At 71.4% G+C, this 55,853-nt stretch carries 51 protein-coding genes and 5 pseudogenes (1 of these 56 running past the window's edge); 34 read left to right on the top strand and 22 right to left on the bottom strand.

The genetic code is table 11. The annotated features are described in order from the left end of the window. The 5 genes from RB628_RS10310 to RB628_RS10290 form a co-directional block, all read left to right on the top strand. Window positions 1–1,304, top strand: the 3' portion of a protein-coding gene (locus RB628_RS10310) for a serine/threonine protein kinase (RefSeq protein ID WP_318320026.1). 997 nt of this gene lie to the left of the window's left edge; only the last 1,304 of its 2,301 coding nucleotides appear in the window; its start codon lies off the left edge, out of view; it ends in the stop codon at window positions 1,302–1,304. After that, on the top strand, window positions 1,208–2,425 hold the full coding sequence (locus RB628_RS10305) for a hypothetical protein (RefSeq protein ID WP_318320025.1): 1,218 nt from the start codon (window positions 1,208–1,210) through the stop codon (window positions 2,423–2,425). Before RB628_RS10310 ends, RB628_RS10305 begins: the two co-directional genes overlap by 97 nt. Next, on the top strand, window positions 2,422–3,696 hold the full coding sequence (locus tag RB628_RS10300) for an alpha-glucoside ABC transporter substrate-binding protein (protein ID WP_318320024.1): 1,275 nt from the start codon (window positions 2,422–2,424) through the stop codon (window positions 3,694–3,696). The genes RB628_RS10305 and RB628_RS10300 overlap by 4 nt, the downstream gene beginning before the upstream one ends. 90 nt (window positions 3,697–3,786) lie before the next feature. Continuing rightward, on the top strand, window positions 3,787–3,915 hold the full coding sequence (locus tag RB628_RS10295; RefSeq protein ID WP_318320023.1) for a hypothetical protein: 129 nt from the start codon (window positions 3,787–3,789) through the stop codon (window positions 3,913–3,915). Window positions 3,916–3,924: 9 nt separating this feature from the next. Then, window positions 3,925–4,380, top strand: coding sequence for an RpiB/LacA/LacB family sugar-phosphate isomerase (locus RB628_RS10290; RefSeq protein ID WP_318320022.1), 456 nt, complete (start codon window positions 3,925–3,927; stop codon window positions 4,378–4,380). A gap of 44 nt (window positions 4,381–4,424) precedes the next feature. Here the strand turns inward: RB628_RS10290 and RB628_RS10285 are convergent, their stop codons facing one another. Further along, window positions 4,425–5,204 carry a DeoR/GlpR family DNA-binding transcription regulator gene (locus RB628_RS10285; protein ID WP_318320021.1) on the bottom strand — a complete coding sequence of 260 codons (780 nt, stop codon included), beginning with the start codon at window positions 5,202–5,204 and terminating at the stop codon, window positions 4,425–4,427. A 146-nt stretch (window positions 5,205–5,350) separates the two neighbouring features. On the opposite strand from RB628_RS10285, the gene RB628_RS10280 reads away from it, so the two are divergent. The 3 genes from RB628_RS10280 to RB628_RS10270 are packed head-to-tail and all read left to right on the top strand — an operon-like array spanning window position 5,351 to window position 7,968. Further along, a complete protein-coding gene (locus RB628_RS10280) occupies window positions 5,351–6,250 on the top strand; it encodes a sugar isomerase (RefSeq protein WP_318320020.1) in 900 nt (299 codons plus the stop codon). Between the two features lie 52 nt (window positions 6,251–6,302). Further along, window positions 6,303–7,151, top strand: coding sequence for a class II fructose-bisphosphate aldolase (locus RB628_RS10275; RefSeq protein ID WP_318320019.1), 849 nt, complete (start codon window positions 6,303–6,305; stop codon window positions 7,149–7,151). A gap of 28 nt (window positions 7,152–7,179) precedes the next feature. Continuing rightward, window positions 7,180–7,968: a helix-turn-helix transcriptional regulator gene (locus tag RB628_RS10270; RefSeq protein ID WP_318320018.1), complete on the top strand. Its 789-nt coding sequence runs from the start codon at window positions 7,180–7,182 to the stop codon at window positions 7,966–7,968. A gap of 48 nt (window positions 7,969–8,016) precedes the next feature. Here RB628_RS10270 and RB628_RS10265 read toward each other — a convergent pair whose 3' ends face one another. Continuing rightward, the gene (locus RB628_RS10265) at window positions 8,017–9,153 is read right to left on the bottom strand and encodes a methyltransferase (RefSeq protein ID WP_318320069.1); all 1,137 of its coding nucleotides are present in this window, start codon (window positions 9,151–9,153) and stop codon (window positions 8,017–8,019) included. A 67-nt stretch (window positions 9,154–9,220) separates the two neighbouring features. Between RB628_RS10265 and RB628_RS10260 the strand changes: the two genes are divergently transcribed. From RB628_RS10260 to RB628_RS10250, 3 genes and pseudogenes are all read left to right on the top strand, one after another. Next, window positions 9,221–9,862, top strand: a complete 642-nt coding sequence (locus tag RB628_RS10260; protein ID WP_318320017.1) for an alpha-ketoglutarate-dependent dioxygenase AlkB — start codon at window positions 9,221–9,223, stop codon at window positions 9,860–9,862. 48 nt (window positions 9,863–9,910) lie between these two features. Continuing rightward, entirely contained in the window at window positions 9,911–11,131 is a 1,221-nt protein-coding gene (locus tag RB628_RS10255) for an ROK family protein (protein WP_318320016.1), read from the top strand. Window positions 11,132–11,186: 55 nt separating this feature from the next. After that, window positions 11,187–11,379: pseudogene (locus RB628_RS10250) on the top strand (hypothetical protein); the annotation flags it as partial. Window positions 11,380–11,427: 48 nt separating this feature from the next. On the opposite strand, the gene RB628_RS10245 reads toward RB628_RS10250, so the two are convergent. Further along, a complete protein-coding gene (locus RB628_RS10245) occupies window positions 11,428–11,976 on the bottom strand; it encodes an ATP-binding protein (RefSeq protein ID WP_318320015.1) in 549 nt (182 codons plus the stop codon). 239 nt (window positions 11,977–12,215) lie between these two features. Next, on the bottom strand, window positions 12,216–12,539 hold the full coding sequence (locus tag RB628_RS10240) for a hypothetical protein (protein WP_318320014.1): 324 nt from the start codon (window positions 12,537–12,539) through the stop codon (window positions 12,216–12,218). Window positions 12,540–12,875: 336 nt separating this feature from the next. Here RB628_RS10240 and RB628_RS10235 point away from each other — a divergent pair, with 336 nt between their 5' ends. Continuing rightward, on the top strand, window positions 12,876–14,009 hold the full coding sequence (locus tag RB628_RS10235; protein WP_412180626.1) for a PLP-dependent cysteine synthase family protein: 1,134 nt from the start codon (window positions 12,876–12,878) through the stop codon (window positions 14,007–14,009). 84 nt (window positions 14,010–14,093) lie between these two features. Here the strand turns inward: RB628_RS10235 and RB628_RS10230 are convergent, their stop codons facing one another. Beyond that, window positions 14,094–14,909 (bottom strand): DeoR/GlpR family DNA-binding transcription regulator, encoded by an 816-nt coding sequence (locus RB628_RS10230; RefSeq protein WP_318320013.1) that lies wholly within the window; start codon window positions 14,907–14,909, stop codon window positions 14,094–14,096. Window positions 14,910–15,288: 379 nt separating this feature from the next. Here RB628_RS10230 and RB628_RS10225 point away from each other — a divergent pair, with 379 nt between their 5' ends. Next, the gene (locus RB628_RS10225; RefSeq protein ID WP_318320012.1) at window positions 15,289–17,691 is read left to right on the top strand and encodes a hypothetical protein; all 2,403 of its coding nucleotides are present in this window, start codon (window positions 15,289–15,291) and stop codon (window positions 17,689–17,691) included. Here RB628_RS10225 and RB628_RS10220 read toward each other — a convergent pair. The 4 genes from RB628_RS10220 to RB628_RS10205 all read right to left on the bottom strand — a co-directional run bounded on the left by RB628_RS10220 (window position 17,661) and on the right by RB628_RS10205 (window position 22,338). Beyond that, window positions 17,661–20,096, bottom strand: coding sequence for a right-handed parallel beta-helix repeat-containing protein (locus RB628_RS10220; RefSeq protein ID WP_318320011.1), 2,436 nt, complete (start codon window positions 20,094–20,096; stop codon window positions 17,661–17,663). The two genes, RB628_RS10225 and RB628_RS10220, sit on opposite strands and share 31 nt — an antisense overlap. Window positions 20,097–20,213: 117 nt before the next feature. Beyond that, window positions 20,214–20,819: a hypothetical protein gene (locus RB628_RS10215; protein ID WP_318320010.1), complete on the bottom strand. Its 606-nt coding sequence runs from the start codon at window positions 20,817–20,819 to the stop codon at window positions 20,214–20,216. A gap of 214 nt (window positions 20,820–21,033) precedes the next feature. Continuing rightward, on the bottom strand, window positions 21,034–21,858 hold the full coding sequence (locus RB628_RS10210; protein WP_318320009.1) for an MOSC domain-containing protein: 825 nt from the start codon (window positions 21,856–21,858) through the stop codon (window positions 21,034–21,036). A gap of 42 nt (window positions 21,859–21,900) precedes the next feature. Further along, window positions 21,901–22,338, bottom strand: coding sequence for a DUF6643 family protein (locus RB628_RS10205; protein WP_318320008.1), 438 nt, complete (start codon window positions 22,336–22,338; stop codon window positions 21,901–21,903). A gap of 276 nt (window positions 22,339–22,614) precedes the next feature. Here RB628_RS10205 and RB628_RS10200 point away from each other — a divergent pair, with 276 nt between their 5' ends. Then, window positions 22,615–23,895, top strand: coding sequence for a TerD family protein (locus RB628_RS10200; protein WP_318320007.1), 1,281 nt, complete (start codon window positions 22,615–22,617; stop codon window positions 23,893–23,895). Between the two features lie 10 nt (window positions 23,896–23,905). Here RB628_RS10200 and RB628_RS10195 read toward each other — a convergent pair whose 3' ends face one another. Beyond that, window positions 23,906–25,072 (bottom strand): glycosyltransferase, encoded by a 1,167-nt coding sequence (locus RB628_RS10195; protein ID WP_412180629.1) that lies wholly within the window; start codon window positions 25,070–25,072, stop codon window positions 23,906–23,908. A 70-nt stretch (window positions 25,073–25,142) separates the two neighbouring features. Between RB628_RS10195 and RB628_RS10190 the strand changes: the two genes are divergently transcribed. Together RB628_RS10190 and RB628_RS10185 are read left to right on the top strand one after the other, a co-directional pair. Beyond that, window positions 25,143–25,928 carry a glutamate racemase gene (locus RB628_RS10190; protein ID WP_318320005.1) on the top strand — a complete coding sequence of 262 codons (786 nt, stop codon included), beginning with the start codon at window positions 25,143–25,145 and terminating at the stop codon, window positions 25,926–25,928. 66 nt (window positions 25,929–25,994) lie between these two features. Continuing rightward, window positions 25,995–26,537 (top strand): hypothetical protein, encoded by a 543-nt coding sequence (locus RB628_RS10185; RefSeq protein WP_318320004.1) that lies wholly within the window; start codon window positions 25,995–25,997, stop codon window positions 26,535–26,537. Here the strand turns inward: RB628_RS10185 and RB628_RS10180 are convergent. After that, window positions 26,494–26,784, bottom strand: a pseudogene (locus RB628_RS10180) (hypothetical protein); the annotation flags it as partial. The gene RB628_RS10185 and the pseudogene RB628_RS10180 overlap by 44 nt on opposite strands. A gap of 140 nt (window positions 26,785–26,924) precedes the next feature. Here RB628_RS10180 and lnt point away from each other — a divergent pair. Together lnt and RB628_RS10170 are read left to right on the top strand one after the other, a co-directional pair. Further along, window positions 26,925–28,535, top strand: a complete 1,611-nt coding sequence (gene lnt, locus RB628_RS10175) for an apolipoprotein N-acyltransferase (protein ID WP_318320003.1) — start codon at window positions 26,925–26,927, stop codon at window positions 28,533–28,535. 66 nt (window positions 28,536–28,601) lie between these two features. Then, window positions 28,602–29,096 carry an NUDIX domain-containing protein gene (locus tag RB628_RS10170; protein ID WP_318320002.1) on the top strand — a complete coding sequence of 165 codons (495 nt, stop codon included), beginning with the start codon at window positions 28,602–28,604 and terminating at the stop codon, window positions 29,094–29,096. A gap of 65 nt (window positions 29,097–29,161) precedes the next feature. On the opposite strand, the gene RB628_RS42555 is transcribed toward RB628_RS10170, so the two are convergent. Beyond that, window positions 29,162–29,599 carry a helix-turn-helix domain-containing protein gene (locus RB628_RS42555; RefSeq protein ID WP_412180625.1) on the bottom strand — a complete coding sequence of 146 codons (438 nt, stop codon included), beginning with the start codon at window positions 29,597–29,599 and terminating at the stop codon, window positions 29,162–29,164. 134 nt (window positions 29,600–29,733) lie between these two features. Further along, window positions 29,734–30,999, bottom strand: coding sequence for an alpha-L-fucosidase (locus RB628_RS10160; protein WP_318320001.1), 1,266 nt, complete (start codon window positions 30,997–30,999; stop codon window positions 29,734–29,736). A 354-nt stretch (window positions 31,000–31,353) separates the two neighbouring features. On the opposite strand from RB628_RS10160, the gene RB628_RS10155 reads away from it, so the two are divergent. Next, the gene (locus tag RB628_RS10155; protein ID WP_318320000.1) at window positions 31,354–31,764 is read left to right on the top strand and encodes an SseB family protein; all 411 of its coding nucleotides are present in this window, start codon (window positions 31,354–31,356) and stop codon (window positions 31,762–31,764) included. 93 nt (window positions 31,765–31,857) lie between these two features. Here the strand turns inward: RB628_RS10155 and RB628_RS10150 are convergent, their stop codons facing one another. The 5 genes from RB628_RS10150 to RB628_RS10130 all read right to left on the bottom strand — a co-directional run bounded on the left by RB628_RS10150 (window position 31,858) and on the right by RB628_RS10130 (window position 36,493). Next, window positions 31,858–32,265, bottom strand: coding sequence for a MarR family transcriptional regulator (locus tag RB628_RS10150; RefSeq protein WP_318319999.1), 408 nt, complete (start codon window positions 32,263–32,265; stop codon window positions 31,858–31,860). 61 nt (window positions 32,266–32,326) lie between these two features. Beyond that, complete coding sequence (locus RB628_RS10145) at window positions 32,327–33,358, bottom strand: LacI family DNA-binding transcriptional regulator (protein ID WP_318319998.1); 1,032 nt, start codon at window positions 33,356–33,358, stop codon at window positions 32,327–32,329. After that, on the bottom strand, window positions 33,355–34,260 hold the full coding sequence (locus RB628_RS10140; protein WP_318319997.1) for a carbohydrate ABC transporter permease: 906 nt from the start codon (window positions 34,258–34,260) through the stop codon (window positions 33,355–33,357). The genes RB628_RS10145 and RB628_RS10140 overlap by 4 nt, the downstream gene beginning before the upstream one ends. Beyond that, window positions 34,257–35,180: a sugar ABC transporter permease gene (locus RB628_RS10135; RefSeq protein WP_318319996.1), complete on the bottom strand. Its 924-nt coding sequence runs from the start codon at window positions 35,178–35,180 to the stop codon at window positions 34,257–34,259. The genes RB628_RS10140 and RB628_RS10135 overlap by 4 nt, the downstream gene beginning before the upstream one ends. Then, complete coding sequence (locus tag RB628_RS10130) at window positions 35,177–36,493, bottom strand: extracellular solute-binding protein (protein ID WP_318319995.1); 1,317 nt, start codon at window positions 36,491–36,493, stop codon at window positions 35,177–35,179. Before RB628_RS10130 ends, RB628_RS10135 begins: the two co-directional genes overlap by 4 nt. A 318-nt stretch (window positions 36,494–36,811) precedes the next feature. Between RB628_RS10130 and RB628_RS10125 the strand changes: the two genes are divergently transcribed. The 14 genes and pseudogenes from RB628_RS10125 to RB628_RS10060 all read left to right on the top strand — a co-directional run bounded on the left by RB628_RS10125 (window position 36,812) and on the right by RB628_RS10060 (window position 51,234). Beyond that, entirely contained in the window at window positions 36,812–38,833 is a 2,022-nt protein-coding gene (locus RB628_RS10125) for a beta-galactosidase (protein ID WP_318319994.1), read from the top strand. A 116-nt stretch (window positions 38,834–38,949) separates the two neighbouring features. After that, a complete protein-coding gene (locus RB628_RS10120; protein WP_318319993.1) occupies window positions 38,950–40,521 on the top strand; it encodes an arabinogalactan endo-1,4-beta-galactosidase in 1,572 nt (523 codons plus the stop codon). Between the two features lie 208 nt (window positions 40,522–40,729). After that, window positions 40,730–41,017 (top strand): winged helix-turn-helix domain-containing protein, encoded by a 288-nt coding sequence (locus RB628_RS10115; protein WP_318319992.1) that lies wholly within the window; start codon window positions 40,730–40,732, stop codon window positions 41,015–41,017. A gap of 607 nt (window positions 41,018–41,624) precedes the next feature. Further along, the gene (gene crcB, locus RB628_RS10110; protein ID WP_318319991.1) at window positions 41,625–42,086 is read left to right on the top strand and encodes a fluoride efflux transporter CrcB; all 462 of its coding nucleotides are present in this window, start codon (window positions 41,625–41,627) and stop codon (window positions 42,084–42,086) included. Continuing rightward, on the top strand, window positions 42,083–42,502 hold the full coding sequence (locus RB628_RS10105; RefSeq protein WP_318319990.1) for a DUF190 domain-containing protein: 420 nt from the start codon (window positions 42,083–42,085) through the stop codon (window positions 42,500–42,502). The genes crcB (RB628_RS10110) and RB628_RS10105 overlap by 4 nt, the downstream gene beginning before the upstream one ends. After that, window positions 42,499–42,855 carry a fluoride efflux transporter CrcB gene (gene crcB / locus RB628_RS10100; RefSeq protein WP_318319989.1) on the top strand — a complete coding sequence of 119 codons (357 nt, stop codon included), beginning with the start codon at window positions 42,499–42,501 and terminating at the stop codon, window positions 42,853–42,855. Before RB628_RS10105 ends, crcB (RB628_RS10100) begins: the two co-directional genes overlap by 4 nt. 81 nt (window positions 42,856–42,936) lie before the next feature. Further along, a pseudogene (locus tag RB628_RS10095) lies at window positions 42,937–43,029 on the top strand (undecaprenyl-diphosphate phosphatase); the annotation flags it as partial. Window positions 43,030–43,322: 293 nt separating this feature from the next. Next, on the top strand, window positions 43,323–44,066 hold the full coding sequence (locus RB628_RS10090; protein ID WP_318319988.1) for a FadR/GntR family transcriptional regulator: 744 nt from the start codon (window positions 43,323–43,325) through the stop codon (window positions 44,064–44,066). 17 nt (window positions 44,067–44,083) lie between these two features. Next, window positions 44,084–44,533: pseudogene (locus RB628_RS10085) on the top strand (L-asparagine permease); the annotation flags it as partial. A 35-nt stretch (window positions 44,534–44,568) separates the two neighbouring features. Beyond that, on the top strand, window positions 44,569–45,588 hold the full coding sequence (locus RB628_RS10080) for an asparaginase (protein WP_318320067.1): 1,020 nt from the start codon (window positions 44,569–44,571) through the stop codon (window positions 45,586–45,588). Between the two features lie 64 nt (window positions 45,589–45,652). Beyond that, window positions 45,653–47,083, top strand: coding sequence for an aspartate ammonia-lyase (gene aspA, locus RB628_RS10075; protein WP_318319987.1), 1,431 nt, complete (start codon window positions 45,653–45,655; stop codon window positions 47,081–47,083). A 149-nt stretch (window positions 47,084–47,232) separates the two neighbouring features. Next, the gene (locus tag RB628_RS10070) at window positions 47,233–48,180 is read left to right on the top strand and encodes a glutaminase (RefSeq protein WP_318319986.1); all 948 of its coding nucleotides are present in this window, start codon (window positions 47,233–47,235) and stop codon (window positions 48,178–48,180) included. 259 nt (window positions 48,181–48,439) lie between these two features. After that, the gene (gene mptB, locus RB628_RS10065; protein WP_412180628.1) at window positions 48,440–49,849 is read left to right on the top strand and encodes a polyprenol phosphomannose-dependent alpha 1,6 mannosyltransferase MptB; all 1,410 of its coding nucleotides are present in this window, start codon (window positions 48,440–48,442) and stop codon (window positions 49,847–49,849) included. Between the two features lie 5 nt (window positions 49,850–49,854). Then, a complete protein-coding gene (locus RB628_RS10060; RefSeq protein WP_318320066.1) occupies window positions 49,855–51,234 on the top strand; it encodes a glycosyltransferase 87 family protein in 1,380 nt (459 codons plus the stop codon). 83 nt (window positions 51,235–51,317) lie between these two features. Here the strand turns inward: RB628_RS10060 and RB628_RS10055 are convergent. The 4 genes and pseudogenes from RB628_RS10055 to RB628_RS10040 form a co-directional block, all read right to left on the bottom strand. After that, window positions 51,318–52,142: pseudogene (locus RB628_RS10055) on the bottom strand (D-alanyl-D-alanine carboxypeptidase family protein); the annotation flags it as partial. Window positions 52,143–52,251: 109 nt separating this feature from the next. Beyond that, a complete protein-coding gene (gene rho, locus RB628_RS10050; protein ID WP_318319984.1) occupies window positions 52,252–53,436 on the bottom strand; it encodes a transcription termination factor Rho in 1,185 nt (394 codons plus the stop codon). Window positions 53,437–53,692: 256 nt separating this feature from the next. Beyond that, complete coding sequence (locus RB628_RS10045) at window positions 53,693–54,520, bottom strand: class I SAM-dependent methyltransferase (protein ID WP_318319983.1); 828 nt, start codon at window positions 54,518–54,520, stop codon at window positions 53,693–53,695. A 49-nt stretch (window positions 54,521–54,569) separates the two neighbouring features. Beyond that, a complete protein-coding gene (locus RB628_RS10040; RefSeq protein WP_318319982.1) occupies window positions 54,570–54,971 on the bottom strand; it encodes a nuclear transport factor 2 family protein in 402 nt (133 codons plus the stop codon). A gap of 76 nt (window positions 54,972–55,047) precedes the next feature. Between RB628_RS10040 and RB628_RS10035 the strand changes: the two genes are divergently transcribed. Then, on the top strand, window positions 55,048–55,803 hold the full coding sequence (locus RB628_RS10035) for a class I SAM-dependent methyltransferase (RefSeq protein ID WP_318319981.1): 756 nt from the start codon (window positions 55,048–55,050) through the stop codon (window positions 55,801–55,803). Window positions 55,804–55,853 lie beyond the last annotated feature (50 nt).

Below are 55,853 nucleotides of genomic sequence, written 5' to 3'. Positions count from 1 at the left end.
AGAGGTTCGCCGACGCGCGCGAGATGTCGGAACAACTACGCGGTGTCTTCCGCGAGTTGAGATCCCTGCGAACCGGCATCGAGACCTTCGAACCCTCGCCGCTCTTCCTGCAGTCGGCCTACGCGCTCGACGGCGCACTCGGATCCGCGCCGCCCCTCGCACACTGGGCCGCACCCGGCGCCCCCTCTCCGTACGCGCCGCCCTCACCCGCCGAGGTCGCGTACCGGCTGCCCGTCCCGCGGCCCGACCGCCACGACGACCACCACGCCGAGCTGAGCAGACTGGCCGATGCGGCCCCGGAGGCCCTGCTGCAGCACACCGGGGACTGGAGCGACTCCACCGAAGTCCATCTGCTGCGCTGCCGCCTGCGCCTCGGGGCGGCGGGCGCCAGGCCGAAGTCCGCTGAACGGGAGCTGCGGGCCGCCGAGGAGTCGGTCGGCCCCGAACGCGCTCCGTACGACTGGCGACTGGACTGGCACCGGGGACTGCTCGCGCTCGCGCAAGACCAAGTGGCGGTCGCAGGCGGTCACTTCGACCGGGTGTATGCGGCGATCCCCGGCGAGTACGCGCCGAAGCTGGCCCTCGGGTACTGCGCCGAGTGCCTCGGGCGATGGCACGAGGCACTGACGTTCTACGAGGCGGTGCGGCTGCGCAACCCGTCGTTGGGCAGCGCGGCCTTCGGCGCCGCGCGGGCCCGCCTCGCGCTGGGCGGTGAGCGGTCGTGGGAGGAGGCCGTGCGAGAACTGGACGCGGTACCGCAGCATTCACGGCATCGGACTGCCGCCCGCACGGCGGCCGTTCGCATCGGCGTCGAGCACGTGCGGAACGCCGAGCGGAGCGGAGAACTCCCGGAACGGCTGCGCGAGATGCTGAGACGGCTGGGCCTGCTCTTCCACGCGCACGGGCTGACCGACGAGGACGCCCGGGCCCGGCTGACCCTCGAAGGATGGGAGGCCGTGCACGGCGCGCTCACGCGAGGCGCCCTCGACAGGACCGAACTCGCCGCGCTGGCCGGGGACGCCGACCCGCGGCTGGGCCTCCCCTCCGACGAGCCCGGCCTGCGCAAGGATCTCTCCCGGCTCCATCTCGCCCTCGCCCACCAGGCAGCCCGCTCCGCCGCACCGGAGGACGCGGCCGTCGCCGAGGTTCTCCTGGACCGCGCGTACGAGGTCCGTCCGCTCGCCTTCCGACACCGCAGGGACAGTCCATGGCTCGGGAAGATACTCGCCGACTGGCTCCGTACGGCCGCCTCCGCGCCCTCGCACAGGCCGCCGTCCGCCTCGGACGGGCCGCTGCCGCCGTAACCGCCGAACTCGCCCGCCGCGTGCGGCGCTACGCCTGGCCGTCCACCGCCGGCCGCCGCAACCGCGCGTATCTGCGGGACCGGCTCGTCGCGGTGCCACTGCTCGCCGTGGTGGCCTTCGGAGCGTTCGGCTGGGCGTATGCGGGCGTGCGCGGTGACTCCGCGTACGTACGAGACCGGGTGGCGCCCGCGCTCGTCGACCTCGCGGACGCCAGGGCCTCGCTGCTCATCGCACAGGGCGAGGCCGAGCAGAGCCTCGACGAGGGGCGGGCGGCGGAGCTCGGCGGACTCAGCGAGCGGTACCGCACGCGGATCGCGCGAGCGACGCAGCGACTGAACCAGGTCACCCGTGGCGGGGCGCTCACCCTCGCCGAGGAGCAGGACCTGCGCGTGGCGTCCGCACTGGTCGTGGACTACACGGCCTGGATCGGCCGGGCACAGGGCCACGCGGCCGATCCGGTCCTGCGGGACGCGGAACTGACGTACGCGCGCAGCATGCTCTGTTCGGCCCCGGCCGTCGCGGAGCGCGCGGACCGCTACCCGGAGTGTCCGCCCGGCACGGACTCCGACGCGACCGCGATCGTGGACCGGGTGTCGGGCCTTGAGGAGCAACTGCGCGAGCGGCTCGCGGACCGGGCCGCCTGGGGCACGGGCGTGATCGCCGCCGCGGTCGTCTCCTGGCTCGCCCTCGTGCTGCTCGCCGCCGGTCTCTGGCGGACCGTGTCCTTCCTGCGCCGCCGCTTCCGCCTCCGGCTCAGCATCCCCCTCACCGTTGCCTCCCTGCCGCTGCTCGCCCTGCCGCTCCTGACGGCCGACGCGCTGCTCGCGCAGCACGCCCAGCACAGGGCTCTCCCGGTGGCGGACGCGCTCGCCGAGCGGACCTCGCCGAAGACGGAGTCGATCGTGGAGGAACGCCCGTTCGACGGCCCCGATCCGGGGGCCATCGAAGTGCTGGAGTCCCGCATCGACGACGGTCTGGCCGACGGACGGCTCGCCTTCCTGGACGGAGCGGCACCGTTCGTCTTCCCCACGGGCCTGGCCTGCGCGGCCCTCGCCGGCGCCGCCCTGCACGGGTACCGCCGCGAATACCTCGTCGTGACCCGCCAGGGAGCCGTCTCATGAGCCGCGCCTTTCGCACCCTGCTCGCGGTCTGCCTGCTCACCCTGGTCCCCGGCTGTACGCGGGACGCCCCCGACCCGCTGGTCGTCCTCGGCCCCTGGACCGGCGCGGAGGGCCGGGCCTTCGAGGCGGCCCTGCGGAAACTGGACGACGGCACGGGACGGACCTACACGTACGAGGGAACCCGCTCGCTGCGCGAGACCCTCGTCTCACAGCTGGAGGCGGAGGCCCCGCCGGACGTGGCGATCCTCAACAGCATCGGCGAACTCACCGAGTACGCCCGCCGCGACAAACTCAGGCCGCTCGTCGAGGCGACCGCCGAGCGCGCCTATCCGCCGTGGGCGCCGACCCTGATCGTGGACAGCAGACGACGGACGTACTGGGTGCCGTTGAAGGTCGATCTGAAAAGCCTCGTGTGGAGCAAGGAGGGCACCTCCTCCACCGACCCGGAGTGGTGCGTGGGGCTCGCCTCGCAGCAGACCTCGGGCTGGCCCGGCACGGACTGGATCGAGGACATCCTGCTCCACCAGGCGGGTCCCGCCCGCTACACCGAGTGGGCCACGGGCAGGCTGAGCTGGCGGGACCCGGCGGTCCAGCGGGCCTGGAGAACCTGGGCGCGACTGCTCGGAGACCGCTCCCGGACGTCGGTCCAGCAGTCCCTGACCACGTCGTACGAAGGCACGCCACAGCCCGGTGAAGAGCCGCGCGGTCTGCTCGACTCGCCGGGCTTCGACTGCACCCACGAGCACCAGAGCGCCTTCATCCGGTACGTCTACGCGGGCGACGACGTCCGAGTGGAACCGTCCGCCCGCTTCCTGGACGGGGAGCCCGAATACCGGGACGTGTACGAGGTCGCGGGCGACATGGCCGCCGTCTTCAGCGACGATCCGGCGGCCCAGGAACTGGTGGAGAGGCTGTCGGGCCCGGCTGGACGGGAACTCTGGCGGACGGAGGCGGGCCCGGCGGTGCGGCCGCTGTTCCCGGACCCGGCCGGACTGCCCCTGACGGCGTCCGCGGACCCGGTCGAGCAGGAGATCGACTCCCTGCTCACGTCACGGGCCCGCACCCTGTGCTTCGACGCGTCCGACGTGATGCCGCCCGAGGTGCGCGACGTCTTCTACCGGGCGGTGCTGGAGTTCTTCCGTGACCACACGACGGAGCGCCTCGACTCGCTGCTCCGTCAGCTGGAATCCGTACGTGTCCAGGCGGACGAGAACTCCGCCGACGACCGCTCCTTCCGGCCGCCGCAGGACATCTGCGCGCCCGGCGGATAAGACGCGAGGCCCTGGCGGGGCGACCGCCGCATCCCTGTGGCGCAGAGTCTCACTTCGCGCATCGTCATGCTTCCCGAGGAGTGGGGGGGCATGGTCTTCGGCAACGGGTTCGACGTGCAGGACGGTTGGGGCCCCGGTCAGCTGCACGCCGTCAACCGTGGTCAGGCCAAGGCCCCGATCCCGCGACTCGCGGCGGCCGTCCGTTCCACGGCTGGGTAGTCTCGGGGCATGCGGATCTCCGTTTCCTCGGACATGGACGAACCCGTGGCCCGCGCCCTCCTCGGGCAACTGCGCGACCGCGGACACGATGTGGTGACGTACGGGGCGCTGAGCCCCGGCGACGATCCGCAGTGGGCCGCCTGCTCGGAGGCGGCGGCGCGCGAGGTCGCGGCCGGGAACGCAGACCAGGCCGTCGTGTGCTGCTGGACCGGTACGGGTGCGTCGATCGCCGCGAACAAGGTGCCCGGGGTCCGCGCGGCCCTGTGCACCGACGCCTACACGGCGGACGGCGCGCGCCGCTGGAACGACGCCAATGTGCTCGCGCTCAGCCTGCGTCTGACGTCGGAACCGCTGCTCAAGGAGATCCTCGACGCATGGTTCGCCGCCGAGGCGAGCGGGGACGCCGGGGACCGGGAGAACGTGGCGCGCGTCGAGCAGCTCGACAATGGCAGAAGGGCTCTGTGAACCAAGGGAGTTGAGGAGGCCGGTGCCGGGTACCGGCCCACCGCTCAGACCGTGATCACTCTGAGTCCGGCCTCCTGGAACCGTTCCACCGTCTCCGCGTCCGCTGCTGTGTCGGTGACCAGCGTGTCGACCGCTCCCACCGCACAGATCCGGGCGAACGCCCGCCGTCCCAGTTTGCTGGAGTCGGCGGCGACCACGACCCGCGCGGCGCGCTCGCACAGCAGCCGGTTGATCGCGGCCTCCGCCTCGTCGTTCGCCGCGGCCCCGTGCGTGACATCGAGGGCGACCACGCCCAGCACGGCCAGGTCGACCGTGATCTGGCTCAGCACACCGTCGGCGAGCGGCCCGATGAGCTCGTACGACTGCGGGCGCGCGACCCCGCCCGTCACCACGATCTTGAACTGGGGCCGTACGGCCAGCTCGTTGGCGATGTTCAGGGCGTTCGTGACGATCGTCAGCGCGGGCGAACCGGCGGTCAGATCGCCGCGTACGGCCAACGCGCGCGCCACCTCCGTCGTGGTCGTACCGCCCGTCAGACCCACCGCCTCACCGGGGGCGACCAGATCCGCGACCGCCTTCGCGATGCGCTGCTTCTCGGAGGCGCGGCGGGCGGTCTTGTAGCGCAGCGGCAGTTCGTACGACACACCGTGCACCACGGCGCCGCCCCTGGTGCGCACGAGCATCTGCTGCTCGGCGAGCCGGTCGAAGTCGCGGCGGATCGTCGCGGCCGACACCTCCAGCTCGGCAGCCGCCTCCTCGACCTCAAGCCGGCCCCGCTCGACCAGCAGTTCCACCAGGGACTTCCAGCGGGCGTCCCGGGACATGGGGACTCTCCGTTCCTCGATCTTCCGCGACCCTAGCGCACCGAATGTTCACAGAGCCCCGCCACCCGAATGCTTGATGCTGCTTGAAAAGTGGCTATATCTTGCATAAACAAGCATTGTTTTGCTCTCTGGGGGAGGGGTGCGGAATGACCCATGTCGAGGACGAGCTGAACAGCCAGCCCGAGTGCTGGACCAGCGCCGCCACGGAGGCGGCCGAGCACGCCCGCGCGCTGCCGGCGGCGGGGGAGCGGGTCGCGATGGTGGGCTGCGGCACCTCGTACTTCATGGCGCAGGCCGTCGCGGCCCTGCGGGAAGGCGCGGGGCAGGGCGAGACGGACGCTTTCGCCGCCTCCGAGTTCCCCTACGGACGGCCGTACGACCGGGTCGTCGCCCTCACCCGGTCGGGCACCACCACCGAGGTGCTCGAACTGCTCGGGCGACTGCGCAACGGCCCGCCCACGGGCACGCGGACGCGGACGTCCGCGATAACCGCCGACCCCCGAACTCCCGTGACGGAAGCCGCCGATGACGTCGTCGTGCTCGACTATGCGGACGAACGGTCCGTCGTGCAGACGCGATTCGCCACCACCGCCCTCACCCTTCTCCGCGCCCACCTCGGACTGCACAGGGAGGCTGTGGTCGACGACTGCCGTACGGCGCTGGCGGGCCGGCTGCCCGAGGGGCTCGTCGAGTGCACGCAGTTCACCTTCCTCGGCCGGGGCTGGACGGTGGGGCTCGCCAACGAGGCCGGGCTGAAGATGCGCGAGGCGTCCCTGTCCTGGACCGAGGCGTACCCGGCGATGGAGTACCGGCACGGTCCCATCAGTGTCACCACCCGGGGTACGGCGGCCTGGATGTTCGGCGAGGCACCGGAAGGACTGGCCGAACAGGTCCGGGCCACGGGGGCGTTGTGGGTGCCCGGGGCGCTCGATCCGCTCGCCGAGCTTGTGCGCGCACAGCGCCTCGCGGTCGCCGTCGCGGCCAAACGGGGTCTGGATCCGGACCGTCCGCGCCACCTCACCCGCTCGGTGATCCTCAGCCTCTGATGTCTCGTCAGCCTCCAGCCACCGCATGCACGTTGACGGGAAGGGAGAGGTCGTGCCCCTCGTGACCACCGGCGAGCTCATCACCCGTGCCGTCGCCGCGCGCTCGGCCGTCGTCGCGTTCAACATCATCACCCTGGAGCATGCCGAGGCGGTCGTCGCCGGTGCCGAGGAGGCCGGTTCGCCCGTCGTCCTCCAAGTCAGCGAAAACGCGGTCAGGTTCCACCACGAACAGGTCCTTCCGCTGGCCCGCGCCGCCGCCTCGGCCGCCGAACGCGCCACCGTGCCCGTCGCGTTGCACCTCGACCACATACAGAGCGACGACCTGTTGCGTCAGGCGGCCGGTGCCGGATTCAGCTCCGTGATGTACGACGCGGCCCGGCTGCCGTACGCCGAGAACCTCGCCGCGACCCGGGCCGCCGCTGACTGGGCACACGCCCGAGGTCTCTGGATCGAGGCCGAGTTGGGGCAGGTGGGCGGCAAGGACGGACGGGCCCCGCTGGACGCGCACGCACCCGGTGCCCGTACCGACCCGGCCGAGGCCCGTGCCTTCGTCGCCGACTCGGGAGTGGACGCCCTGGCCGTGGCCGTCGGCAGCTCGCACGCCATGACCACCCGTACGGCAGCCCTCGACCACGACCTCCTGAAACGGCTCTCCGCCACCGTGGACGTCCCCCTCGTCCTGCACGGCTCGTCCGGTGTACCGGACGACGAACTCGTCGCCGCCGTCGAGGGCGGCATCACCAAGGTCAACGTCGGTACTGCCCTCAACATCGCGATGACCGGCGCCATCCGGGAGTTCCTCGCCGCCCACCCCGAGGCGGTCGACCCGCGCAGGTATCTGAGCGAGGGCAGAGAGGCGATGGCGCGGGCGGTGACACGGATCATCGGCGTGCTGAGCTGACAGAGACCAGCACTGGTAGTTTTTCACCATGCGCGAAACGGAGCTGCACCTCGGCGAGCCGCCCCACGTGGCGAACGCCGGCGTCGGCGTGCACGGCGTCGCGAGCCGCACCGACGTCTTCCGCCTGCCGGAACTGTGGCAGCTGCATCTCTACCAGTACGAGGCCGAGCTCATCGTCGACGGCACACCGCACGCCGTCCGCCCCGGCCGCGTCAGCCTCGTACCGCCCGGAGTCACGGTCCGCTTCCGCTACCAGGGCCGCGCCGAGCACCTCTACGCGCATCTGCGCATCTTGCCCGTCGGCCCGTCGCGCACGGTGCCCGTCGTCCAGGACGCGGGCCCAGAACTCCCCACTCTCACCGGCCTGTTGCTCGCCGCGGTCGCCGCCGTGCCGCGCACCCCCGAGCGCACAAGAGCCGAGATCTGGACCGCGCTGTGGCGCATCGCCCACCTGACTCCGGACACCGAACGCCCCGGCCCCGGCCCGCACCCGGCGGTCAGCGCGGCCATCGCGTACATCGAGGGCCGGCTGGCCGCCCCGCTCGCCGTGCCGGCCGTCGCCCAGGCGGCGGGCGTCTCGCACAACCACCTGACCAGGCTGTTCAAGGCCGCGACCGGCGATACGGTGGTCGGATACGTCCGCCGTCGCAGACTCGACCGCGCCCATCACCTGCTGCGCGCCTCGACCCTCTCCATCCCTGCCGTGGCCGCCTCCGTCGGCATCCCCGACCTGCAGGCATTCAACAAGGCATGCCGACGTGAACTCGGCGCGTCACCACGCGCGCTGCGGGGAGAGACAGCCACTACTGCCCCATGAAGTGGTAGAAATACACCACGTCGTCATAACGTCGTCACTGCTCACTGCTCACTGCTTCACGGCCTTCAGCACCACGAACTTGGCGTCGCTCGCGACAAGTTGACTGTTGCCGAACAGCTTCCGCAGCTTGAGGTGATAGCCGAGGTGGCGGTTGCCGATCACCCAAAGCTCCCCGCCCGGGCGCAGCGCCCGCCGCGCTCCGGTGAACATCCGCCAGGCCGTGGCGTCCGTCGTCGCCTGGTGGGTGTGGAACGGCGGATTGTTGAGCACGAGGTCGACGCTCCCGTCGGCGACCCCGGCCAGCCCGTCGCCGACCCGGAATTCGGCACGCCCGCCGAGCAGCCCGTTGGCCTGATGCGTCGCCTTCGCCGAGGCCACCGCCTGGAACGACTCGTCGACGAACAGCAGTTCGGTCTCCGGTGCGGCCAGCGCCACCGCAGTGCCGACCACACCGTTCCCGCAGCCCAGGTCCACGACCCGGGCGGCGCCCGACGGCTCCGGCAGATGCCGGAGGAAGAACCGGGTGCCGATGTCGAGGCGCTCGGCGCAGAAGACGCCCGCCTGGTTGACGACCGGGCGCCCCGAAGCCGGACCGATGTCCTCGGGCAGCTCGTAGCGGTACGGCCATGGACTGGCGCCCCGGTCCACGGACGGATCGACGGTGGAGTGGATGAGCCGGGCCTTCTTCTCCGCGAGGGAGGTCCGGGTCGGGCCGATGATCCGCTCGAACAGCTTCAGCGTCGAGGTGTGGATCTCCTTCACCATGCCGGTGGCGACGACGACCGTGCCCTCGTGCAGCGCGGGCGCCAGTCGCAGCAGCTGGTCCTCAAGCAGTGCCAGGCTCTTCGGCACCCGGACGAGCAGCGCGTCGACGCGCGCGGGCGGCGGATCCTGGGTGGTGAGCAGCCGTACGGAATCCGCGTCCACGCCGGCTCGCCGCAGGTTCGCCCGGGTGGCCTCCTGGGCCAGGAACGAGTCGGTGATCTGCGTCGGCCGGTGCGCCGCGAGCGCCGTGGTGAGCGCGCCCCAGCGATCGCCGACGACCACGACCGTGCCGGACAGCTCGGTCCCGGTCTCCGCGAGGTGCCTGAGGAGGTACTCGTCGGAGGCGTCCCAGGCACGCAGCCGCTCACGCGGGTCGGCGGGGAAGCGGGTCAGCGTCAGCTCGGACCAGGGAGTCGCCATAGGGTCGGTCATCGTGGCCCCACCCTACCGAGCCGCAGCTCACGCCCGGTCGGGCAGGATGGGAACCATGGACGCCGAGCTGTTCCCCAGAGCACGTACGGAGATCGCGCCGGGCGCGGTGCACGTGCCGGACTGGCTGGACGGCGGGCGTCAGCGACTGCTGCTGGACGCGTGCCGCGACTGGGCGCGCCCGCCCGCCGGCCTGCGCACGGTCCGGACGCCCGGCGGCGGCACGATGACCGCCCGGCAGGTCTGTCTCGGCCGGCACTGGTACCCGTACGCCTACGCCGACACCGTCGTCGACGGCGACGGCGCGCCCGTGAAGCCGTTCCCCGAGTGGCTGGGAGCGCTGGGGAGGGAGGCGGTCACAACGGCGGGGTACGACGGTGACCTCGGTTACGACATCGCGCTGATCAACTTCTACGACACCGGCGCCCGCATGGGCATGCACCGCGACAGCGACGAGAAGTCGGACGCGCCCGTGGTGTCGCTCAGCCTCGGTGACACGTGCCTCTTCCGTTTCGGGAACACGGCGACGCGGGCCCGGCCCTACACGGACGTCGAACTGCGCAGCGGTGACCTGTTCGTGTTCGGCGGCGCCTCCCGGCTCGCCCACCACGGGGTGCCACGGGTGTACGAGGGCACGGCACCGCCCGAGTTGGGGCTGACCGGCCGGTTGAACGTCACGCTTCGGGTCAGCGGTCTCTAGGCCGGCGATGCGGTCACGACTCGTACGGATCATGGGAGACTCGCCCTCATGAGCGGCAAGGCTGAGGGGACCACCTCAAGGACGCGGTTGGACCGGGGGCGTGGCGCGCTCGGGCCCGCCTTGGAGCTCGTGCACACCGGCCGGGCGCCCACCCGGGCCGTGCTCACCGCCGAGCTGGGGGTCACCCGGGCAACGGCCGGTGCCGTGGCCGCCGAGCTGGAGGCGCTCGGCCTGATCAGCGTGGACGCCCGGCCCGGAGCCGCGGCCGGATCGCAGGGGCGCCCCTCGCACCGGCTCGACGTCGCCGAGGACGGGCCGGTCGTGCTGGCCGCGCAGGTGCACGCCGACGGTTTCCGGGCCGCGCTGGTCGGGCTCGGAGGACGGATCGCCGCCACCGCGCCGGGCTGCGAAACCGTCGACGCCGACCCGGCGAAGGTGCTCGGCTCCGTCGTCGACGCGGGCACCGAGCTGCTGCGCGACACCGGGCGCCGATGCGTGGGCGCCGGTCTCGCCGTGCCGTCCGCCGTCGCCGAACCCGAGGGCCTGGCCCTTAACCCGCTGCACCTCGCCTGGCCGGCCGGTGCGCCGGTACGGGAGATCTTCGCCGAGCGCGTACGGGCCGCCGGCATCGCCGGACCGGCCTTCGCGGGCAACGACGTCAACCTCGCCGCGCTCGCCGAACACCGGCACGGCGCCGGACGCGGCGCCCGTGACCTGCTGTGCGTGGCCACCGGGCACCGGGGGGTCGGCGGGGCGCTGGTCCTTGACGGGCGCCTGCACACTGGCAGTTCGGGTCTCGCGCTGGAAGTCGGCCACCTCACCGTCAACCCCGAGGGCCGTCCCTGCCACTGCGGCAGCCGGGGCTGCCTGGACGTCGAGGCCGACCCGCTCGCCTTCCTCACGGCAGCTGGCCGCGACCCCGGCCCCGTGGTGTCCCTGCTGCAGCAGGCCAACGACCTGATCCGCGACCAGTACACGGACCCGGCTGTCCGCATGGCCACCGAGACGCTGATCGATCGCCTGGGCCTGGGCCTGGCAGGCCTCGTGAACATCCTCAACCCGGACCGCATCATCCTCGGCGGCCTGCACCGCACCCTCCTCGACGCCGACGCGGACCGTCTGCGCGCAGTGGTCGCCGACCGCTGCCTGTGGGGCCGCAGCGGCGGCGTCCCCATCCTCGCCTGCACGCTCGACCACAACAGCCTGGTCGGAGCAGCCGAGTTGGCGTGGCAGCCGGTGCTGGACGATCCCCTCGGGGCGCTGGCGTAACCGGGGCGTTTCCTCGGTCCCAACGGCGACCCCGAGGTGCGGACCCGCGAGGGGTTCCGTCGGCGGCTTCCTGGGGTGGGTACTGGTGAAGGCCTCGGACGGCGAGAGCGACAGCGCCTTCGCGCTGTCGCCCACGCAGCTCCTGATCGCGGCCCTGGTGGGCGTCGCGGCCTGCGCGCTCGCCGGCCTGCGCCCGGCCCGCCGGGCCCGCACGTCTGGACGTGCTGCGCGCCATGGCGACCGAGTGACGTACGGACAGGAAGAAAGGCGGAGGAACGCCGCTGGTCACCGCCCGGTCAGCCGACAACGGCCGACCGGGCGGGAGCGTGTTCCGGTCTGCGCCGGTGAACGCCCGGCTTGTACCCCTTGTCGTCGCACAACGGTTCCTCGAACGGCTGTCGCGTCGGCGTAGTGGTCGCGGGCCGGGTCTCCGGGGCCAGCACCACCGGCGTGACCGTCGGCAGTGTGAACCACACGACCTTGCCGGACTCGCCGTTCGGCCGGACTCCCCAGCTCTCACTGACCGCGGCGACCATCGCGAGCCCCCGTCCGCAGGTGGCGGTGGGATCCGCGTCCCGCAGCTCGGGAATGCGCGGGTCGTGGTCGTGCACCGAGACCGTGAGCCGGTCGAGCAGAACCTCGATCTCCACCGTGCACGTCTTGTCGGGCTGGGCGTGCCGGTGGACGTTGGTCAGCAGTTCGGTCACACCGAGCGAGGCCCGGTCTATCAAGGGATCCAGATGCCAGTAGCGCAATTGTGCAGAGACGATTCTGCGGACCTGGCCGATCCGCGACGGCAGGGCTTGGAGCTCCACCGTGCAGTGCCTGCTTGGGTGACTGATCACGGCTTGCGACTCCCCGAATTGAGGTCCGGAAGAAGACACGAGAGCGGATCCAGCAGATTGCCTGCGTGTTGTGGCCGCCTGCTGTCGTGGCCGGCGGGCTGGTTCGCAGCGTTATCGCCGGTAAACCCAGAGTGATGTGTGACCAGCGTGGCCCAGGGGGGGGAAACCCGCAACTCGCGGCACGGTCCGCGACACCTTCCGTGTCCGCGCGGGTTACGGCCCCGCGGTCCCCGCCCTGTTCAGAGCCCGCGTCCCGCCGCCCTGCGTACTGCCTCGATGAACCGGCGCGCCGCGGGCGGCCCGGACTCGCCCGGTGCGGGGTCGTGATCCCCCAGAGTCAGCAGGTAACGGTTGCCGTTGAGGTCCGCGAGCGCCCGGTCGTCGGCCGCGAACCAGGGCTTCGACGCGCGCACCGCCTGTACGGGAGCGCTGTCGATCTCACTGCCGTAACTGGTGAGCAACTCCAGCCTGCCGTCGTTGATCCGGACCTGCCCGGCCCGGGTGAGGGAGCGCAGCCTCTTCCCGATCCGCACGCCCGTGGCCGTGAACTCCGGCTCCGCCATGATGCTCCGCCCCCTTGTCGGCTTCCGCCGAGATGCGTGGTGATCCCGCGTGGAACGTGATCCAGTGTGCGCCCCCGTGCGGTGCAGTCTGCCTGCCCCCGGCGTCGAGCACCAGTGCGTACGACGCTCTCCGGCAACCGGCGAAGCACTCACCGGGATGCGCCCCGGCATCTTCCGCCCCCCCCGCCCACCCTGCTCCTGCCCCCGCACCCCAGGTCGGCCTTTGGGGCTCCCAAAGGTGTGTTTATGCAGGTGAGACAGGTGTTGAAGGTGTCTATGATCGGTGCGTCCGGCTGCCCGAGGAGCCGTCGGCGCGCGCATCACAAGGAGCCTGACGTGAGCATCCCCGACCCCATCGGGACCGCCGAAACCCTCCAGACGCTCGATGTCGACCGAAGCGACACCGACTACCGAACCTGGCTCAAAGAGGCCGTCCGCAAGGTCCAGGCCGACGCCAACCGCTCTGCCGACACACACCTGTTGCGCTTCCCGCTGCCCGAGAGCTGGGGTATCGACCTGTATCTGAAGGACGAGTCGACTCACCCCACCGGCAGCCTCAAGCACCGACTCGCCCGCTCACTCTTCCTCTACGGACTCTGCAATGGCTGGATCCGTCCCGGCCGCCCGGTTATCGAGGCGTCCAGTGGCTCCACCGCCGTCTCCGAGGCGTACTTCGCGAAGCTGATCGGCGTGCCCTTCATCGCGGTGATGCCCCGCACGACAAGTGCCGAGAAGTGCCGCCTCATCGAGTTCCATGGCGGCCGGTGCCACTTCGTGGACGACTCCCGGAAGATGTACGAGGCCTCGGCGGCCCTTGCGGCGGAGACCGGCGGCCACTACATGGACCAGTTCACCTACGCGGAACGTGCCACGGACTGGCGCGGAAACAACAACATCGCCGAATCCATCTTCCGGCAACTGGAGCTGGAACGTTTCCCGGAGCCCGCGTGGATCGTCGCCACTGCCGGCACCGGCGGCACCTCGGCGACGCTGGCCCGCTACGTCCACTACACGCAGCGTGACACCCGCATCTGCGTCGCCGACCCGGAGAACTCCTGTTTCTTCGAGGGCTGGACCACCGGCGATCCGGACGTCACCTGCGACTGCGGCTCCCGCATCGAGGGCATCGGCCGCCCCCGCATGGAACCCAGCTTCGTCCCCGGCGCGGTGGACCGCATGATGAAGGTCCCGGACGCGGCCAGCGTCGCCGCGGTGCGAGCCCTGGAACAGAGAATCGGCCGAAAGGCGGGAGGCTCCACGGGCACGGGCCTGTGGAGCGCACTCAAGATCATCGCGGAGATGGTGGCAGATGGGCAGCAGGGCAGCGTGGTGACACTGCTCTGCGATCACGGTGACCGCTACCTGGACAAGTACTACTCGGACGAGTGGCTGAACGGACAGGGCCTGAACATCGCGCCCTACGGGTCGGCGATCGAGGTTCTACTGGAAACAGGTGTCTGGCCCCACTGACCCGGGGGCGCGGGGCTGTGACATCTGCGGCTCCGCCCTGTGGGCGCACCAGCCACGCCGGCGCCGCACCGGCAAACGCACCCGCTAGGCAGCCTCACCCGCGACAACCAGCCGCCGCAAATGCTCCGAAACCTCGTCCCGAGCCTCGGACACCAGTCCCGAGTCCGTCACCAACGTATCCACCTGCTCCAACGCCGCGAACGAACTGAGCCCCACCGTCCCCCACTTGGTGTGGTCGGCAACCACCACGACCCGCCGGGCGGACTGCACCAGCCGCCGATTGGTCTCCGCCTCCGCGAGATTCGGCGTCGACAGCCCCGCCTCGACCGATATCCCGTGCACCCCGAGAAACAGCACGTCGAAGTGGAGCGAGGCGATGGCCTGGTCGGCAACCGGTCCGACCAGCGAGTCCGACGGCGTCCGCACCCCACCGGTCAGCACCACAGTCGCCGCCCCCTGCCGCTGCCCCGACACACGCTGCGCGGCGTGGAAGACGTCGGCCACCCGCACCGAGTTCGTCACCACTGTCAGGTCCGGCACGTCCAGCAACTGGTGCGCCAGCGCGTACGTCGTCGTACCGCCAGACAGCGCGATCGCCGAGCCCGGCGCGACCAGCTCCGCCGCCGCCTGTGCGATGTCCTCCTTGGCCGTCAGTTCCAGACCGGACTTGGCCTCGAACCCCGGCTCGTGGGTGCTCGCCTCGACCACCGGCACCGCGCCGCCGTGCACCTTCTCCAGGACGCCCTGGCGGGCCAGCGCGTCGAGGTCACGGCGGACCGTCATGTCCGACACGCCGAGCTTGCGGGTCAGTTCGTTGACGCGAACGCCGCCGCGCCGCCGTACCTCGTCGAGGATCAGGGCGCGGCGCTGCTCCGCGAGGAGGTTCTGGTTGTCACTCACGACCGCTCCACGTCCTTCCGGGGTTCTCTCGGGCCTGTCGGTCCACTCGCCCCCACCACTTCCGACACGTCCCGCACACCCGCTGCGAACCTGCTGCGAACCCGCTCCGACAAGGACATTCCTCCTGCTACCGGCCCGGCGGACGTCCCATACTCGCATGGGCCGGTACTCGTCGCGCCACTGCCCGTCACGACGCGAACATGTCACTCTGGCAACACCGGCTCCTCGCTTGTCACACGGATCGGGGAGATTCCGTGCGGAGAGGTGTACGGAGCCCGCTCGGCGGAGATCCTCCAGTCCCGCACGGCATTGCTCCGGACAGGCGGAGGCTGCCGGCGCGGCACGGGGGAAGTACGAAGCAACGGGGGAAGTGCGAACAGTGGAGCATGCGGAGGAACGGGCCTCGAATGCCGGGGCGAACGGCACGGCAGAGCCGTCCGAAGGGGGTGAGCGGACCGGGGCCGGGGCGACCACCGGCATCGCCCTGGAACTACTGGTCCACGGCGTGGGCGGCGCCACACCCGGCAGGATGCTCAACGATCCGCGGACCGTCCGGATCACCGGTGACGACACGGCCGCCGTCTTCCGGCGGGTGGACGACGAGGAGGCGGAGAAGCGGCCCTCCAGCCCGGGCGGCGCGCCGATACGCGAGGCATACGTCTGGTGCAACCTCACCTCCGGCAACGGCACGCGCGCCCTGTGGCTGCTACTGCTGCCGTTCATGGTGGTCAACCTCGCCCACTGGATGCGCCCCACCGCCCGCAACCATCAGCGCACGGTCCGCTTCTACGGCCTCCTGGTACGCCTCGTCGGCCTGACCCTCACCGTCCTCCTCGTCGCCGCCGCCTGTGAGGTGGCTCTCGACCTCACGGCCTGGCAGTGCGCCGGCACGCGCGCGTGTGCGGAGGCGCACTCCTGGCTCGGCTTCCTCTCCCCGACAGAGTCCGGCGGCGGCTGGTGGAGCGAACCCGGCCGCCGCCTCGCCCTGGCCGCCGTGGTGCCCGCCGCGCTCACCGGCCTGCTGTGGGTCCTGTCCCGCCGCACCTGGAGCGCGTACGAGTCCCAGCAGCCGATGGCCCACGCCCCCGAGCCCGCCGACGAGAACATCCGTACGGCCCTGGGGCGGCCCGGGTTCTGGTACGGCCGACGGCTGGTCGCCCGGCTGCGTGCCGCCCACACCGCGGCCGGCCTGTTGACTGTCACCGCCGCCGTCGGCTCCGCCGCCGCCCGCCACGACCGCGAGGCAGGCGGTCCGGCGGCACTGGCGGCCCTGGCCGGGCTCCTGAACGTGGCTCTGATCGCCGGAACCGTCGCCGTGGTGTGGGTGGTGTGCCGCCGGGGGCGCAGCGAAAGACGCCTCGACAAGGAACTCGACGCCCGGCTCGTCCGTCTCCTCCCCGCCGGCGCACTCGTCCTGCTGCTCCTGACGGCCGTGTACGCCGGCTGGTCGCGCCCCGGGTGGCGGTCGACGGGGCGACTGCCGGGCGACACGACCTTCGGCACCCTCGCGCTGCTCCAGGGCCTCATCGTCGTCGTCCTGGCCGTCGTCGCCCACCTGCTGTACCGCGCCCACCCCGACCCGCGGGCGGCCATGCGCGGCCTCGGCGGCCCCGCCGTCGCGACGCTCGCCTGCGCGCTGGGCGGCGTGATGTCCGGCGGCGTGTCCCAGCGCGTCGCCGACTGGCTGGACGGCACCGGCGGCACCATCGAAGGCCCGCCCGTCCTGCTGACCTGGCAGGCATCCGTGATCCCGGCAGTCCTCCTGGTCGTCCTGGGCCTGATCGGCTGGCTGGCCCGGCGCACCCTGCAACTGCGCCGCACCGAGCTGGACGCCGTGGAGCACGACTATGACGACGGCTCCGGGGAGCCCATGGACGCCGCGCGCACCCGACGCATCGCGCGCATGCGTGCGATGGCCGCCCTCACCGACCGGGCGCCCCGCATCCTCGGCGTCACCTCCGCGGTGACGCTGCTCCTGGGCGCCGCCGCCCTGGCCGGAGCCCGGCTGACGGACGAAACGCCGGGAGAGGCCTCGCACGGCGCGTACGCGCTCCTCCAGGGCGCCGCCGACACCGCCCAGGCCCTCGGCTCCTGGCTGATCGGAGTCGGCTTCCTGCTGTTCGTCACCTGGGGGCGGCGCGCCTACAAGGACCCGGCCGCGCGGCGCACCATCGGCATCCTGTGGGACGTCGGCACCTTCTGGCCGCGTGCCTCCCATCCCTTCGCACCACCCTGCTACGCCGAGCGTGCCGTGCCCGACCTGACCTGGCGGATGGCCACCTGGACGGAGGCCACCGGAGGCCGCCTGGTCATCTCCGGGCACTCCCAGGGCAGCGTCCTCGCGGCGGCGGCCGCCTGGCAGCTGAAGCCGTCGGTGCGCAAGCGCGTCGCCCTGCTGACGTACGGCTCACCTCTGGAGCGCCTGTACGGGCGCTGGTTCCCGGCCCACTTCGGCCCCGCCGCGCTCACCTCGCTGCACCATGACGTGGCCTGCTGGCGCAACCTGTACCGGCTCACCGACCCCATCGGCGGGCCCGTGCACCTGCCCGGTGACTGCGGCCCCGAGGTGGACCGCGCACCGCTCAAGGACCCGCTCGCCTACGGCCGCGACAGGGAGTATCCGCTGCCCTCGCCGATCCTCGGCCACTCCGACTACCAGGCCGATCCCTGCTTCGCCGAGGAACGTGAGGAGCTGCTGGCGCGGTTGCGGCCCCGCGAGGCGGTGCCCGGGCCGCGGCCCGGGGCGGAGGCTCAGGGCAGCTCCGGCAGGTCCTCCGAGTAGAGCAGGGTCAGGTCGTCCGTGCTCGGCTCGGCGTGCTGGGCGACCCGGCCGGCGTGCCGCTCGACCATCGCCTCGAACGTCTGCCGCGCCGTGCGGCCGTTGCCGAACGTCGCCCCCTTGGGGATCGCCTCGAAGTACTTCAGCAGGGCTTCGGAGGCGCCCGGGCCCAGCCGGTACTCGTGCTCCTCCGCCTGCTGCTCCACGATCCGCAGCAGTTCCTCGGGGCCGTAGTCGCCGAAGGTGATGGTCCGCGAGAAACGGGACGCGACACCGGGATTGACCGAAAGGAAGCGTTCCATCTCGGCCGTGTAGCCCGCGACGATCACCACCACGGCCTCGCGGTGGTCCTCCATCAGCTTCACCAGCGTGTCGATGGCCTCCTTGCCGAAGTCCCGGCCGGAGTCCTCCGGGGACAGCGCGTACGCCTCGTCGATGAACAGGACACCGCCGCGCGCCCGGTCGAAGGCCTCCTGGGTGCGGATCGCCGTCGAACCGATGTGCTCACCGACCAGGTCCACCCGGGACACCTCGACGAGATGGCCCTTCTCCAGGACGCCGAGCGCGGCCAGGATCTCGCCGTAGAGCCGGGCGACCGTCGTCTTGCCCGTTCCGGGGGAGCCCGTGAAGACCAGATGGCGGCGGGCGGACGCGGCCTTGAGGCCCGCCTGCTGGCGGCGCCGGCCGACCTCGATCATGTCGGTGAGGGCCCGCACCTCGCGCTTGACGCTCTCCAGGCCCACCAGCGTGTCGAGTTCACCCAGCACGTCCATCGAGGACCGCGCGGACTTCTCCAACTCGGCGGCGGCCGCCGGTTCCTGCTCGATGGTTCGCTGGCCGGGGACAGCGCCGAGCAGCCCCGGTGACTGAGCCGTTGTCTGTACGGCCGTCTCCGGCAGCAGGGGTGTGCGCAGCGCCGCGCTCTCGTCGCTGGTGCAGTCCTCGACGACCGGCCCACCGCCGGTGGCCGCGCCGGAGGCGCCGTCGGCGAACTCGTAACCACCGCGCGCGCACCGCTCCGTACGGCACTTCGTCAGCGTCGAACGGCAGCCGTCTATCACATGGAAGCCGTAGCCCTCGCTGCCCGTCACCCGGCAGTGCAGGAAGCTGCCCCGGCCGCCCGCCGACACGTAGAAGCCCGCCTCGGCAGGGGAGTCGACCGTGCAGCGCTCGATGGTGGGATCGGCGCCCTTCGTGACGATCACGCCTGTCTGGGTGCCGACCACCGTGCAGCCGTTGAGTGTGCCCCCGCTGCCGTGGTCACGGAACCAGGCGCCCGTCGCCGCGTCCCGGATCCTGCAGTCGTCGAGTTGCGCCGTCGCCCCGTCGCTGACCGACACGGCCGTGTTGCGCACCTGGGAGAAGTCGCTGTCGACGACGTCCGCGCGAGAGCCCCGGTCGAGCACGAACAGCGCGTCCGGCACGTCGTGCACCCGGCAGGACTCGAGCACCGCCGTGGCGCCGTCGCTGATCCACACCGCCGGGTAGTCACCGGTGCTGTCGAAGATCTCGCACTGGTTGGCGTCCACCCGCGTGCCCGGGTCCCACACCGACAGCCCGTTGCGCCCGAACTGACGCACCGTCGTGCGGGTCAGCGTGAGGACGGAGCGGGACCGCAGATCGACCGCGTTCTCCGGGATGTCGTGGATGCGGCAGTCGGCGAGCGTCAGCACCGCATCGGTGTCGAGCGTCACCCCGTCCGCGGACGTACGGTGCACCTGGCAGTCGGTGAGGTGGGCGGTCGCCCGGCCGGTCACCTGGACGCCGCTGCCCTTGACCTCGTACACCTCACAACCGACGCCCTCCAGCGCGGAGTTCTCGCCCGAGACCGACAGACCGACGCCCGAGGCGTGGTGCACCCGGCAGCGCTCCAGACGCGGATGGCCGCCGTCGCGCACGGTCACCCCCGCCTGGCCGGCCGCGACGACCTCGCACTCCTCGAACACCCCGCCCGCGCCGTCCAGTACGGCGATGCCCGCGCCCGCCGGATTGTCGACCGTGCAGCGCCGCACCGTCGGCCGCGCGCCGCCGCGCACCTCGATGCCGGCGGCGGACCGCGTGACGATCCGCATGTCCAGCAGCTCCGGTGTGCCCTCCTCGACGAGCACGGCGGCCGCCGTCGGGTCCTGGCCCTCCACATACAGGTCCTGGACCACCGCGGAGGCGCGCACGGTGAGCGGCACGCCGTCCACGGGCGCGATGCGCACCGAGCCGGGGGAGCCCTCCGGGCCGCGCAGCGTCACCGCCCGCTCCACGACGAGGTTCTCCCGGTAGGTGCCGGGGGCGACGGTGAGGACGTCGCCGTCCGCCGCGGCCTCCAGGGCGGCGGCGAGCGACGCGTACTCACCCGTGCGGCGCCGCCACCTCGATGTGCCGGTGTGCGTCACCTGGACCGTGCCCTGTGCCATGGCGCTGCTGTGCCCCCACCTCGTGGAACGCGGGATGTCGCGGAAGGTGCCGAACGATGTCGGCCGGTCCACCGTAGCGTGCGCGGGCACGGTGGGTTGACCAGAGCCGCAAGGCGGTCAACTACCGGTCCCGGTGCGGCCCCAGTCGGGTCCGGCCCGGTCCCATGCCTGGTCCCAGCGGGCGTACCGGCGACGGACCATGAGCCGGACTGCCAGGCGCCGACCGCCCTCGACGAACCCGGCGCACAGGGCGGCCGCCCCGAATCCGGCGAGGACCGCGTGCGTCGTCGCGGTGGCGGTGTCCAGTGGCCGGGCGGCTGTTCGCCCCTGTGCGTCAGTCCACAGCGTGAAGTGGTCGCCGGGATGCGGGGACTTGAGGCTCGCCATGACCTTGCCGTGCTGCTCCGTCCCGTCCGGCCCCGTCCAGTCGGCCTCCACGCGGCTTCTCACGTCCCGCGCGGAGGCCGTCTCGGGGTCGGGCCCCAGCGGGGAGCCGGCCAGCTTCCTGACCACGGTGGCCGTCACGAGATGGCGGGCTTCGCGCTGCTCCCGTACGGCCTGTTGCAGTGCGCCCTGGGCGACGCCGCCGACCAGGACACCGATGAGGGGCGCCGCCAGGAGGACCAGCAACAGGGCCGCGAGCGCCACCCAGGCCTCCGCCAGGTCGGTCGCGCGGCGCAGCGGATTGTGCCGCCAGCGCCAGAGTCCGCCGATAGCCCGCACAGCCGCACCCCTTTCCCGCTTCCGTGATAACCCCGGTCGGAGAAGTTCACGCACGATGCGGGTCAAAGAGAGAGCGAAATCACCCCTCATCGGCTCCCGCCGGCGGTCTCATGAACTTCTCGCAACCCAACGGCCAGGCCCCGTGCCGGTGTTCCCGCCCCCGCAGCCAATCGGAGGACAACGCCCGAAGACTCTGTCCAAAGACCCTGCCTGCCTATTCGAGGATCCTGACCGGATCGCCGGCACTGATCGTCCCGCGGGTCTCGGGCACCAGGTTCTGGCCGAAGACCAGTTGATTGCCGAAGCGGCGATGGCGCCCGAGGGCGCGCAACGGTTCCCGTCCGCGTCCGCCGGTCTCCTGGTCGGTGGTGGTCACCACACAGCGCCCGCACACCTTGGCGACCCGGAAGGAGACCTCGCCGACGGCGATCCGGGACCAGCCGTCCTCGGCCCAGGCGGCGGTCCCCGACACCACCACGTTGGGCCGGAAACGGTTCATGGGCAGGGGGCCCTCCTCGGCATGATCCCCTTGCGCGATCAGGGAGTTGAGGGCGTCGAGCGACGCGAGCGTGGTGAGCAGCAGCGGATATCCGTCGGCGAAACTCACGGTTTCGCCGGGCAGCGCGAACTCCGGGTCGACCGCGCGGCGCGTGGCCGGGTCGTCCATGTGCAGGAGCCGCACGTCCTCGCCCAGATAACCGCCGCACCAGGCATGCGCGTCGTCGCCCGCGAGCACCGCCGCCACCTTGGTGCCGAAGATGTCCACCGTCGTCGTGCCCGTCACCTCGGGGACCGGGACCGTCAGGGGCGCGCGACCGGGCGCGGACAGACGAATTCCGCCGCCGGGCAGCAGCTCGGCGGCGGCCTGTGCCAGGCGCGGCTGCTGGCGTTGTGTGACGGCCTTTCCCCCGGCGTCAGCCAGAACCCAGCGTCGGTCTCCGGCCAGCCCCCAGGGCTCCACCACGGCTTGCCGGGGCGCCTGGCCCCGGAACGCCTTGACCGGATGGATGTGAATCGAGTACAGCTCCGCATTCCCCATGCCGCCATCGTGCCAGCAGGCACGGACACTCCGGGGGTGAGATCAGTACCCGCGGTACTGCTGGTTGTTGTACGGCTCCTGGTACGGGGTCGGGGCGGGCCGGGGAGCCGCCGGGCGCATCGCCTCGTAACCGGTGGCCGCCGGCGCCGGACGCTGCTGCTGCATCGGCTGGCCGCCACCGGGGTAACCACGCGGCGGTGCCTGCTGCGGGATGTACGCCGCGGGCGCCTGCTGCAGCGGCGAGGGCTGCTGCGCCTGCGGGTAGCCGTAGGAGGGGGACTGCTGGGACGGACCGGCCGGCAGCGCGGGGAGCGCGGACGGCAGCGCGGGCAGGTTGCTGCTGCCTGTGTCGTACGCGGCGGGGACCCGGATCGGAGCGATCTGCGGGGCCCCCCGCTCGGCAACGAGCGAGTCGTAGATCGGGGTGTCCGGGAAGGCGGAGTAGTAGCCGCCGCCGTAGGTGGAGCGGGGGGAGGTCATGGCACATAAGTTAAACCCACGATGAGCTGGTTGGGGAGACCGATAAGAGGGTTGTTTTCCGTGTCGGCAGTGACGCGGGCCCCCCAATGCGAGCGAACTTGCCAAAAAGGGGCACCTGGTCATGCTGAGATCAGGTAAAGGCCAAGTTCCGGGTGGGTTACCGACGGGTCGCCCCGCGTTCTTCGCGCGTTCGGCAGGGGAGTTCAACAGCAGTTCACAGGCCCGGGAGAATAGATTTGGCCGCGAGGCGATCAGAGAGTGGGGGCAGTCATGTCAATGTCCAAGGGATCCAATGCTCCGGTGCCCACGGCGGCGCTCCGCGTCGAACTGGGCTGGCGCTCCGGGCCGGGTGTGCCCGACGCGGACGCCTCCGCGCTGCTGCTGGTGGCCGGAAAGGTCCGTTCCGACGGTGACTTCGTCTTCTACAACCAGCCCGTGCACACCTCCGAGGCGGTCCGGCACGAGGGCAAGCGGGACGCCGGGGGCCGGGTGACGGACACCCTGCTCGTCGACCTCTCGCGCGTGGAACCGGCGGTCGAGACCGTGGTCCTCGCCGCCTCCGCGGACGGAGGAACGTTCGGGCAGGTCCCCGACCTGTACATCGAGGTCCGGGACGCGTCCCGGGGCACGGTGGTCGCCCGCTTCGACAACGCGGGCGCCGGTGCCGAAACGGCGTTCGTGCTCGGCGAGTTCTACCGGCGGCAGGGCGCCTGGAAGTTCCGTGCGGTCGGGCAGGGCTACAGCAGCGGGCTGGCAGGCCTGGCCACGGACTTCGGTATCAGCGTGGACGAGCCCCAGAAGGCACCCGCTCCACAAGCCGCCGCCCCCACCGTTCCGCTCGCCGCTCCTCGGGCCACCATGCCCCCGCCGGCCGCACCGCCAGTGACCGCGCCCCCGGCCGCACCTCCCGCGACACCTGTACGCCTGACCAAGGTGACGCTCACCAAGGAGGCCCCCTCCGTCTCGCTCACCAAGCAGGGCGGCACCTCGGGGGCCCTGCGCGTCAACCTCAACTGGCAGGTGCACAAGCAGTTCTCGGGGTGGGGCAGCAAACTCGGCCGTGCCATCGCCCAGCACAACGATCTCGATCTCGACCTGTGCGCGCTCTTCGAACTCTCCGACGGCAGCAAGGGCGTTGTCCAGTCACTCGGCAACGCCTTCGGGGCGCTGCACCAGCCGCCGTACATCCACCTCGACGGCGACGACCGCACCGGGGCCGTGTCGAGCGGCGAGAACCTCACCGTCAACCTGGACCACAAGCAGGACTTCCGGCGCATCCTCATCTTCGTGACCATCTACGCGGGGGCACGATCCTTCGCCGACCTGCACGCCGCGGTCACCCTGACCCCGGCGAACGGAGCGGCGGTCGACTTCTCACTCGACGAGTGCACCGTGCCCTCGACGGTGTGCGCGCTCGCACTGATCACCAACAACGGCAATGATCTGATCGTCCAGCGCGAGGCCCGCTATCTGGTTCCCGAGCGCGGGGTGAGCCCGCAGCGGACCGTCGACCACGCCTACGGCTGGGGCATGAACTGGACCCCGGGCCGCAAGTGACGCACGCGGGTCAGCCCTCGTCCGCGGCGGCTTCCGGACGCGCGTACGTCCGGCCCTTCCAGGCGGCACCGCGCCCCCGGTAGTGCTGCACCGCCGAGTCGACCGTCATGAGGAGGTACAGGAACGCGGTGAACGGCAGCAGGGGAGCGAGCCACAGCGGCTGCCCGTAGTAGCGCAGCATCGGGGCGTACGTTCCCGCCATCACCAGCCACGCGAGGCCGCCGTACACCGCCGCTGCGGTCGTCCCGGTGGCGAGCCCCGCCGCCAGGGCGACCGGCGGCACCAGATACACCAGGGCGAGGCCGGCCACCGTGGTGAGCAGGAGCGGCGGGCTGTGGCGCAACTGCGCGTACGCGCTGCGGGAGACCATCCGCCACAGGTCGTGCAGACGCGGGTAGGGCCGTACGCTGTCCACCCGTTCGGCGAGCCCCAGCCAGATGTGGCCCCCGCTGCCCTTGACGGCCCGCGCGAGTGCCACGTCGTCGATCACGGCGTGCCGGATTGCGTCCGGGATCCGGGCCCGCTCGGCCGCCTCCGTGCGCAACAGCACGCACCCGCCCGCGGCCGCCGCCGTCCGTGTCCCCTTGCGGCCGATCCGGCGGAAGGGATAGAGCTGCGCGAAGAAGTACACGAATGCCGGTACGACGAACCGCTCCCAGACGCTCTCCACCCGCAGCCTGGCCATCAGCGACACGGCGTCGAAGCCGCCGCCGCGCGCCGCCGACACCAGCTCCCGCAGGCTGTCCGGTGCGTGGGCGATGTCCGCGTCCGTCAGCAGCAGGAACTCGGGGTCACGCGCGCGTGCCAGGCCGATGCCGTGGCGTAGGGCCCACAGCTTGCCCGTCCAGCCCGCGGGCGGTTCACCGGGCGAGTCCACGGTCAGCGGCAGCCCGCCGTGCTGCCGCGCCAGCTCCCGGGCCAGCTCCCCGGTGCCGTCCGAACTGCCGTCGTCGAGCAGGAAGACCTCGGCCCGCCGCGGATAGTCCTGCGCGAGCAGCGTCGGCAGGCTCGCGGACAGCACGGCGGCCTCGTCGCGTGCCGGCACGACGACACAGACGGGCGGCCAGGATTCCGGCTCCCGGTCGTAGGAGGGCAGCCTGATGTCCGTACGCCAGAAGAAGCCCTGGCACAGCAGCAGCCACAGCCAGGCGGCGAGTGATCCGACGGCGATCCACACAACGGCGCTCACCCGCCGCAGTCTGCCCCACCCCGGAGGGGCGCAAGAGCACGCCGTTTATAGTGACCGGGTGAAGATCGCGCTCATGGACTCCGGAATCGGACTTCTGCCGGCGGCCGCGGCGGTACGGCGGTTGCGGCCCGACGCGGATCTCGTGCTCTCCCTGGACCCCGAGGGTATGCCCTGGGGCCCGCGCACCCCGCAGGATCTCACCGAGCGCGCCCTGGCCGTCGCCGAGGCCGCCGCCGCGCAGCGCCCCGACGCCCTGATCGTCGGTTGCAACACCGCGACCGTGCACGCATTGACCGCACTGCGCGCCCGCCTCGAACCTGAGCTGCCGGTCGTCGGCACGGTCCCGGCGATCAAACCCGCCGCCGCGGGAGGCGGACCCTTCGCGATCTGGGCGACCCCCGCCACCACCGCCAGCCCCTATCAGCGCGGCCTCATCCGGAACTTCGCCGAGGGCGTCACCGTCACCGAGGTCCCCTGCTGGGGACTGGCCGAAGCCGTCGAACACGCGGACGAGGCGGCGATCGACACCGCCATCACCGCCGCGGCCGCCCTCACCCCCGACGAGGTAACGACCGTCGTCCTGGGCTGCACCCATTACGAACTTGTCGCCGAGCGCATCCGGGCGGCCGTCCAGCAGCCCGGCCGCCCGCCACTCGTCCTGCACGGCTCGGCCGGCGCGGTGGCCGCACAGACGCTCCGCAGGCTTGGCGCGGAGCCCGCCCCCGAAGCGCCGGCGAGCGGCACCCTCACCGCGTTGCTGAACGGCACCGTGAGCCCGCTGCCCGCCGCAGCGCTGGCCTACGAGGAAGGCCGTCTGCTGCAGGCGGCCGCCCCCGTCCGCTGACCGACCGGCGCAGTTGCTCTCCGCAAGCCGGTGCCCGCCCAGCGGAACCTGAGTAGTCTCGTAGACATGAGGGACCATCCCCGCGACGAAACCACGTCGGCCGAGGTCTGGACCGGCCGGGCGACCAACCGCGCCCAGTGGTTGCTGGCGCTCGGCGGCTGTGCCTTCATGGCCCTCGGCATCGAACTGGCCGTCGACTCGGCATGGACGTCCGGTGTCGCACCTCTCGCCATGTCGGTCGTGGGCTGTATCGCGGCCGGGCTGCTCGTCCTCTTCGGCACCATCGCGTTCGTGCACGTCGCCGTGAAGGTCGACCAGGACTCCCTCGAAGTGCGCTGCGGCCACATCGGCCTGCCGCGCCGCCGCATTCCGCTGTCCCAGATCGTCGGCGCCGATTTCGTGGCCAGGGTCACCCCGCGTCAGTGGGGCGGCTGGGGCTACCGCTGGCGGCCCCACCAGGGCACCGCGGTCGTCGTGCGCCGGGGCGAGGGCCTGGTGGTGAGACTCGGGGACGGGCACACGTTCACGATCACGGTCGACAACGCGGAGGCGGCCGTACGCGTCATCAGGGAACGGATGCGGTCGGGTGCGGCGGGGGCCGCGCACTGACGTTCCGATCGCTCTCGCGGCTGTTCACCGGTGTTCCCGCGCGCGTGTCGTCGCCGTGTCCCGCGGTCTCATGGACGAGCGGGCGGGCCGTAGCCAGGCCCGCCAGGAGGCCCGCGCCCGTGGTCACCGTGGTGAAGTTCAGCACGTTGCCGACCGTCGCGAGGACGGCAAGCCCGGTCAGGGCCGCGCCCGCGGTCAGTGCGACGGGAGTGGGACGCGGGGTGCGCCACAGGGCGTACAGCACCCAGCCGGCACACCGTAACGGCTGGTGCGTCATTTGTGGACGAGTTGCACAGGAACGATGCGGCAGGCGGGCCGGAGCGGTCCCGCCCGTACGGGCCGGACCGTGCCTGTCGGCGCCCGGGGCAGGCGCCGTACACTCCCGGAGTGACCGCCACCGCTCCTCCCACAGCCGAGCCGGACCAGGTTGAACCGCAGCTCGCGCCCGCTTCGCGCCGCGCGCGGCTGCTGCGCTTCTGGCCGGCCGCCACCGCCGCGCTCGCCGGAGTGCTGCTGTACGTCAGCTTCCCGCCGCGCACCCTGTGGTGGCTCGCCCTGCCCGCCTTCGGGATCTTCGGCTGGGTGCTGCGCGGCCGGTCCTGGAAGGCGGGACTCGGTCTCGGCTACCTGTTCGGTCTCGGCTTCCTGCTTCCGCTGCTGGTGTGGACCGGTGTGGAGGTCGGACCGGGACCCTGGCTGGCGCTGGTCGTCATCGAGGCGGTTTTCGTCGCGCTGGTCGGTGCCGGAATCGCCGCCGTGTCGAAGCTGCCAGGGTGGCCGCTGTGGGCGGCGGCCGTGTGGATCGCGGGGGAGGCGGCACGCGCGCGTGTCCCCTTCCGCGGCTTTCCCTGGGGCAAGATCGCCTTCGGCCAGGCGGACGGCGTCTTCCTGCCGCTCGCCGCGCTGGGCGGCACCCCGGTGCTCGGCCTCGCGGTCGTCCTGTGCGGATTCGGGCTGTACGAAATCGTGCGCCAGGTCATGGAGCGGCGCCGTAGCGGTGCGGTACAGCGCGTCGCCGCGGTCGTCGGCGCGCTGAGCGTGGCCGTCCCCGTGGTGGGCGCCCTGGCCGCGCGCACGCTGGTGAGCGACAAGGCCGAGGTCGGCACCGCGACCGTCGCCGTCATCCAGGGCAACGTGCCCCGCGCGGGCCTCGACTTCAACGCCCAGCGGCGTGCCGTGCTCGACTACCACGCACGTGAGACCGAGCGGCTGGCCGCCCAGGTCAAGGCGGGCAAAGTGGCACAGCCCGACTTCGTCCTGTGGCCGGAGAACTCCTCCGACATCGACCCCTTCGCCAATCCCGACGCCAGCGCGGTCATCGGGGAGGCGGCCCTGGCGATCGGCGCGCCCATCTCGGTCGGCGGTGTCGTCGAACGGGACGGCAAGCTCTACAACGAGCAGATCCTGTGGGACCCGGAGAAGGGCGCGACCGACACGTACGACAAGCGGCAGGTCCAGCCCTTCGGCGAGTACCTGCCGCTGCGCTCGATGCTCGACCACATCAACAAGAACTGGACCACGATGGTCCGCCAGGACTTCAGCCGGGGCACCGAGCCCGGTGTGTTCACCATGGACGGTGCCAAGGTCGGCCTCGCCACCTGCTATGAGGCCGCCTTCGACTGGGCGGTGCGTGACACCGTCACCCACGGCGCCCAGATGATCTCCGTGCCCAGCAACAACGCCACCTTCGACCGCAGCGAGATGACCTACCAGCAACTCGCGATGTCCCGTGTCCGCGCCGTCGAGCACAGCCGGACCGTTACGGTCCCGGTGACCAGTGGCGTGAGCGCGATCATCATGCCGGACGGGAGGATCACCCAGAAGACCGGCATGTTCGTGGCCGACTCGCTCGTCCAGGAGGTGCCGCTGCGCTCCTCCGAGACGCCTGCCACCAAACTCGGCATTTTGCCCGAGATGCTCCTCGTGCTGGTCGCCGCCGGCGGTCTCGGCTGGGCGATCGGCGCCGGTTTGCGCGGGCGGCGCGCCCGTGGCGTGTAGCCGTACGCCGGTTGCACGCCCCCGTGATCAACAGGGGTGACAGCGACGCCCGGCTAGGGTCGGGGCATGGGTACTCCTGACTTCATCAGCGCTCTCCGTGCCTCCGCCGGCCGCCAGTTGCTCTGGCTCCCGGGCGTCACCGCCCTCGTCTTCGACGACGAGGGCAGAGTGCTCCTGGGCCGGCGCACCGATACCCGCAAGTGGTCGGTGGTCGGGGGCATCCCGGACCCGGGTGAGCAGCCGGCGGCGTGCGCGGTGCGGGAGGTCTACGAGGAGACAGCGGTCCGGTGTGTGCCCGAACGGGTCGTGCTGGTCCAGGCCCTGGACCCGGTGACGTACGAGAACGGGGATGTCTGCCAGTACATGGACATCACCTTCCGCTGCCGGGCCGTCGGCGGGGAGGCGCGGGTCAACGACGACGAGTCCCTGGACGTCGGCTGGTTCACGGTGGACGCGCTGCCGGAACTGAACGAGTTCGCCCTTTTCAGGATCAAGCAGGCGATGGCCGACGCCGAGGCGCCCACCTGGTTCGACACCACGGGTTTCGCCAGTTCCGAATGACCCGCGCCGCGACGGCACGGTGAGCGGCCCCGCCGGAGAATTCCGGCGGGGCCGCGCTGAGTTGGTCAGCCCCGAGCGGGCGAGCGTGTCACGACGACGCTGAGGACCCGTACGCCGCGGGTGGAGCCCGGATGGATGCCGGTGAGTTCTTGTGCGCGCCGGAGGCGGTGGTCGAGAGTGCGGGCATGGACGTTCAGGGCCGTCGCCGTGCGCGTCCGGTCCATGTCGTGCTGGTAGTACCTGTCCGGTGTGGCGACGAGATCGGGCCCGCGGGAGAGGGTCCTGCCGATGTCGCGCAGCCAGTCGTCGACCTCGGGCAGCCGGGTGACCCCCGGTTCGACGGTCCGGCGACGTAACCACACGCTGTACTCAAGCGCCTCCGTGCGCGAGCGTACGTCCCGTTCCAGGACCTGGTACCCGGCGACCTCACGCCGGAAGACCTCGGTCGCGTGCCGTGCGTTGCTGTCGAGCTGTCTGAGCGGGTTCGTGAAGAGATTTCCCATGTCACCCTCCTCATAACGCCGTTGGCAGGGCGTACGCCCAGGAGGTGGTTCGTTCGAACTCCTGTCTTGGATGTCATGTCCTGTGGTGTCATCGGTGTGCTGTCGGTCGTGGACCGGCCGGGGCGCGCTCCCCGTCAGTCGCGGCCCGCACCCCGGTAGAGGTCCAGCTCGCCGTCGAGCGCCACGGCCAGGACGGTCGCGTACTCGTCGAGGTCGGCCGCCCCGGGCGCGTCGATCCACGTCACGCCCGGCACCTGGTCCAGACCGCCGGTGACGTGGTGGCCCAGTTCGGTGCCCGTGCCGACGACCGAAACGCGTCGTACGGCGTTGCGCAGACCCCGGATCGACACGGCCTCGCGGGGCGCGTCGAAGCAGACCAGATACAGGGTGCGCCGGTCGGCGGAGAGCGTGCTCGGCCCGTAGTGGTGCCCGGCGGGCAGGCCCGCGACCGTGCCGTACACGGCGTCGGCGTGCTTCGTGACCCAGGCACCGAGCCCCTCCAGGCGCTCTACCTGCTCCTCGGGAATCGTGCCGTCCTCCATCGGGCCGGCGCCGAGCAGCAGATTGCCGCCCATGCCGATCGTCTCCGTGAAGTAACGCACCAGCTGGCGCACCGACTTGAAGTCGCGGTCCTTGGCCCGGTAGCTCCACGAGTCGTTGATCGTCAGGCACAGCTCCCACGGGCCGTCCGGGGCGATCAGCGGAACGCCCTGCTCGGGGGTGGCGTAGTCGCCGTAGCTGAGCATGCGGGCGTTGAGGACGGTGTCCGGGTTGCCCGCGAGGATCAGCTCGGACAGTTCCCGCATCCGCCACTGCTCCTCGGTGCGCTCCCACTCGCCGTCGAACCAGAGGAGGTCGGGGCGGAAGCGCTCGACCAGTTCGCCGACCTGGCCGTCGCGGTAGGCGAGGTAGCGTGCCCAGGCCTCAGGGTCCTCCTCGCCGGGGCGGGCGTGTGAGTAGTCGTTGGGTTCGACGATGTGCGGGCCGGGGTGGCGCTCGCTGGCGTAGTCGGGGTGGTTCCAGTCGGAGTGCGAGTAGTAGAGGCCGACCTTCAGGTTCTGCTTGCGCAGGGCGTCGACGAAGCCGGTGACCAGGTCGCGGCCGGCCGGGGTGTCCCGGACCACGTCCAGACTGTGGCGGTCGGTGTCCCACAGGGCCACGCCGTCGTGGTGCTTGGTGGTGAGGACGGCGTACTGGGCGCCGACGCGGGCGAACAGTTCGGCCCAGGCCCTCGGGTCGTAGTGCGAGGCGGTGAAACGGTCGAGCTGCTTCATGTACTCCTCGTGCGTGACCTCGTCCGTGTAGAAGGACCAGGACTCGGCCCAGCCGTCCACGGCGTAGACGCCGTAGTGGATGAAGATGCCCAGCTTGGCATCGGAGAACCAGGGTTGCATCGGCATGCGCCCACGCTAAGCACGGGCTCCTGTCCCGCGCGTGGGCGGCGGTCACCACTACTGGTCCGTTTTCACCATCCAGGGGCGTCGCTGCGAGACTCCTTCACGTGACCGTCATGTACCTGAAGGTTCCCGGTGTACGTCCTGGGCGGGCCCGGGAGGATCGGTACCACCGGACCTATCTGATTCAAGCGGCACGCGGGTCCCGGGACCGGCTCCGCACCCGGGCGCAGCGTGTCCACGACGTCACCTGTCCGGGGCACGCATGCCCGCGACCCGGTCGGGTAGGCGACCCCCACTGTGCCCGGGACCGACCGTGTCCCGGGTGGCCGCACTACCGCCGCTACCAGAGGACCCACCATGGAGACGCCCGCACACCATCACTCCGCCACACCGGCACGACGGGCGCTCGACGCCCTGGCCGACGACACCCGGGACCCGGCCGCGCTGGACGTCCTCGCGATGAGCGACGTGCTGGTCCCCGTACCGGACGACGTCAGTGACGTGGACGCCGGCAATCCCTCGACCGTGGCGCTGCCGGTCCTGGAGGAGCCGGACGGGCGGGAGGCCGTGCCCGTGTTCACCTCGGAGCCCGAACTGGCCGAACTGCTGCCGTCCGTCTCCCGCTACCGTCTGATCCCGCTGGGCGCACTCGCCGACCAGTGGCCCACGGGCGACCTCTCGCTCACCATTGACGCGGCCTCCCCGCACGGGATGACGGTCACCTCCGAGGGCGTCCGCACCCTGCTGGCCAGGCCGTTCGAGTACTGAACCTCCGCCCGGTCAAAGGGGCTTGCGTTCTTGACGCGCGCGCGACCGGCCCCCGCCGGCCCGCGGCGAAGGAACCGTGTGGCCGGCGGAGCGCTACCCGCCCAACGACCGTTCCAGGGCAGCACGTTGGAGCGGCAGAACCCGGCCATGCAGCTCACGCCCCTTGGCCGTCAGAGCGACCCGCACCCCCCGCCGGTCCTCCACGCACATGCTGCGCTCGACCAGCCCGTCCTTCTCCAGCCGCCCGATGAGCCGCGACAGCGCGCTCTGGCTGAGATGGACCCGGCCGACGATGTCCTGCACCCGGCACTGCTCGCCCGGGGCAGGGGCCTTCCGCACGTCGGCCGCCTCGGAGACGAGGATGTCGAGTACCTCGAAGTCGCTGGCGCCCAGGCCGTGCGGATGCAGCACGCGGTCGATCTCGCACATCGTGCGCGCATGCACCGCCAGGATGTCCCGCCACTGGTCCGCCAGCCCCGCACCGGCCTTGTTCGCTGCCATGCACCCCATGTTAATGCGTATGCATAAAAACCGGCGTGCCCGAGGTGGTGTGACGGCCGGCTCAGGCAGACCCCCGCTTGATCAGCTCGGTGGGCAGAATCACCGCGGCCGGATCCTCGCCGCCGATCTGTGCGAGCAGCACCCGGACCATCTCGGCGCTGATCCGGTCGTAGGGCTGCCGGATGGTCGTCAGCTGGGGGCGGGCGGCCAGGGCTGCCGAGGAGTCGTCGAAGCCGCCCACCGACACGTCCCCGGGTACGGTCCGTCCCGCGCGCTCCAGTGCCGTCAGAACGCCCTGTGCCATCAGGTCGGACGCGACGAACACGGCGTCCAGGTCCGGGCGCCGGGCCAGCAGCCGTTCCGCGCCCGCCTCGCCGCTGGCCCGGCTGTAGTCGCCGGAGACGACGAGGCGGTCGTCGTGTTCGATGCCCGCCTCGGCCAGGACCTCGCGGTAGCCGGCGAGGCGTTCCACGCCGCCCGGGGTGTCGAGCGGGCCCGTGACGACGCCGACGCGGCGGCGGCCCAGGGAGAGGAGGTGGCGGACCATGTCCCGGGCGCCGTCGCGGTCCGCCGCCGCCACGTAACTCACCCTGGAGCCGAGGCCGATCGGTTTGCCGCACGCGACCAGCGGTACGCCCGCCTCGCACAGCTCCTGCGCGACCGGGTCACCGGAGTGGCTGGAGACCAGCAGCACCCCGTCGACATGACCGGCGGTGATGTAACGCGTGATCCGGCGCCGTTCGTCCTCCGTGCCCGCCAGCATCAGCAGCAGCGGGATGTCGTGCGCCGCCAGTGCCTGGGTGCAACCCCGCAGCAGGACATTGAAGTTGGGGTCCTCGAAGAACCGCTCCTGAGGCTCCGTCAGCAGAAAGCCGATCGAGTCGGAACGGCCGGTGATGAGCGAGCGGGCGTGACGGTTCACCACGTAACCCGTTTTGCGGATCGCGGCGTTCACCGCCTCCTGGGCGGTCGGGCTGACGTAGTGCCCGCCGTTGAGCACGCGCGAGACGGTGCCTCGTGAGACGCCCGCCTCGCGCGCCACGTCGTGGATCGTCGGCGGTTTGCGCCGGCCCCCGGTATTGCTCATGGTCATGACTTTACGGCTCCGGACAGCAGGTCGAGGCTCCAGAACCGCTGGATGACCAGGAACAGCGCGATCAGCGGAAGGACCGCCAGGAACGCGCCCGTGATCACCAGTGTGTAGAGGGCCGGGGTGGCCGCTCCCTGTTCGAGAAGGGTGAACAGACCCAGTGTGATCGGGAACTTCTCGTCGTCGCTGAGCATGATGTAGGGGAGCAGGAAGTTGTTCCACACGGCCACGAACTGGAACAGGAACACCGTCACGAGGCCCGGGATCATCATCGGGAGCGCGACCCTGGTGAAGATGCGCCACTCACCCGCGCCGTCCATCCGCCCGGCCTCGACCACGTCGGCCGGCACCGCCGCGGCGGCGTAGATCCGCGCGAGGTAGATGCCGTACGGGGAGAGGACCAGCGGCAGCAGCACGGACGCGTAGGAGTCCGTGATGTCGGCCTTCGCCAGCAGCAGGTACTGAGGGATCGCGAGGATCACCGGCGGCATCAGCACGCCCGCCATCAGGATGCTGAAGACCGTCTCCCGGCCGCGGAAGCGGTAGACCGCTAGCGCGTAACCGCTGATCGCGGAGACGGCCGTCGACAGGAGAGCGCCCAGGCCGGCGTAGAGGGCCGAGTTGCCCATCCACTTCCAGTAGACGCCGTCGCGGTAGGCGCTCAGCTCCTTCACGTTGTCCGTGAGGCCGCTGCCGGGCAGGAACGTGAACGTGGAGAACAGCTCACTGCCCGACTTCGTCGCCGCGATCACCACCCACGCGACCGGCAGCAGGCAGTACAGGGCACCCAGCAGGAGCGTGATCGTCGGGACCAGGGCGATCCGGCTGCGCAGCGGAGGGCGCTGCGCGGTGCCGGGCCTGGTGCCCGTGGCCGCTTCCGCCTTGCCCGCGGCAAGAGAACTCATCGTGCTGCCTCCTGCTTGTTCCGGGAGTTCGCGGCCCGCAGGAAGCCGAACGACAGGACGAGCGTGACGATCGCGATGATCGTTGCCTCGGCCGCGGCCGAGTAGATGTCGCCCTTGCCGAAGGCGTCCTGGTACACCTTCATCAGCGGACTCCACGTCGTGGACACGGAGTTGGTGAGGGGCTTGAGGGTGGTCGGCTCGCTGAACACCTGGAGCGTCGCGATGATCGAGAAGAAGAAGGTCAGCACCAGCGAGGGCGCGACCATCGGAATCTTGATCCTGAGCGCGATCTGCAGCGGGGTGGCGCCGTCCAGCTTCGCCGCCTCGTACACCTCGGCCGGGATCGACCGCAGCGAGGTGTAGATGACGATCATGTTGAAGCCGGTACCGCCCCACACCGCGATGTTGGAGAGCGCGAGGTACAGCGGACCGCCGTCGAGCAGGTCGGGCTGCGGCATCCCCAGCTTGTCGAGGACGAAATAGAACGGGCTGACGTCCGGAAGGTACAGAAAACCCCAGAGCAGCGCGGCCACGACGCCGGGGATGGCGTACGGCAGGAAGATCGCGAGCCGGGTGAAGGGTGCGAGCCGCACCTTGTCCGCATCGAGCATCAGCGCGAAGACCAGGGCGAGACCCAGCATCACCGGGACCACGATCGCACCGTAGCCGGCCACGCGCAGCGCGCCGTCCAGCAGCTCGTTGTCGGTGAGGGCGTCGGTGTAGTTCCCGATGCCCGCCCAGACCTCTTTCCGCGCCCCGGAGCCGAGACCCAGGCCGGAGACCTTCACCTTGTGCAGGCTCAGCCAGAGCGCGTAACCGATGGGCAGTGCGAAGAAGAGGGCGAACAGGATCACCGCGGGAAGGAGGAAGGCGTACGGGGCCCCCTTGACCCCGTACGACCTCCGGCGTGCACTGGTCACTCCGCGACCCCGAAGCCCTGCTTCTTCAGGTCGGCGACCGTGGCGTCCTGCACCGTCCTGAGGGCGGCACCGAAGTCCGACTTGTTCTTCGCGGCCGAGGCGAACGAGTCCTTGAACGAGGTGTACGCCACGTTCACGTTCGGGCCCCACGCGGAAGGCGCCGTGGTCTTCGCGATCTCGGCGGCCTGGGTGTAGAAGTCCGACTGGTTCGAGAAGAAGTCGGGCGACTTGACGAACGCGCCGCTGAGCTGGGCGCCCGTGGCGGCCGGGTAGATCCCGCCCTCCTTCGCGAGCGCGGCCAGCGCGTCACGGTCGGTGTTCAGCCAGGCGGCGAACTTCGCGGCGGCCGACTTGTGGCCCGAGTCGGTGGTGACGGCCGTCGAGGAGCCGCCCCAGCTGCCCGTCACGTCCTCGCTCAGCGACCACTGGGGGAGCGGGGCCATGGCCCACTTGCCCTTGGTGTCCGGCGCGGCCGTCGTCAGTGTGCCCGGTGCCCACACCGCGCTGACCCACGCGATCTGCTTGCCGGTGTTGAGTGCCTTGTTCCAGGCCGGGGTGTACATCGGCTGGTTGTCGATGGCGTCCTCCTTGACGAGGTCGCCCCAGAAGTCGGCGACCTTCTGGGTCGCCGCGTCGTCGATCCCGACCTTCCACTGCTCGCCGGTGGTGGTCCACCACTTGGCGCCGGCCTGCTGGGCGAGGCCCGCGAAGAGACCGGAGTCGTTGGCGGAGAAGGTGGTGAGGTCCTTGTCCGGGGCCTTCCTCTTCAGCGCCCGGGCCGTCTCGGCGAACTCGGCCCAGGTGGTCGGGACCTTCAGGCCGTACTGCTCGAACAGGTCCTCGCGGTAGTAGAACATCATCGGCCCGATGTCCTGCGGCACCGCGTACACGGCGTCCGTGCCCAGTGTCGTCTGCTGCCAGACACCCTCGGCGAAGTCGTTCTTCGCGTCGCCGACGTCACCCGAGATGTCCGCGAGCGCGTCATTGCTGACCAGCGTCGGCAGCGCCTGGTACTCGGCCTGCACCAGGTCCGGCGCCTTCTTGGCCTTGTGCGCGGTGAGGATCTTGGTGACCAGGGTGTCGCCGGAGGCCTGCTTCTTCACCGTGACGGTGATCTGCTGCTCCTTGCCCGGTCCCTCGTTCCACAGGTCGACGACCTTGTCCATGCCGGGCGTCCAGGTCCAGTACGTCAGCGACACCGGGCCCGACTGGGCGTCGCTGTCGTCGTCGGACCCGCAGGCGGCGAGTGTGGTGGCGCCGAGCGTGACGGCGACTGCGGTTGCCACGAGGCGCCACTGCTTCGTGTTCGGCATGGAAAGTTCTCCCCTGACCTGGAAGGGCCTCGCCTGCTGCGAGAACCCGCTGTGCTTCCTGCGCGGCTCACCTCCGAGGCGCCTCGGCCGGTGCCGGGGGCGTGCTCAGCCCTTCGGGCCTCCGCGCGCTCCCACCCCGACACCTGGCGCGCCCCTCCGGCTCGCTCGCGGTGCTTCTGTGAGCGTTCACAGTAGAGAAACACACTGGACACTTGTCAATGGTTGTTGCCGTGCGGTTATCTGGGCCCCGCACCGCGAATGCTGTGTGTGCACGTTCCCAATATGTTCCACAGTGACCGACCAACCGGGAGACATTCCATGCCGGAGACCACCCCCACGGGCCTCACCAGGCTGGCCTTCGGCGGGGACTACAACCCCGAGCAGTGGCCGGAAAGCGTCTGGCAGGAGGACGTCCGGCTGATGCGCGAGGCCGGCGTCACGATGGTCAGCGTCGGAATTTTCTCCTGGGCCCTGCTGGAGACCGCACCCGGGGTGTACGACTTCGGCTGGCTCGACCGTCTGCTGGACCTCCTGCACGAGAACGGCATCCGCGCCGACCTCGGAACGCCCACGGTGGCGCCGCCCGCCTGGTTCTACCGCGAGCACCCGGACGCGCTGCCCGTCACCCCCGAGGGTGTGCGCTACGAGTTCGGCTCCCGCGCCGCGATCTGCCACAGCAACGCGGACTACCGCGCCGCCGCCGCCAACATCACCACGAAGCTCGCCGAGCGCTACGGCGCCCACCCGGCGCTCGCCATGTGGCACGTGCACAACGAGTACGGCGTCCCGGTCTCGGCCTGCTACTGCGAGTCCTGCGCCGCCCACTTCCGCCGCTGGCTGGCGACGGCGTACGAGACGGTCGACGGCGTCAACGAGGCCTGGGGAACCGCCTTCTGGGGCCAGCGGTATACGACCCTCGAGCAGATCAACCCGCCGCGTGCCACGCCCACGGTCGGCAACCCCGGCCAGGCGCTGGACTACAAGCGGTTCGCCGACGCCACCATGCGCGAGAACTTCGTGAGGGAGCGGGACATCCTGCACCGGCTCTCGCCCGGCGTCCCGGTCACCACGAACTTCATGACCGCGCTCAGCCAGTGCGACTCCGTCGACTACTGGGCCTGGGGCCGCGAGGTCGACATCGTCACCAACGACCACTACCTGATCACCGACGGCCGCCGCACCCACGTCAACCTGGCGATGGCCGCCGACCTCACCCGCTCCGTCGGGGGCGGAGCCCCCTGGATCCTGCTGGAGCACTCCACCTCGGGCGTCAACTGGCAGGCCCGCAACCCCGCGAAGGCCCCGGGCCAGATGGCCCGCAACTCCCTCGCCCATGTGGCCCGGGGCTCCGAGGGCGCGATGTTCTTCCAGTGGCGCCAGTCCCGGCGCGGCGCCGAGAAGTTCCACTCGGCGATGCTCCCGCACGGCGGCACGGAGACCCGCGTCTGGCGCGAGGTCGTCGAACTCGGCGCCTCTCTCGACTCCTTGGCCTCGATCCGCGGCACCCGCACGGTCGCCGACGTCGCCGTCCTGTGGGACTGGCACTCCTGGTGGGCGCAGAACCTCCAGTGGCGCCCCAGCGAGGACCACGATCCGCGCGAGCGCGCCGACGCCTTCTACGAGGCCCTGTACGACCGCCACCTCACCGTCGACTTCGCCCACCCGGAAGCCGGCTTGTCGGCCTATCCCCTTGTCGTCGTACCCGCCCTGTACCTGATGACGGAGGCCGCCGGGAACAACCTCAGGGAGTACGTCGAGAACGGCGGCACCCTGGTCGTCTCGTACTTCTCCGGCATCGTCGACGAGCACGACGCCGTCCACCAGGGCCCCTACCCGGGCGCCCTGCGCGACGTACTCGGCCTGACCGTCGAGGAGTTCTCGCCGCTGCTCCCCGGCGACGCCGTGCGTATCACCGGCCCCGACGGCTCCGAACTCACCGGTGACGTGTGGACCGAGTTCGTCGTGCCGCGCGGCGCCGAGACCGTGTGGACGTACGCCGACGGACTCACCGCCGACCAGCCGGCCGTCACCCGCCACCGCCTCGGCGACGGCACCGCCTGGTACGTGTCGACGCGACTCGACGCGCACGGCCTGGACGCCCTGCTCGGCCGGGCCACCGAGGACGCCGATCTCGCGCCCCGCGCCGACCTCCCGCGTGACGTCGAACTCGTCCGCCGCACCGGCGAGTCGGGCACCTATCTGTTCGCCGTCAACCACACCGCGTCGGAGACCAAGGTTCCCCTGGAAACACCCGGCACCGAACTGCTGACGGGCGAACGAGCCGCCGGCCGCCTCGCGCTGCCCGCCGGAGCCGTCCGGGTCGTACGACTCGACGGCTGAGCCGCAAGTTCCCCTCCGTCCGTGCGCGCCACGAGAGCCGCGGGCGGGAGGGGCCCCCTCCCGCCCCTCAGGAGGGACACCCCCAACCCATCACGTCGAAGGGACGACGGACGACGATGTTCCATCCCAGACGCACACCCAGGCGCACTCTCAAGGCCCTGCTGCTCCCGCTCGCCGCAGGCCTCGCGCTCACCGCTCTGCCCGCCACCTCGGCACAGGCGGCCAGCACCCTCACCAACGGCGGCTTCGAGGCCGACGGTTCGGGCGCGGCCACCCCCAACGGCTGGGCGGAGTACGGCGACACGGGCGCCTCGTACGTGGAGTCCGGTGGCCGCAGCGGCAGTTACCGGCTGTCCCACTACTCCGCCTCCGCCTACAAGGTGGAGACCTACCAGTACCTGTCCGGGCTGACCAACGGCAACTACAAGCTCACCGCGTGGGTGCGCTCGGGAGGCGGCCAGAAGTCGGCCTACATAGCGCTGAAGAACTGCGGCAGCTCCGAGCAGCGCACCGACCTGCCCGTCTCCTCCAGCGGGTGGATCCGGATCGTCGTGCCGATCGCGGTGACGAACAACCAGTGCACGATCAGTGTCAACTCCGATGCCAACGCGGGCAACTGGATCAACGTCGACGACCTGACCTTCGCCTCCGGCACGGGCGGGCTGTCCATCAAGGGCGCCGACATCTCCTCCCTGCCCAAGAGCGAGGCCAAGGGCGGTCTCTACAGGACCGGTTCGGGGACGACGAGCGACGCGCTCGGCGTCCTGAAGAGCTCCGGCATGAACTACGCGCGCGTCAAGGTCTGGGTCAACCCGGCCGACGGCTACAACAACAAGGCGCGCGTCCTCGCCATCGCCAAGCGCATCAAGGCGCAGGGCATGAAGCTCCTGGTCGACTTCCACTACTCGGACACCTGGGCCGACCCGGGTGTCCAGGGCAAACCGTCCGCGTGGGCCGGGCACTCGTACAGCCAGCTGAGGACGGACGTCTACAACCACACGTACGACGTCCTGGGCGCCCTGAAGTCCCAGGGCACCACTGCCGACATGGTCCAGGTCGGCAACGAGATCAACGGCGGCATGCTGTGGTCCGAGGGCTCGACCAACAACTGGTCGCAGCTCGCCGGGCTGCTCAACTCCGGCTACGACGCGGTCAAGGCGGTCAACTCCGGCACGACAGTGGCGCTGCACCTGGCCAAGGGCGGCGACCTGTCGGGCACCCGCTGGTGGTTCGACAGCGCGGTGTCCAACGGCGTGAAGTTCGATGTGATCGGCCTGTCGTACTACGGCTACTGGCACGGTTCGCTCTACGACTTCCAGACCACCATGGACGACGCGGCCTCGCGCTACGGCAAGCCGGTGTTCGTCGCCGAGACGGCCTACCCCTTCCGTCTGGACAGCAAGGACTCGCACGAGAACATCATCGACACGACTGGTGAGCTCGTCTCCGGGTACGCGGCGTCCACGGCCGGGCAGTCGGCCTGGTTCCGGGACATCCTGAACATCGTGGAGGCCGTTCCGAACGGCCGCGGCCTCGGCGTCTTCTACTGGGAGGCGACCTGGACCGCGGTCAACGGCAACGGCTGGGACCCCGCGGACCCGTCTTCCGGCAACGGCTGGGAGAACCAGGCCCTGTTCGGCTATGACGACAAGGCGCTCCCCGCGATGACGTGGTTCAGCCACCGCTGAGCCCGAAGTGAGCCCGCAGTGACGGGGCCCGGCCGCCTGAGGGAGGTGGCCGGGCCCTTTGTGCGTTGGCACGCAAGGGCTTGCTCGAACCCACGTACGTGATCGGGAGGGTTGGACCTCGGCCAAGAGGTGCGAAGCCCCGGACGTGGCGGACCCAACTGCGGGACATTGGGAAGTGCGGCACAGGGGACCGGGACGAGGAGGCAGGATGCTGAAGAGACCGGTGGGCGGCCAACGCCTGGAGATCCTGGAGTGGCTGAAGGACCCGGCGGCGCACTTCCCGCCCCAACGGCACGGCGATCCGGTCGAGGACGGTGTCACGGCGGCGGCCGTCGCCGCGAAACTCGGCGTCCCCCGCTCCGTCGCCCACACTCACCTGGGTCTGCTCGCGGGCATCGGCGTGGTCCGTACGAAGAGAATCCGCTGGCGCACCTTCTACCGCCCCGACGAAATACGCATCGCCGAGGTGGGCCGCATGTTCGAGAAGGGCTGGTAACCGGCGAGGGCTGTCCGCCGACGGCTGGGCGGGTGCCTTCGCGCGCCGCGAGCCGTCCGTGGTGCTGGGAAGCCCGTGGTGCCGGGTGACCTGGTGTGCGGAGTGACCCGCCGGCCGGTGGGGGCTGGCCGGGCAGTTCCCCGCGCCCCGTCAGGGGGGCTTTGCCGCACCGGATTCCACAGGTCCCGTGCACCCGGCTCAGGAACTGTCGCTCTGCCGCGAACGCCGCCTCCACCGTTGCCGCGTCCGCGCCGGGCGGGCAGGACGCTCATCGGGATCGGGCCGGGGCAGGCCCTCGTACGTGAACCGGGCCGACCGTGGGCAGGAGGTCCACGCCCGGGCCGGTGCGGGCGAGGTCGTGGACGCCCGTCGGACAGCCCTCAGCGCCGACTGATCAGGTGCGCGGAATGCCCCGAGCCGTCGAGGACCCGGGTGCGAGTGCCGCCCGCCCGGCGTTACCCTGTTGAACGGCCGCGATCCCCCGCTCGCGGCGCGGCGGTGGGGCCCGCCGTACCCGAACCGCGGCAGCACCGCCGCCAACGGTCCCTACTTGCGCACACGGGCGCGCCCGCACGTCCGGGCGCCGGCGAGTAGGAGACGTACGACCATGTCAGCCCCCGAGACCCGCACCGGTACCGTCGTCGTCCGGCCGCCGCGCCCTCCCGTTCTGCAGGGCCAGGCCCCGGTCGTCGCGGTGGTCGCGATCGGCGGCGCGACCGGTGCCTGCGCCCGGTACACGGCCTCTCTGGTCTGGCCCGCGCAGACCGGGGGCTTTCCCTGGACCACCTTCTGGATCAACGTCGTCGGCTGTGCCGTGATCGGCGTGTTCATGGTCGTCATCACGGAGATCCGGGCCGCCCACCGCCTCGTCCGCCCCTTCTTCGGCACCGGTGTGCTCGGCGGCTTCACCACCTTCTCGACATACGCCGTCGACATCCAGAAGCTGGCCGACCACGGCCGCCCCGGCACCGGGCTCGCCTATCTCGCCGCGACCCTCCTCGCGGCGCTCACAGCCGTGACGCTCGCGGCGACCGCGACCCGACGGGTCCTGAAGCGGAGGCGACGATGACCAGGCTGACCGGCAGCGTCCTGCGCCTGACCGTCCTCATCGGCGAGCACGACACCTGGCACCACAGGCCGCTCTACTCGGAGATCGTCCACCGTGCCCGTGCGGCCGGCCTCGCGGGCGCGAGCGTCTTCCGTGGCATCGAGGGCTACGGCGCCTCCTCCCTCATCCACACCTCGCGCCTGCTCTCCCTCAGTGAGGATCTGCCGGTCGCGATCGTCATCGTCGACTCCGGGGAACAGGTACGGTCCTTCCTGCCGCAGCTCGACGAACTCGTCACCGAGGGACTGGTCATCCTCGACGACTGCGAGGTCATCCTTCCTCGGTCTCAACGGCGTTCGACCGGGGGGACCACCATCGTCGGCCGCGCCGAGGGGAAACCGGGCGAAGCGGACGAGAAGGGTGAGAGTTCGTTGTGAACTGGCTGCTCGTGATCGCGGGCGGAATGGTCGGCGCGCCCCTCCGCTATCTCACCGACAGGACGATCCAGTCCCGTCACGACACGGTCTTCCCCTGGGGCACCTTCGCCGTCAACGTCACCGGCTGCCTCATCCTCGGCCTGCTCACCGGCGCAGCCCCGGGCCCGAACCTCCAGCTGCTCCTGGGTACGGGCCTGTGCGGCGCGCTGACCACGTACTCGACCTTCTCCTACGAGACCCTGCGGCTGGTCGAGGACGGGGTCTCTCTCTTCGCCGCCGCCAACGCGTTGCTCAGCGTGGTGGCCGGTCTCGGGGCCGCTTTCGCGGGCGTATGGCTGGGCGGAGCGCTGTAGGCGGAGGGCGCCCGGGTCTTGCCGGCGTGTAGTGGGACGGGGCCCGCCGCAGCCCGCCCCTCCCCAGCAGAACCGGATTCCATGAGCGCCATCTCCGTCGGTCAGGCCGTCGTCCTCGGAGCCGTCGAGGGGGTGACCGAGTTCCTGCCGGTCTCGTCTACCGGTCATCTGAAGAGCCAGGCGCTGTCCAGGGGCCGTCGTCGCCAGCACGCCTCAGGTCTGGCTGCCTCCTCCGCCAAGGTGGCACCGAACGCGTCGGGGTCCACCTCCAGCGCGCGCAGACGAAGCGCTCTGAGTGCGCGTCCAGTCCTCGTCGACCAGCCGTTCGACCCTCAGCATGTCTCCATGCTCGCGGTACCCCGAAAGGAGTTCCACGAAATTTCCCGCAGGGGGTGCGACCGTGCCCGGATCGGCTGCTCGGCCCGCCCGCCTTGACAGGCCCGTCCCGTCACCCGCAGGATCACCTCGTGAACCTGTCAGACAGCCAGACAGGTGGCTCGGTGCCGCGGCGCGTCAGCGCGATGGAAGCGGTCCTCGGTCATCTGCGGAGCGCCATCGAGCGCGGAGACTACGCCGTGGGGGACAAACTCCCCTCCGAGGCCGAGATGTGCCGGCGCCTGGAGGTGAGCCGGCCCGTGCTGCGGGAGGCCCTGCGGGCCCTGCAGACCATGGGCCTGACCGTCTCCCGTACCGGCAAGGGCACCTTCGTCGTGTCCAGCACCGTCGAGGACCCCACCTTCGGCGACTACGCGGCCAGTGACCTCCTCGAAGTCCGCCGGCACGTCGAGATCCCGGTCGCCGGCTACGCGGCCGTACGACGCACGCCCGAGGACCTCGACCACCTCGCGCACCTGCTGGACCGCATGGAGCACGAGACCGACACCACCGCGTGGGTCGCCATGGACACCCTCTTCCATCTGGCCGTGGCGCAGGCCGCCCAGAACCCGGTGTTCCGCCGGGTGATCGAGGAGATCCGGGACGCGCTGGCCCGGCAGTCGGCCTTCCTGAACGAGCTGGGCGGCCGGCGTGAGCAGTCCAACCGCGAGCACCGGGCGATCGTCGAGGCGCTGATCGACCGCAGCGCGCACGACGCGGTGGAGGCCATGTCCCACCACCTCGACCGGGTCTCCACGACCCTCACCGACATCGTGGGCGCCGCGCACCCGGACACCCCCGAAGAGACCTCCCCGGAAGGCGGCCCCGAAGCGTGAGCGAGCAATCCCTCCACATGAGCCGCAGCCAGGTCCCGCACGGCGGCATCCTGCTCACCGGCGTCTTCTGCGTGCTCGCCGTCGGCTTCGACTTCGTCGTCCCCGTCGACGCGTTCGAGTTCGTGCTGAAATTCGCCGCGATCGGCATCCCCGCCACCTGGGGCATGATCATGGTCTGCCACCTGGTGTCCTGGCGGAAGACCGAGAACGGCGAGCTGGACAGGCCGGGTTACCGACTCCCCGGCTCCCCGTGGACCGAACTCGTGCCGCCGGCCTTCCTCGCCTCCGTCCTCGCCCTGATGTACGCCGGCGGCGCCGGCCGCACAACCGTGCTGTGTCTCCCGCTGATCGCCGGGGCACTGGTCGCGGGCTGGTACGGCGTCCGCGTCCAGGTGGCCCGCAAGGCCGCCGAGGCAACCGAATCCAGCGGGTCGGCCGGAGCCGACGCGCGAACCACGCAGTCATGAACCACGCAGTCATGCAGGAAGCAGTGCACGCAGCCATGTACGCCAGCTCACTCGCGGCCGCCCCCGCGATCCGCGAACCCCTCCACTCGCCCGTCGCGCACCTCGTGCGCGGCGGGGTCATCGAGGGCGTCCACTACGGGTCCGTCGTCGTCCTCGGCGCCGAGGGTCAGGTGGAGTTGCAGGTGGGCGACATCGAAGCGGCCTTCTATCCGCGCTCCGCCCTGAAGCCCGTCCAGGCGGTGGCCATGCTCAGGGCCGGCCTGCCCCTCGACGGCGAACTGCTCTCCCTGACCGCCGCCAGCCACTCCGGTGAGGAACGCCACCTGGCAGGCTCCCGCCGCATCCTGGAGCTGGCCGGTCTCGCCGAGGACGACCTGCGCAACGTGCGGGACCTTCCGTTCGACCCGGTCGTCCGGGACGTGTGGATACGCGAGGGCCGACTGCCCTCCCGCCTCGCCCAGAACTGCTCCGGCAAGCACGCGGCCATGCTCTACACCTGCAAGCTCAACGGCTGGCCCCTCGACAGCTACCTCGACCCCGGCCACCCTCTCCAGCAGGCGATCGCCGAGATCGTCGAGGACCTCACCGGCCAGCGCATCGCCCAGGTGACCGTCGACGGCTGCGGCGCCCCCCTCTTCTCCATCTCCCTGCACGGCCTCGCCCGCGCCGCGGCCCGGATCACCACCGCCGCCCCCGACACCGCGGAGGCACTGGTCGCCGACGCGATGCGCGACCACGCCGAGATGGCCTCCGGCTCCGGCCGGGACGTGGCCGCGCTGATGCGGGCCGTACCCGGGCTGCTCAGCAAGGACGGCTTCGAGGGCGTCCAGGCAGCCGCCCTGCCGGACGGCCGGGCCGTCGCGGTGAAGATCGCCGACGGCGCGAACCGGGCCCGCGTCCCGGTCGCGGCGGCGGCACTCGCCCGGGCCGGCGTCGACCCGTCGGCGCTCACCGGGTTCGCGGGCGAACCGCTGCTCGGCGGCGGCGAACCGGTCGGCAGCATCCGCCCGGTACGCGCCCTGGACCCGCTTCCCGTGGGACCGACGTACGCCTGAGGCCGCACCCGCCGCCTCCTCCGCCCTCATCCGCGACACCCACCCGAAAGAGGCCCGCACCGCCATGACCGCAGCAGCCCGGCGCAGCGCCGCCGCAGTCCACCGAAGCGAACACGATCTGCTCGGCGACCGTGACGTTCCCGCCGAGGCGTACTGGGGTGTCCACACCCTGCGCGCCACGGAGAACTTCCCCATCACGGGTATGACCATCTCCGCCTACCCGCACTTCATCGACGCCCTCGCGGCCGTCAAGGAGGCCGCCGCCCTCGCCAACGAGGAACTCGGGCTGCTGGAGCCGAAGAAGGCCGCCGCGATAGTCGAGGCGTGCCGGGAGATCCGGGGCGGCAGGCTGCACGACCAGTTCGTGGTGGACGTCGTCCAGGGCGGGGCGGGCACCTCGACGAACATGAACGCCAACGAGGTGGTAGCGAACCGGGCGTTGGAGCTGCTGGGCCACGAGAAGGGCCAGTACCGGCACCTGCACCCCAACGAGGACGTGAACCTCGGGCAGTCCACCAACGACGTCTATCCGACCGCCGTCAAGGTCGCGACCGTCTTCGCGGTGCACGAGCTGCTCAAGGCGATGGCCGTGCTCCAGGACGCCTTCGCCCGCAAGGCGGTCGAGTTCCACGACGTCCTCAAGATGGGGCGTACGCAGCTCCAGGACGCCGTGCCGATGACGCTCGGGCAGGAGTTCTCGGCGTACGCCGTGATGATCGAGGAGGACCGCAGCCGCCTCGCGGAGGCCGTCGAGCTGATCCACGAGATCAACCTCGGTGCCACCGCCATCGGTACGGGCCTCAACGCCCCTGCCGGATACGCCGAGTCGGCCCGCCGCCACCTCGCCGCGATCACCGGCCTCCCGCTCGTCACGGCCGCCAACCTGGTCGAAGCCACCCAGGACTGCGGGGCGTTCGTCCAGATGTCCGGGGTGCTGAAGCGGATCGCGGTCAAGCTCTCCAAGAGCTGCAACGACCTGCGCCTGTTGTCCTCCGGGCCGCGCGCGGGCCTGGGCGAGATCAATCTGCCGCCGGTGCAGGCGGGGTCGTCGATCATGCCCGGCAAGGTGAACCCGGTGATCCCCGAGGTCGTCAACCAGGTCGCCTTCGAGGTGATCGGCAACGACGTCACCATCACCATGGCCGCCGAGGCCGGACAGCTCCAGCTCAACGCCTTCGAGCCGATCATCCTGCACTCCCTCTCGGAGTCCATCACGCACCTGCGCGCGGCCTGCCTCACGCTCGCCGAGCGCTGTGTTGACGGCATCACCGCCAACACCGAGGCGCTGCGCGCGAGCGTCGAGAACTCCATAGGCCTGGTCACCGCCCTCAACCCCTACATCGGGTACACGGCCGCCACCGACATCGCCAAGGAGGCCCTCGTCAGCGGCCGGGGCGTGGCGGAACTCGTCCTGGAGAAGGGCCTGTTGCCCGCCGAACGGCTCGCGGACCTGCTGCGCCCCGAGATCGTGGCGGGCAGCGGCGCGGCACGGTAGCGCTCGGCTGGAAGCGCGGTATCGAAACCGTGGGTCCGCCGTGGCTGGTCGCGCAGTTCCTCGCGCCCCTGAGGGGCGCGTCTGCGCACCCGACTTCATCAGGACCGCTCAGACACACGAACGCGCAGCAGGACCGGACCGGAGGGAGAATGGCGATCATGGCATCTGTTCCGTCGCCCTCGCCCCCGACCTTCCAGCCGGTCCTGGAACGCATCGCCGAGGAAATCGAGCGCACTCCCGGCCGCGGTCGTCCCGCCGACTACATCCCGGCGCTCGCCGCCCGCGACCCGCGCAGCTTCGGCATGGCCGTCGCCGAACTGGACGGCACGGTGTACGGGGTGGGGGACTGGCGGCAGCCGTTCTCCGCGCAGTCCGTCACCAAGGTCTTCACCCTCGCCCTCGACCTGGCCCGCGAGGGCGACGAACTCTGGGAGCACGTGGGCCGCGAACCCTCCGGCAATCCCTTCAACTCCCTGATCCAGCTGGAGTACGAGAACGGCATCCCGCGCAACCCGTTCATCAACGCGGGCGCGCTCGTCGTCACCGACCGCCTGCACACCCGTACCGGGGACGCGGCCGGGTCACTCCTCGACTTCCTGCGCGCGGAGTCCGGCAACCCCGGCCTCACCTTCGACAAGGAGGTCGCCGCCTCCGAGGCCGGACGCGGCCACCGCAACGCGGCCCTCGCCCACTTCATGGCTTCGTACGGCAACATCGACAACCCGGTCCCGGACCTGCTGGACCAGTACTTCCGCCAGTGCTCGGTCGAGGCGTCCTGCGCCGACCTCGCTCTCGCCACCGGCTTCCTGGCCCGCCACGGCGTCCGGGCCGACGGCACCCGCCTTCTGACCCGCAGCCAGTCCAAACAGATCAACGCCATCATGCTGACCTGCGGCACCTACGACGCGGCAGGCGACTTCGCCTACCGAGTGGGCCTCCCGGGCAAGAGCGGAGTGGGCGGCGGCATCATCGCAGTCGTCCCCGGCCGCTGCACCCTGTGCGTGTGGAGTCCGGGGCTGGACGAGAGGGGCAACTCGGTGGCGGGGGTGGCGGCCCTGGACCGCTTCACGACACTGACGGGAGTGTCGGTCTTCTGACCGGCCGAAGCGGGTCCTCGGCCGGGAATCCGGTGGCTTTCGAGAGGCGCGAGCCTGTCGCTTCCGACGGGCGCGAGCTGTCGCTCTCAAGAGACGCGCACTGTCGCCCGCAGGGGCGCGGGGACCTGCGCGACAAGCCCCCACCGGGCCGCACCCGACGACCAACCCGCAGAGATCACCCACCAGTAACTCCCAGGCCCCCGCCCGGAGGGCACCTCGTAGCCCCCCGTCCACCCTTCCTTGCCACGCTGCCCAAGTGCTGGCCAAGGCTCCTCCGACCAACCTTCCCCGCTGTCAGGCCCTCGGCCTGACGGGCACCGCATGCCTGGCGCTCGGAGGCGAATCCGCCGGAGCCCTCCCCGTACGGGAACTCATCGCCCCCTCCTCCGGCCGCGCCGCACTGGGCCTGGTCGGCGTCTACTTCGGCGTCGTCCTCCTGATCGCAGCCTGGGCCATGCTCGGCCAACTGGTCCGCGGCCTGAACCCGCCCACCGTACGGTCCCTGATGCTCGTGCTCGCCATCTGGGCGACCCCGCTCCTCCTCGCCCCGCCCCTCTTCAGCCGCGACGTCTACAGCTATCTCGCCCAGGGCGCGATGGTCGAGGCGCACATGGACGTGTACACACACGGCCCCGCCCTGCTCGGCGGCCCCCTCGCCGCCGAGGTCGCCCCGGTGTGGCAGCAGACCGGCGCCCCCTACGGCCCGGTGTTCCTCGCCGTCGCGTCCGGCCTCTCCGGACTGACCCGGGGCGAGATCCCCGCCGGCCTCTTCGGCATGCGGCTCGTCGCGCTGCTCGGCGTGGCGCTGATGGCGGCGGCGCTGCCCCGCCTCGCCCGGCACAGCGGCGCCGACCCGGCCGCCGCGCTCTGGCTCGGCGCCCTCAACCCGCTGGTCCTGCTGCACCTCGTGGCCGGCGCCCACAACGACGCCATCATGCTCGGGCTGCTCGGCATCGGCCTGGTGGCGGCGCTGGGCCGGTGGCCGGTCCTGGGCGCCGTGCTCGTCACGCTCGCCGCCCTCGTCAAGGCACCCGCCCTCCTCGGCCTCGCCGCGGTCGTGGCCCTGCAGATCCGTGCGGGCCGCAGCCCGGTGCGGGCGGTACTGACCACGGCGGGAGCGGCAGCGGCCACCACCGTCGGCGCCACCGCGTTCGCCGGCACCGGATACGGCTGGATAGGCGCCCTGAAGACCCCGGTGTCACCCCAGAACTGGGCCCTCACCAGCCTCCTCGGCCGTGCGACGGCCGCCGCCCTTCGGGAGATCGGCAGCGATCTGGCGCCGCTCGCCGTCCCGGCCTGGCATCTGCTCGGCCTCGCGGTCACCGTCCTCGCCGTCGCCTTCATCTGGCTGCGCCGCCCCCGCGTCAGCCCGGTCTACGCACTCGGTCTCAGCCTGGCCGTCGTGGTCGTCCTCGGCCCGGCGATCCGGCCCTGGTACGCCCTGTGGGCCCTGTTCCTCATCGCCGCCGCGGCGCCCAGCACCGGTTCCGTGGTCCGCCACCGGCTCGCGGCCGTCACCGGGGTCGTCGCGCTCCTCGCCCTGCCGAGCGGCGCGCCCGCGGGGACCGGGGAACTGGTCCTGGCCGTCTCCGGCGGCGCACTGGCCGTGGTCGTCCTCTGGCAGGCCCACCAGGCGGCCCAGGCACCCCTGCGGGAGAGCACGGTATGAACCCTGTGACACTGCCTCGCACCGACCGGGGACGCCTGTTCCTGGTGCTCGCCCTCGCCGTCACGGTCACCGTGTTCACGGCGACGGTGCCCCTGCTGCGCGGCTGGTTCGACCTGCGCGTCTACTACGGAACCGTCGACACCTGGGTCCACCACGGCGGCCGGATCTACGACTACCGGGTGCCCGGCACGGCGTACGGCTTCACCTATCCGCCGTTCGCCGCCGTCAGCATGCTGCCGATGGCGCTGCTCGGGCTGCGCGCCGCGATCACCGCCGCGCTGCTGCTCAACCTGGCGGCGCTCGTCGCGGTGGTGCGGATGCTCGCCGGGCCGGTGCTGCGCCGGTTCGGCTGGTACGGCTGGGCCCTGACCGGCTGCGCGCTGGCGTTGTTCGAACCGGTCCGCGACACCGTCAGCTTCGGCCAGGTGAACCTCGTACTGCTGGCCCTCGTCCTGACCGACGCCTGGCTGCTGACGACCGGCCGGGCGCGCTGGGCGGGCATCGGGATCGGGCTGGCCGCTGCTGTCAAGCTGACGCCCGTGCTCTTCGTCGGGTTGCTGCTGCTCGGCGGGCGGCGACGGGCGGCCGGGGTCGCGACGGCCGTCGCCGGTGCGGCCACCGCGCTCGCGGTGTGGGTCGCGCCGGACGCCTCACGCTTCTACTGGAGCGAGGCGCTGTGGGACACCCAGCGCATCGGCAGCCTGGCGTACGTCTCGAACCAGTCGCTCCAGGGGGTGCTGGCGCGGCTGGCCGCGCCGGGCGAACCGAGCCGTGCCGTGTGGCTGGTGGTGGTTCTGGTCGTCCTCGGCGTCTGGGCGTGGCGGACTCGGCGGGCCGTCGTGGCGGGGGACTGGTGGGCCGCGTTCGCCCTCACCGGGCTGACTGCCTGTCTGGTCAGCCCGATCACCTGGGTGCACCATCTCGTCTGGCTGCTCCCGTCGTTCGCCGTCCTGCTGCGCACCGGGCACGCGCGCGTGGCCGCCGTTCCGTACGCGGTGCTGTGTACGAGCGTGGTGTGGCTGTGGTTCGACGACGCGTCCGGCGTCGACGGCTTCGTCGGCGGCAGCGCCTACGTCTGGGTCACCCTCGGGCTGCTGCTGTGGCTGCCGGTGGCCGGCGCGGATCAGACCCGTCCCACGCCCCTGATCCGCAGTGCCAGCGACACCGCTCCGGCGCCGAGCACGGCCGCTCCCAGGATCGTCCAGGTCTCCGGCCAGCCGGGCCCGCTGTCGGATGTCACGGTGGCGGCCACCGGCACGGGCGCCGCCACCGGCGCCTCGGGGCCCGCCTGCGGTACGGGCCGTGAGGCGTCCAGCGAGCCGACGGCTTCGACGCGGCCGGCGGCCCCGAAGCCCCAGTCGAGCAGCGAGCGGGCCTCCTCGTAGACGGCGAATCCGCCGCCCTCCTGAGGGTTCATCACCGTGACGACCAGGGTGCGTCCATCCCGCCGCGCGGCGGCGACCAGCGTGTTGCCGGCCCTGCTGGTGTAGCCGTTCTTGACACCCACCACACCCCGGTAGCGCTCGACGCCGCCCGCGCCGGTCAGCAGCCGGTTGGTGTTCTGGATCTCGTACGACCAGCCGCCCCCGCCCGGGAACTTCGCCCGGACCGTGCCGCAGTAGTCGGTGAAGTCCGCGTTGCGCAGCCCCGCCCGGCCGAACACCGCGAGGTCGTACGCCGACGACACCTGCCCCGACGCGTCGTAGCCGTCGGGCGACCGCACGTGGGTGTCGCGGGCGCCCAGGGAGCGGGCCTTGGCCTGCATCCGGGCGGCGGTGTCGCGCCAGCCCCCGCTCATGGCGGCCAGGACGTGCACGGCGTCGTTGCCCGAGTTGAGGAACACACCCCGCCACAGGTCGGACACACGGTACGTACGCCCCGCCGCGACGCCGACCAGACTGCTGCCGGCCCCGATGCCCTTCAGCTCGGCCTCGGTGACCTTGTGCCGCAGGCCGGCAGGCAGCGTGGGCAGCACCGTCAGGGCGAAGAGTGTCTTGAGCGTGCTGGCCGGCGGCAGTTTTCGGTGCGCGTTGTGCGCGGCGAGCACCTCACCGGTGTGGGCGTCGGCCACCAGCCACGACAGTGCGGACACGTCCCGGGGGAGGCGGGGTGCGCCGGGGCGGAGCCGGGCGTGGGTGCCCGAGCCGTACAGCAGCCGCGCGTCCGCAGCCGTCGGCGTGACCGGGTCGGCAACGGTACGGGCGGATGCCGGAACGGGCGCGAGCGCCAGCACGCCCGTCACGCACAGCGCACAGCATGAGGCGGCGATCCGGGAGGAGAATCTGATGGTCATACCGCAAACGTAGGAATGGACCCGCCGTAAGCCGTGGTGCCGGGGCCGAGGAGCGGGCCCGAACACCCGGATGCCGCACACGGGAGCACACGGGCACCCAGCGGTGTGGCTACTCCTGGGGCAGCGTCGGCTGGATCCGCCGCAGGAAGGTGGCGTTGTCGGGCGTGTCGCGCAGCCGTTCCAGAAGGGTCTCCAGGCTCGCCTGCCCGTCCCGCGTCTGCAGGGCCCGCCGCAGCGCCTGTACGGTCGTCAACTCGGCCGGGGGCCACAGAAGTTCCTCGCGGCGGGTGCCGGACGGATTGATGTCGACGGCCGGGTACACGCGGCGGGACGCCAGTTCGCGGCTCAGCCGCAGCTCCATGTTGCCGGTGCCCTTCAGTTCCTCGAAGAAGAAGTCGTCGGCGCGCGAGCCGGTCTCCACCAGGGCGGTGGCGAGGATCGTGAGCGAACCGCCCTCCTCGGCCAGGCGCGCGGCACCGAACAGCCGCTTGGGCCCGAGCAGCGCGGCGGCGTCGACGCCGCCGCTGAGGGTGCGGCCGCCGGCGGCCGCCGCGTTGTTGTGGGCCCTGCACAGCCGGGTGAGGGAGTCCAGGAGGATGACGACGTCCTCGCCCGCCTCGACGAGCCGCTTGGCGCGCTCGACGACGAGTTCGGCGAGCGCGATGTGCTGCTTGGGCGCCCGGTCGAAGGTCGAGGCGTACACCTCGCCGCGCACGGAACGCCGCATGTCGGTCACCTCCTCGGGCCGCTCGTCGAGCAGTACCACCATCAGGCGGCACTCGGGGTGGTTGCCGGCGACAGCTGCCGCCACCTGCTGCAGCAGCACGGTCTTGCCGGTCTTGGGCGGGGCCACGATCAGCCCGCGCTGGCCCATTCCGACAGGGGCGATCAGGTCGGCGACACGTCCGGAGAGGCCGGACGCCGGGTGTTCGAGGCGGAGCCGGTCGCGCGGGTGCAGCGGGGTGAGGTCGCCGAAGCGGCGACGCCCGCGCAGCTCTTCGGGCGTCAGGCCGTTGACCAGCCCGACGTCGGTCAGGGCGCGCTGGGTGCCTCGGACGCCTGCGAGGAGGTCGCCCTTCCGCAGGCCGTACCGGCGGATGAGCGCGGGGGAGACCTGGAGGTCGGTGGGCGTGGGCAGGCAGCTGTCGGCGGCCCGCAGATACCCCTTCCCGTTGCCGTCGATGTCGAGGACACCGGTCGCGATCCGGGCCGGAGGAAGCTGTTCTACAGGGGGGTGTTCGAGTGTGGTGGTCATGGGACGGGGTCCTTTCACGGACGGACGTGCGTGAGGCATGCGGAAGGAAGGGGGAAGCCGCGAGAACTGAGCGCGCCGAGCGCGCTACGGGCGGCGGGAGACAGCGACACCTCGGGTACGGCAGAACTGCGCCGCCGCTGGTGAGGTGGTACCGGGAGAGCCGATGCGCCGGTCGGAAACCGACGGGCGGGTCAGCGAACTGAAGGGGAACTGGCACCGGCGCCCGGAACAGGGCGTACACAAGTGCTGCCAGCACCGTACCATGCGATGCGCGAGCAGAACTGGGAGTTGTGACTCAGCGGCTCGCGAGGAGGCCGTACAGAAGCGGGATGCGCGGCTCGGGCAAACGCCACCAGCCCGACGCCGTGCGTTCCATACGAGGCCAGCGCGGCCAGGGCAGTTCGTCGCTCTCGCGCAACCGCCGGATGGTCAGTCCCGATCCGATCAACGCGTTGACGACCTCGTCCATTCCGTGCGTCCACTCGAAGCTCTCGGTCGCGCCCGTCACGGCCGGCCCGTCGGTGTACGTGAACGTCGCATCGCGGTGCACGGCGCCCCGCGCGCCCAAGTAGTCGTGCCGCAGCAGGAGTTCACCAGTGTCGTCCGGAGGGGGCTTGGGGCCGAGCGAGTTGAGCAGTGGATGGAACTCCACGATGTACAACAGGCCGCCGGGGCGCAGGAGTTGGGTGATCACCTCCGCCCAGTGGTCAAGGTCGGGCAGATAGCACAGGGCGCCCTTCCCGGTGTACACGACGTCGAACCGCCGCTGCCGCAGGGCCTCGACGGCGTCGTACACGTTCGCCCGCACGTACGTGGCGTCGAAGCCCGCCTTCGCAGCGATGCCGCGTGCGGCCGTCACGGACGCCTCGGAGAAGTCGAGCCCGACGGCCCGTGCCCCGCGCTCGGCGAAGGCGAGGGTCTCCGTGCCGAGGTGGCACTGGAGGTGGAGCACATCGCGATCGACCAGTGCGCCGAGGTCCTCCCACTCCCAGGAGGCGAACCAGCGCGACGGATCGAGGCCCTCGCCCAGGCCGTAGAAACGGCTGGCGAGATGGACGGGGGTGCGGGCGTCCCAGTTGGCCTCGTTGGCCCGCATCATCCGCGCGTGCTCGTCGACGGTCATGGAGTCATCCAACCAGGACGCGCCGCCGACAGGGTGCGGACGCGGCTGCTCAGGCGGACCCCGCGGCCTGCGCCTCCTGCGCGATCCGCTCGAACTGGGCGCCCATGGCCGCCGCCAGCTCCTGTGCGGCCGACAACGGGCGGACCATCACCGTCAACTCGTCGATCAGGCCGTCCTCGTCGAGATGCAGGAAGTCGCAGCCCTGAAGCTCGCGCCCGCCGACCCGCGCCGTGAACACCAGCGCGTGGTCACGGCTGCCGGGAGCGCCGATCTCCCGCTCGTACCGGAAGTCCTCGAAGACCCGGGACACGCCGCGCAGGATCGCCGCGGTGATCGCCTTTCCGGGATACGGCCGGAACGCGACCGGACTGGTGAACACCACGTTCTCCGCCAACAGCCGCTCGACGGCGTCGAGATCACCGGCCTCCACTGCCTCACGAAATGCACGCATCCGCTCACCCTAAGGGGTGAACCGCCCGAGCGGGCGTCCAAGGCACCGGCCCGCGGACCGCCCCTAAGCTGAGCCGATGTTCAGCCCCGAAGGCCCCACCCTCCGCGAACTCGCCGTGCAGGCGCTGTCGTCCGTCGAGCGCGGCTACGACCTGCTCGCACCGAAGTTCGACCACACCCCGTTCCGCACACCGGACACCATCCTCGACGCCGTGGCGTCGGCGCTCGGCCCCCTCGGGCCCTTCGACGACGGCCTCGACCTGTGCTGCGGCACCGGCGCCGGTCTGGAGGTGCTGGAGCGGGTGTGCCGGGGGAGTGTCACCGGGATCGACATCAGCGCGGGCATGCTGGAGGTGGCCCGGCAGCGGGCCGGGGCGGGGGAGCGGGCCGACGGCCCGCGCGTCACCCTGGTACGCGGCGACGCCCGAGCCCTGCCCTTCGCCCCGTCCACCGCTTCGGCCCCCGCGTTCGACCTCGTCGTCAGCTTCGGCGCGTTCGGCCACTTCCTCCCGGGCGAGTTGCCGGGGCTGTTCGGCCAGGTCCGCTCCGTACTCCGGCCGGGCGGGCGGTTCGCGTTCCCCGTCGTGGCGCCGGCCCGCCCGGGAACGCCCGTCTACTGGGCGCTGCTCGCCTTCGACGTGGCGATGAAAGTGCGCAACGCCCTCTGGAAACCGCCTTTCGTCATGTACTACCGGTCCTTCCGACTGGCCGACGTACGCAGGGAGTTGACGCACGCCGGCTTTGACGTGGAGACCTGCGCCCTGCCCGGGTTCGGGCGTCGCCCGGACGGCAGTCCGCGCTGCCGGATGGTGGTGGCGACGCGGACCGTCTAGGCCCGGACTTCGCGGGTCACCGTTTCAGGTTTGTGGCCAGTGGGTTTGTC

The sequence above is a fragment of the Streptomyces sp. ADMS genome (assembly GCF_033441795.1).
GTDB lineage: Bacteria > Actinomycetota > Actinomycetes > Streptomycetales > Streptomycetaceae > Streptomyces.
Note: the sequence above shows the minus strand (reverse complement) of the source record. Positions and strands in the feature narration are given on the sequence as shown.

What these genes read in the sequence shown, in the direction of transcription:
- RB628_RS10290 (WP_318320022.1), top strand. Translation starts at nt 3,925, where the DNA reads ATGCGGATCTCCGTTTCCTCGGACATGGACGAACCCGTGGCCCGCGCC.
- RB628_RS10045 (WP_318319983.1), bottom strand. Translation starts at nt 54,520, where the DNA reads ATGACCGTCGACGAGCACGCGCGGATGATGCGGGCCAACGAGGCCAAC.
- RB628_RS10255 (WP_318320016.1), top strand. Translation starts at nt 9,911, where the DNA reads ATGAGCGGCAAGGCTGAGGGGACCACCTCAAGGACGCGGTTGGACCGG.
- RB628_RS10120 (WP_318319993.1), top strand. Translation starts at nt 38,950, where the DNA reads ATGTTCCATCCCAGACGCACACCCAGGCGCACTCTCAAGGCCCTGCTG.
- RB628_RS10145 (WP_318319998.1), bottom strand. Translation starts at nt 33,358, where the DNA reads ATGACCATGAGCAATACCGGGGGCCGGCGCAAACCGCCGACGATCCAC.
- RB628_RS10140 (WP_318319997.1), bottom strand. Translation starts at nt 34,260, where the DNA reads ATGAGTTCTCTTGCCGCGGGCAAGGCGGAAGCGGCCACGGGCACCAGG.
- RB628_RS10130 (WP_318319995.1), bottom strand. Translation starts at nt 36,493, where the DNA reads ATGCCGAACACGAAGCAGTGGCGCCTCGTGGCAACCGCAGTCGCCGTC.
- rho (WP_318319984.1), bottom strand. Translation starts at nt 53,436, where the DNA reads ATGCCTCACGCACGTCCGTCCGTGAAAGGACCCCGTCCCATGACCACC.
- RB628_RS10155 (WP_318320000.1), top strand. Translation starts at nt 31,354, where the DNA reads ATGGAGACGCCCGCACACCATCACTCCGCCACACCGGCACGACGGGCG.
- RB628_RS10035 (WP_318319981.1), top strand. Translation starts at nt 55,048, where the DNA reads ATGTTCAGCCCCGAAGGCCCCACCCTCCGCGAACTCGCCGTGCAGGCG.
- RB628_RS10205 (WP_318320008.1), bottom strand. Translation starts at nt 22,338, where the DNA reads ATGACCTCCCCCCGCTCCACCTACGGCGGCGGCTACTACTCCGCCTTC.
- RB628_RS10185 (WP_318320004.1), top strand. Translation starts at nt 25,995, where the DNA reads ATGAGGGACCATCCCCGCGACGAAACCACGTCGGCCGAGGTCTGGACC.
- RB628_RS10260 (WP_318320017.1), top strand. Translation starts at nt 9,221, where the DNA reads ATGGACGCCGAGCTGTTCCCCAGAGCACGTACGGAGATCGCGCCGGGC.
- RB628_RS10210 (WP_318320009.1), bottom strand. Translation starts at nt 21,858, where the DNA reads ATGGGGAATGCGGAGCTGTACTCGATTCACATCCATCCGGTCAAGGCG.
- RB628_RS10270 (WP_318320018.1), top strand. Translation starts at nt 7,180, where the DNA reads ATGCGCGAAACGGAGCTGCACCTCGGCGAGCCGCCCCACGTGGCGAAC.
- RB628_RS10170 (WP_318320002.1), top strand. Translation starts at nt 28,602, where the DNA reads ATGGGTACTCCTGACTTCATCAGCGCTCTCCGTGCCTCCGCCGGCCGC.
- aspA (WP_318319987.1), top strand. Translation starts at nt 45,653, where the DNA reads ATGACCGCAGCAGCCCGGCGCAGCGCCGCCGCAGTCCACCGAAGCGAA.
- RB628_RS10305 (WP_318320025.1), top strand. Translation starts at nt 1,208, where the DNA reads ATGGCTCGGGAAGATACTCGCCGACTGGCTCCGTACGGCCGCCTCCGC.
- RB628_RS10160 (WP_318320001.1), bottom strand. Translation starts at nt 30,999, where the DNA reads ATGCCGATGCAACCCTGGTTCTCCGATGCCAAGCTGGGCATCTTCATC.
- RB628_RS10265 (WP_318320069.1), bottom strand. Translation starts at nt 9,153, where the DNA reads ATGGCGACTCCCTGGTCCGAGCTGACGCTGACCCGCTTCCCCGCCGAC.
- RB628_RS10150 (WP_318319999.1), bottom strand. Translation starts at nt 32,265, where the DNA reads ATGGCAGCGAACAAGGCCGGTGCGGGGCTGGCGGACCAGTGGCGGGAC.
- RB628_RS42555 (WP_412180625.1), bottom strand. Translation starts at nt 29,599, where the DNA reads ATGGGAAATCTCTTCACGAACCCGCTCAGACAGCTCGACAGCAACGCA.
- RB628_RS10200 (WP_318320007.1), top strand. Translation starts at nt 22,615, where the DNA reads ATGTCCAAGGGATCCAATGCTCCGGTGCCCACGGCGGCGCTCCGCGTC.
- RB628_RS10070 (WP_318319986.1), top strand. Translation starts at nt 47,233, where the DNA reads ATGGCGATCATGGCATCTGTTCCGTCGCCCTCGCCCCCGACCTTCCAG.
- RB628_RS10040 (WP_318319982.1), bottom strand. Translation starts at nt 54,971, where the DNA reads ATGCGTGCATTTCGTGAGGCAGTGGAGGCCGGTGATCTCGACGCCGTC.
- RB628_RS10300 (WP_318320024.1), top strand. Translation starts at nt 2,422, where the DNA reads ATGAGCCGCGCCTTTCGCACCCTGCTCGCGGTCTGCCTGCTCACCCTG.
- RB628_RS10125 (WP_318319994.1), top strand. Translation starts at nt 36,812, where the DNA reads ATGCCGGAGACCACCCCCACGGGCCTCACCAGGCTGGCCTTCGGCGGG.
- RB628_RS10285 (WP_318320021.1), bottom strand. Translation starts at nt 5,204, where the DNA reads ATGTCCCGGGACGCCCGCTGGAAGTCCCTGGTGGAACTGCTGGTCGAG.
- crcB (WP_318319991.1), top strand. Translation starts at nt 41,625, where the DNA reads ATGTCAGCCCCCGAGACCCGCACCGGTACCGTCGTCGTCCGGCCGCCG.
- RB628_RS10295 (WP_318320023.1), top strand. Translation starts at nt 3,787, where the DNA reads ATGGTCTTCGGCAACGGGTTCGACGTGCAGGACGGTTGGGGCCCCGGT.
- RB628_RS10240 (WP_318320014.1), bottom strand. Translation starts at nt 12,539, where the DNA reads ATGGCGGAGCCGGAGTTCACGGCCACGGGCGTGCGGATCGGGAAGAGG.
- RB628_RS10080 (WP_318320067.1), top strand. Translation starts at nt 44,569, where the DNA reads ATGTACGCCAGCTCACTCGCGGCCGCCCCCGCGATCCGCGAACCCCTC.
- RB628_RS10105 (WP_318319990.1), top strand. Translation starts at nt 42,083, where the DNA reads ATGACCAGGCTGACCGGCAGCGTCCTGCGCCTGACCGTCCTCATCGGC.
- RB628_RS10280 (WP_318320020.1), top strand. Translation starts at nt 5,351, where the DNA reads ATGACCCATGTCGAGGACGAGCTGAACAGCCAGCCCGAGTGCTGGACC.
- RB628_RS10220 (WP_318320011.1), bottom strand. Translation starts at nt 20,096, where the DNA reads ATGGCACAGGGCACGGTCCAGGTGACGCACACCGGCACATCGAGGTGG.
- RB628_RS10115 (WP_318319992.1), top strand. Translation starts at nt 40,730, where the DNA reads ATGCTGAAGAGACCGGTGGGCGGCCAACGCCTGGAGATCCTGGAGTGG.